At 58.9% G+C, this 55968-nt stretch carries 59 protein-coding genes (2 of these 59 cut by a window edge); 41 read left to right on the forward strand and 18 right to left on the reverse strand.

What is annotated here, in order from left to right:
* The 4 genes from FHR70_RS01540 to FHR70_RS01555 form a co-directional block, all read right to left on the reverse strand.
* Nucleotides 1–89, reverse strand: the 5' end (the start) of a protein-coding gene (locus FHR70_RS01540; protein WP_183446414.1) for an SDR family oxidoreductase. The gene continues 655 nt to the left of window position 1, outside the view; only the first 89 of its 744 coding nucleotides appear in the window; it begins with the start codon at nucleotides 87–89; its stop codon lies off the left edge, out of view.
* Nucleotides 89–1423: an FAD-binding oxidoreductase gene (locus FHR70_RS01545; RefSeq protein WP_183446416.1), complete on the reverse strand. Its 1335-nt coding sequence runs from the start codon at nucleotides 1421–1423 to the stop codon at nucleotides 89–91. The genes FHR70_RS01540 and FHR70_RS01545 overlap by 1 nt, the downstream gene beginning before the upstream one ends.
* Nucleotides 1420–1815 carry a GtrA family protein gene (locus tag FHR70_RS01550; protein WP_183446418.1) on the reverse strand — a complete coding sequence of 132 codons (396 nt, stop codon included), beginning with the start codon at nucleotides 1813–1815 and terminating at the stop codon, nucleotides 1420–1422. Before FHR70_RS01550 ends, FHR70_RS01545 begins: the two co-directional genes overlap by 4 nt.
* An 80-nt stretch (nucleotides 1816–1895) precedes the next feature.
* Nucleotides 1896–3443: a UbiA family prenyltransferase gene (locus FHR70_RS01555; RefSeq protein ID WP_425487843.1), complete on the reverse strand. Its 1548-nt coding sequence runs from the start codon at nucleotides 3441–3443 to the stop codon at nucleotides 1896–1898.
* A 309-nt stretch (nucleotides 3444–3752) separates the two neighbouring features.
* On the opposite strand from FHR70_RS01555, the gene FHR70_RS01560 reads away from it, so the two are divergent.
* Nucleotides 3753–3968, forward strand: coding sequence for a hypothetical protein (locus tag FHR70_RS01560; RefSeq protein WP_183446420.1), 216 nt, complete (start codon nucleotides 3753–3755; stop codon nucleotides 3966–3968).
* A 44-nt stretch (nucleotides 3969–4012) separates the two neighbouring features.
* Here FHR70_RS01560 and FHR70_RS01565 read toward each other — a convergent pair whose 3' ends face one another.
* Complete coding sequence (locus FHR70_RS01565; protein WP_183446422.1) at nucleotides 4013–4249, reverse strand: hypothetical protein; 237 nt, start codon at nucleotides 4247–4249, stop codon at nucleotides 4013–4015.
* 70 nt (nucleotides 4250–4319) lie between these two features.
* Between FHR70_RS01565 and FHR70_RS01570 the strand changes: the two genes are divergently transcribed.
* Nucleotides 4320–4706: a response regulator gene (locus FHR70_RS01570; RefSeq protein ID WP_183446424.1), complete on the forward strand. Its 387-nt coding sequence runs from the start codon at nucleotides 4320–4322 to the stop codon at nucleotides 4704–4706.
* A 16-nt stretch (nucleotides 4707–4722) separates the two neighbouring features.
* Here the strand turns inward: FHR70_RS01570 and FHR70_RS01575 are convergent, their stop codons facing one another.
* Both FHR70_RS01575 and FHR70_RS01580 read right to left on the reverse strand, forming a co-directional pair.
* Nucleotides 4723–5607: an aldose 1-epimerase family protein gene (locus tag FHR70_RS01575; protein ID WP_183446426.1), complete on the reverse strand. Its 885-nt coding sequence runs from the start codon at nucleotides 5605–5607 to the stop codon at nucleotides 4723–4725.
* A gap of 142 nt (nucleotides 5608–5749) precedes the next feature.
* Nucleotides 5750–8821: a bifunctional diguanylate cyclase/phosphodiesterase gene (locus FHR70_RS01580; protein WP_183446428.1), complete on the reverse strand. Its 3072-nt coding sequence runs from the start codon at nucleotides 8819–8821 to the stop codon at nucleotides 5750–5752.
* 691 nt (nucleotides 8822–9512) lie between these two features.
* On the opposite strand from FHR70_RS01580, the gene FHR70_RS01585 reads away from it, so the two are divergent.
* From FHR70_RS01585 to FHR70_RS01605, 5 genes are all read left to right on the forward strand, one after another.
* Nucleotides 9513–10199, forward strand: a complete 687-nt coding sequence (locus tag FHR70_RS01585; RefSeq protein ID WP_183446430.1) for a response regulator transcription factor — start codon at nucleotides 9513–9515, stop codon at nucleotides 10197–10199.
* A gap of 642 nt (nucleotides 10200–10841) precedes the next feature.
* Nucleotides 10842–13643: a hybrid sensor histidine kinase/response regulator gene (locus FHR70_RS01590; RefSeq protein WP_183446433.1), complete on the forward strand. Its 2802-nt coding sequence runs from the start codon at nucleotides 10842–10844 to the stop codon at nucleotides 13641–13643.
* A gap of 2 nt (nucleotides 13644–13645) precedes the next feature.
* Nucleotides 13646–14134 (forward strand): chemotaxis protein CheW, encoded by a 489-nt coding sequence (locus FHR70_RS01595; RefSeq protein WP_183446435.1) that lies wholly within the window; start codon nucleotides 13646–13648, stop codon nucleotides 14132–14134.
* A gap of 59 nt (nucleotides 14135–14193) precedes the next feature.
* Nucleotides 14194–14577 carry a response regulator gene (locus FHR70_RS01600; protein ID WP_036358805.1) on the forward strand — a complete coding sequence of 128 codons (384 nt, stop codon included), beginning with the start codon at nucleotides 14194–14196 and terminating at the stop codon, nucleotides 14575–14577.
* 20 nt (nucleotides 14578–14597) lie between these two features.
* Entirely contained in the window at nucleotides 14598–15299 is a 702-nt protein-coding gene (locus FHR70_RS01605; RefSeq protein WP_183446437.1) for a protein phosphatase CheZ, read from the forward strand.
* A 190-nt stretch (nucleotides 15300–15489) separates the two neighbouring features.
* Here the strand turns inward: FHR70_RS01605 and FHR70_RS01610 are convergent, their stop codons facing one another.
* The 3 genes from FHR70_RS01610 to FHR70_RS24450 form a co-directional block, all read right to left on the reverse strand.
* Nucleotides 15490–18249: a heparinase II/III domain-containing protein gene (locus FHR70_RS01610; protein ID WP_183446439.1), complete on the reverse strand. Its 2760-nt coding sequence runs from the start codon at nucleotides 18247–18249 to the stop codon at nucleotides 15490–15492.
* Between the two features lie 170 nt (nucleotides 18250–18419).
* Nucleotides 18420–19040 carry a response regulator FixJ gene (gene fixJ / locus FHR70_RS01615; RefSeq protein WP_183446442.1) on the reverse strand — a complete coding sequence of 207 codons (621 nt, stop codon included), beginning with the start codon at nucleotides 19038–19040 and terminating at the stop codon, nucleotides 18420–18422.
* A complete protein-coding gene (locus tag FHR70_RS24450; protein WP_343058698.1) occupies nucleotides 19006–21744 on the reverse strand; it encodes a PAS domain-containing sensor histidine kinase in 2739 nt (912 codons plus the stop codon). Before FHR70_RS24450 ends, fixJ begins: the two co-directional genes overlap by 35 nt.
* A gap of 393 nt (nucleotides 21745–22137) precedes the next feature.
* On the opposite strand from FHR70_RS24450, the gene flgB reads away from it, so the two are divergent.
* From flgB to FHR70_RS01700, 16 genes are all read left to right on the forward strand, one after another.
* A complete protein-coding gene (gene flgB, locus FHR70_RS01625; protein ID WP_343058699.1) occupies nucleotides 22138–22527 on the forward strand; it encodes a flagellar basal body rod protein FlgB in 390 nt (129 codons plus the stop codon).
* Nucleotides 22524–22940, forward strand: coding sequence for a flagellar basal body rod protein FlgC (flgC, locus tag FHR70_RS01630; RefSeq protein WP_183446447.1), 417 nt, complete (start codon nucleotides 22524–22526; stop codon nucleotides 22938–22940). Before flgB ends, flgC begins: the two co-directional genes overlap by 4 nt.
* Nucleotide 22941: 1 nt before the next feature.
* Complete coding sequence (gene fliE, locus FHR70_RS01635; RefSeq protein WP_183446449.1) at nucleotides 22942–23274, forward strand: flagellar hook-basal body complex protein FliE; 333 nt, start codon at nucleotides 22942–22944, stop codon at nucleotides 23272–23274.
* A 12-nt stretch (nucleotides 23275–23286) separates the two neighbouring features.
* Nucleotides 23287–24075: a flagellar basal-body rod protein FlgG gene (gene flgG / locus FHR70_RS01640; protein WP_183446451.1), complete on the forward strand. Its 789-nt coding sequence runs from the start codon at nucleotides 23287–23289 to the stop codon at nucleotides 24073–24075.
* A gap of 24 nt (nucleotides 24076–24099) precedes the next feature.
* Nucleotides 24100–24564 (forward strand): flagellar basal body P-ring formation chaperone FlgA, encoded by a 465-nt coding sequence (flgA, locus tag FHR70_RS01645; protein ID WP_183446453.1) that lies wholly within the window; start codon nucleotides 24100–24102, stop codon nucleotides 24562–24564.
* Complete coding sequence (gene flgI / locus FHR70_RS01650) at nucleotides 24564–25661, forward strand: flagellar basal body P-ring protein FlgI (RefSeq protein WP_183446455.1); 1098 nt, start codon at nucleotides 24564–24566, stop codon at nucleotides 25659–25661. The genes flgA and flgI overlap by 1 nt, the downstream gene beginning before the upstream one ends.
* Before the next feature lie 32 nt (nucleotides 25662–25693).
* Nucleotides 25694–26167 (forward strand): MotE family protein, encoded by a 474-nt coding sequence (locus tag FHR70_RS01655; RefSeq protein WP_246407779.1) that lies wholly within the window; start codon nucleotides 25694–25696, stop codon nucleotides 26165–26167.
* Nucleotides 26164–26862, forward strand: coding sequence for a flagellar basal body L-ring protein FlgH (flgH, locus tag FHR70_RS01660; RefSeq protein ID WP_183446459.1), 699 nt, complete (start codon nucleotides 26164–26166; stop codon nucleotides 26860–26862). Before FHR70_RS01655 ends, flgH begins: the two co-directional genes overlap by 4 nt.
* Before the next feature lie 19 nt (nucleotides 26863–26881).
* The gene (locus FHR70_RS01665; protein WP_183446461.1) at nucleotides 26882–27391 is read left to right on the forward strand and encodes a flagellar basal body-associated FliL family protein; all 510 of its coding nucleotides are present in this window, start codon (nucleotides 26882–26884) and stop codon (nucleotides 27389–27391) included.
* Nucleotides 27392–27447: 56 nt separating this feature from the next.
* Nucleotides 27448–28185: a flagellar type III secretion system pore protein FliP gene (fliP, locus tag FHR70_RS01670; protein ID WP_183446463.1), complete on the forward strand. Its 738-nt coding sequence runs from the start codon at nucleotides 27448–27450 to the stop codon at nucleotides 28183–28185.
* A 124-nt stretch (nucleotides 28186–28309) separates the two neighbouring features.
* Nucleotides 28310–29947: a flagellar basal-body MS-ring/collar protein FliF gene (gene fliF, locus FHR70_RS01675; protein ID WP_183446465.1), complete on the forward strand. Its 1638-nt coding sequence runs from the start codon at nucleotides 28310–28312 to the stop codon at nucleotides 29945–29947.
* On the forward strand, nucleotides 29947–30597 hold the full coding sequence (locus tag FHR70_RS01680; protein WP_183446467.1) for a hypothetical protein: 651 nt from the start codon (nucleotides 29947–29949) through the stop codon (nucleotides 30595–30597). Before fliF ends, FHR70_RS01680 begins: the two co-directional genes overlap by 1 nt.
* Nucleotides 30594–31832: a MotB family protein gene (locus FHR70_RS01685; RefSeq protein WP_183446469.1), complete on the forward strand. Its 1239-nt coding sequence runs from the start codon at nucleotides 30594–30596 to the stop codon at nucleotides 31830–31832. Before FHR70_RS01680 ends, FHR70_RS01685 begins: the two co-directional genes overlap by 4 nt.
* A 131-nt stretch (nucleotides 31833–31963) precedes the next feature.
* Nucleotides 31964–33124, forward strand: coding sequence for a chemotaxis protein MotC (locus tag FHR70_RS01690; protein ID WP_183446471.1), 1161 nt, complete (start codon nucleotides 31964–31966; stop codon nucleotides 33122–33124).
* Entirely contained in the window at nucleotides 33121–34500 is a 1380-nt protein-coding gene (gene fliK, locus FHR70_RS01695; protein ID WP_183446473.1) for a flagellar hook-length control protein FliK, read from the forward strand. The genes FHR70_RS01690 and fliK overlap by 4 nt, the downstream gene beginning before the upstream one ends.
* Nucleotides 34469–35068 (forward strand): transglycosylase SLT domain-containing protein, encoded by a 600-nt coding sequence (locus FHR70_RS01700; RefSeq protein WP_183448438.1) that lies wholly within the window; start codon nucleotides 34469–34471, stop codon nucleotides 35066–35068. The genes fliK and FHR70_RS01700 overlap by 32 nt, the downstream gene beginning before the upstream one ends.
* 40 nt (nucleotides 35069–35108) lie before the next feature.
* Here FHR70_RS01700 and FHR70_RS24560 read toward each other — a convergent pair whose 3' ends face one another.
* The 8 genes from FHR70_RS24560 to motA are packed head-to-tail and all read right to left on the reverse strand — an operon-like array spanning nucleotide 35109 to nucleotide 40932.
* Nucleotides 35109–35807 carry an AprI/Inh family metalloprotease inhibitor gene (locus FHR70_RS24560; protein WP_183446475.1) on the reverse strand — a complete coding sequence of 233 codons (699 nt, stop codon included), beginning with the start codon at nucleotides 35805–35807 and terminating at the stop codon, nucleotides 35109–35111.
* Nucleotides 35808–35831: 24 nt separating this feature from the next.
* Entirely contained in the window at nucleotides 35832–36335 is a 504-nt protein-coding gene (locus FHR70_RS01710) for a hypothetical protein (RefSeq protein WP_183446477.1), read from the reverse strand.
* A complete protein-coding gene (flhB, locus tag FHR70_RS01715; protein ID WP_183446479.1) occupies nucleotides 36332–37396 on the reverse strand; it encodes a flagellar biosynthesis protein FlhB in 1065 nt (354 codons plus the stop codon). The genes FHR70_RS01710 and flhB overlap by 4 nt, the downstream gene beginning before the upstream one ends.
* A gap of 17 nt (nucleotides 37397–37413) precedes the next feature.
* Nucleotides 37414–38442 carry a flagellar motor switch protein FliG gene (locus FHR70_RS01720; protein ID WP_246407780.1) on the reverse strand — a complete coding sequence of 343 codons (1029 nt, stop codon included), beginning with the start codon at nucleotides 38440–38442 and terminating at the stop codon, nucleotides 37414–37416.
* 14 nt (nucleotides 38443–38456) lie between these two features.
* A complete protein-coding gene (gene fliN, locus FHR70_RS01725) occupies nucleotides 38457–38810 on the reverse strand; it encodes a flagellar motor switch protein FliN (protein ID WP_210277445.1) in 354 nt (117 codons plus the stop codon).
* A gap of 12 nt (nucleotides 38811–38822) precedes the next feature.
* Nucleotides 38823–39134 (reverse strand): hypothetical protein, encoded by a 312-nt coding sequence (locus FHR70_RS01730; RefSeq protein ID WP_183446481.1) that lies wholly within the window; start codon nucleotides 39132–39134, stop codon nucleotides 38823–38825.
* Nucleotides 39118–40047: a flagellar motor switch protein FliM gene (locus FHR70_RS01735; RefSeq protein ID WP_183446483.1), complete on the reverse strand. Its 930-nt coding sequence runs from the start codon at nucleotides 40045–40047 to the stop codon at nucleotides 39118–39120. The genes FHR70_RS01730 and FHR70_RS01735 overlap by 17 nt, the downstream gene beginning before the upstream one ends.
* A gap of 3 nt (nucleotides 40048–40050) precedes the next feature.
* Nucleotides 40051–40932, reverse strand: coding sequence for a flagellar motor stator protein MotA (gene motA, locus FHR70_RS01740; RefSeq protein ID WP_183446485.1), 882 nt, complete (start codon nucleotides 40930–40932; stop codon nucleotides 40051–40053).
* A gap of 210 nt (nucleotides 40933–41142) precedes the next feature.
* Here motA and flgF point away from each other — a divergent pair, with 210 nt between their 5' ends.
* From flgF to FHR70_RS01830, 18 genes are all read left to right on the forward strand, one after another.
* Nucleotides 41143–41868, forward strand: coding sequence for a flagellar basal-body rod protein FlgF (gene flgF / locus FHR70_RS01745; protein ID WP_183446487.1), 726 nt, complete (start codon nucleotides 41143–41145; stop codon nucleotides 41866–41868).
* Between the two features lie 8 nt (nucleotides 41869–41876).
* Complete coding sequence (gene fliI / locus FHR70_RS01750; protein WP_183446489.1) at nucleotides 41877–43199, forward strand: flagellar protein export ATPase FliI; 1323 nt, start codon at nucleotides 41877–41879, stop codon at nucleotides 43197–43199.
* Between the two features lie 93 nt (nucleotides 43200–43292).
* On the forward strand, nucleotides 43293–44735 hold the full coding sequence (locus FHR70_RS01755; protein WP_183446491.1) for a flagellar hook protein FlgE: 1443 nt from the start codon (nucleotides 43293–43295) through the stop codon (nucleotides 44733–44735).
* Nucleotides 44736–44767: 32 nt separating this feature from the next.
* The gene (flgK, locus tag FHR70_RS01760) at nucleotides 44768–46231 is read left to right on the forward strand and encodes a flagellar hook-associated protein FlgK (protein ID WP_183446493.1); all 1464 of its coding nucleotides are present in this window, start codon (nucleotides 44768–44770) and stop codon (nucleotides 46229–46231) included.
* A gap of 2 nt (nucleotides 46232–46233) precedes the next feature.
* The gene (locus FHR70_RS01765) at nucleotides 46234–47583 is read left to right on the forward strand and encodes a flagellin (protein WP_183446495.1); all 1350 of its coding nucleotides are present in this window, start codon (nucleotides 46234–46236) and stop codon (nucleotides 47581–47583) included.
* A gap of 15 nt (nucleotides 47584–47598) precedes the next feature.
* Entirely contained in the window at nucleotides 47599–47946 is a 348-nt protein-coding gene (flaF, locus tag FHR70_RS01770) for a flagellar biosynthesis regulator FlaF (RefSeq protein ID WP_183446497.1), read from the forward strand.
* A complete protein-coding gene (gene flbT / locus FHR70_RS01775; RefSeq protein ID WP_183446499.1) occupies nucleotides 47943–48359 on the forward strand; it encodes a flagellar biosynthesis repressor FlbT in 417 nt (138 codons plus the stop codon). The genes flaF and flbT overlap by 4 nt, the downstream gene beginning before the upstream one ends.
* 15 nt (nucleotides 48360–48374) lie before the next feature.
* The gene (gene flgD / locus FHR70_RS01780) at nucleotides 48375–48770 is read left to right on the forward strand and encodes a flagellar hook assembly protein FlgD (RefSeq protein WP_183446501.1); all 396 of its coding nucleotides are present in this window, start codon (nucleotides 48375–48377) and stop codon (nucleotides 48768–48770) included.
* Nucleotide 48771: 1 nt separating this feature from the next.
* On the forward strand, nucleotides 48772–49038 hold the full coding sequence (locus tag FHR70_RS01785; protein WP_183446502.1) for a flagellar biosynthetic protein FliQ: 267 nt from the start codon (nucleotides 48772–48774) through the stop codon (nucleotides 49036–49038).
* Nucleotides 49039–49165: 127 nt separating this feature from the next.
* Complete coding sequence (gene flhA, locus FHR70_RS01790) at nucleotides 49166–51241, forward strand: flagellar biosynthesis protein FlhA (protein WP_183446504.1); 2076 nt, start codon at nucleotides 49166–49168, stop codon at nucleotides 51239–51241.
* A complete protein-coding gene (gene fliR, locus FHR70_RS01795) occupies nucleotides 51238–51993 on the forward strand; it encodes a flagellar biosynthesis protein FliR (protein ID WP_183446506.1) in 756 nt (251 codons plus the stop codon). Before flhA ends, fliR begins: the two co-directional genes overlap by 4 nt.
* 5 nt (nucleotides 51994–51998) lie before the next feature.
* Complete coding sequence (locus FHR70_RS01800) at nucleotides 51999–52397, forward strand: hypothetical protein (RefSeq protein ID WP_183446508.1); 399 nt, start codon at nucleotides 51999–52001, stop codon at nucleotides 52395–52397.
* A 47-nt stretch (nucleotides 52398–52444) separates the two neighbouring features.
* Nucleotides 52445–52945, forward strand: a complete 501-nt coding sequence (locus FHR70_RS01805) for a rod-binding protein (RefSeq protein ID WP_183446510.1) — start codon at nucleotides 52445–52447, stop codon at nucleotides 52943–52945.
* Nucleotides 52946–52985: 40 nt separating this feature from the next.
* Nucleotides 52986–53330 carry a magnesium transporter CorA family protein gene (locus FHR70_RS01810; RefSeq protein ID WP_183446512.1) on the forward strand — a complete coding sequence of 115 codons (345 nt, stop codon included), beginning with the start codon at nucleotides 52986–52988 and terminating at the stop codon, nucleotides 53328–53330.
* Nucleotides 53327–53776, forward strand: a complete 450-nt coding sequence (locus FHR70_RS01815) for a hypothetical protein (RefSeq protein ID WP_183446514.1) — start codon at nucleotides 53327–53329, stop codon at nucleotides 53774–53776. Before FHR70_RS01810 ends, FHR70_RS01815 begins: the two co-directional genes overlap by 4 nt.
* Nucleotides 53777–53817: 41 nt before the next feature.
* On the forward strand, nucleotides 53818–54201 hold the full coding sequence (locus FHR70_RS01820) for a response regulator (RefSeq protein WP_183446516.1): 384 nt from the start codon (nucleotides 53818–53820) through the stop codon (nucleotides 54199–54201).
* 4 nt (nucleotides 54202–54205) lie between these two features.
* Nucleotides 54206–55321, forward strand: a complete 1116-nt coding sequence (locus tag FHR70_RS01825) for a protein-glutamate methylesterase/protein-glutamine glutaminase (protein ID WP_183446518.1) — start codon at nucleotides 54206–54208, stop codon at nucleotides 55319–55321.
* Nucleotides 55318–55968, forward strand: the 5' portion of a protein-coding gene (locus FHR70_RS01830) for a CheR family methyltransferase (protein WP_183446520.1). The gene runs 201 nt beyond the window's last position; only the first 651 of its 852 coding nucleotides appear in the window; it begins with the start codon at nucleotides 55318–55320; the stop codon falls past the right edge of the window. Before FHR70_RS01825 ends, FHR70_RS01830 begins: the two co-directional genes overlap by 4 nt.

The following is a 55968-nucleotide window of genomic DNA, read 5'->3' on the forward strand; positions in this document are numbered from 1 at the left end:
TGCCAGCCAGCCTGAGCATAGTGAAGTGCCGTGGCGCGCCCGATATCGGAGGTGCCGCCGACGAGGAGAAGGGTTTTCGAAGGTTCCATCAGATGCCCAGCCGTGCCGACAGACGCGAAGAGATACGACCGGTTGCACCGATGCTCCGTCGCAGGTCGCGGAAGCGGAACAATTCAGGATAACCGGCCTCGAAGGTTGCAGGCGATTGCCTTGCGTCCTTGGCTAGATAGAGCCGTCCTCTGGCTTCGACCACCAAACGGTCAAGCTCCTCGAGCAGGGGGAAGACCTCGTCGCTGACCGGCAGGTCTAGGGTCAGGGTGAAGCCTTCGAACGGGAACGAGAGAAGGCCGTGACTCGGGCCGAGCTGCTTAAGCACCGCCAGGAAGGATGCGTTGCCATGCTTGGCGATGCGCTCGAGGATGCCGCCCAGGACAGCTTGAGCCTTCGCTGTAGGGATGACGCATTGATACTGCAGGAACCCGCGCCGCCCATAGATGCGGTTCCAGTTGCCGATCCCATCGAGGGGGAAGAAATAGGGATTCCAGTGAACCAGGAACGGATAGCCGGATTTCACGACTCCTGCCCGGAAGTAGAGCTCATTGAAGGCAGAAACCGACAAGCGGTTGAGCGTGAAGGAGGGCAGGTCGAGCGGGATGCTCAGGCGGCCGAGCTTGGATGCGGGATAAGGTGAGGATCCGGGGCGAAGGGCGTCCAAATCCCTTTGGGTGGCATGTTCTGCCGCAAAGATCAGCGAACGACCAAGCGAAGCGCCACGGGCGAGGCAATCAACCCAAGCCACCGAGTAGGTTGCGTTGCTTGTCTCCTCGAGAGCCCGGATGGCGCTGTCGAGATTTTGGGCGACGGTGGTCGTCTGGCGCATCCACCCGGTCTCGATGCGCCGAAGATGGAAGGTGGCGTCCAGGATGGTGCCCGTGAGCCCCATTCCTCCAATCGTGGCGGACAGGAGTTCGGGATTCTCGTCACGCGAGCAGGTGACGATGCTTCCATCCGGCAGAGCCAGGGTCAGGCTTTCCACATGGTCGCCAAATCCGCCGTCCCGGTGGTGGTTCTTGCCGTGCACGTCCGAGGCGATCATGCCGCCGATGGTGACGAACTTGGTGCCCGGCACAACGGGAGGGAAGAGGCCCCTCGGGACCACGATATCGAGGAGATCGGAGAGCAGGACGCCCGCTTCCACCTGAATACGGCCTGTTGCCTGATCAAAGGCCCGGATACGATCAAGTCCCCGGGCCATGAGGGTGACCTGCTCTCCGATGGCGGCATCACCATAGGCGCGTCCATTGCCGCGGGCCACCAGCCCGGTCCGGGAGGCCATCAGGGAAGGGAAGGCTTTGGGGGACGTGGGGCAGAGGGTCTCTGACGGATGGCGGGGGTAGCGCCCCCAACCGGCGAGTTCCGTCATGCCTGCCGCTCCCTGAACACAAAGGTCCGATCCAGAATGAACTTGGTGGCATACCCGATGGCAAGTCCTATCACCGCACCGGTATACTTTGCCAGATCCGTCTGCCAGATCATCCAGAAGGCCACCTCGAAGCCCCAGAATACCAGGGTGGTCAGGACGCTGAAGGCACCATAAAGGGTGATCTTCTGGACCTCCTGCCGGTGGCCGTCATAGTCATCGTCGAACACCCACTTCTTGTCGAGCACGTATTTCAGGATGAAACCGGTGGCCGTTCCCATCAGGATGGACAGAACCAAAGGTGCTGCCGGCGCAATCCGGATGACGACTTCCTGGGTGACCAGATTGACGAGTGTCGCGATGACGGCGAACAGAACATAGCGGACAAACATCATCGGCCCGACTCCCTTGTAAGGGCCTGAAGAAGGGTCCGAGAAGGCTCTGTGCCCTCGATCGATTGCCGAAGAGACATGGCTTAGACGGCAGCTACGATCAGGGCGGCGGCAGCCGCCACCGTCAGAAGGCTGACCCGGTCCTTGAGGGCGAATACCACGGGATCGTCATCCATGATCCGGCGCCCGGCAAGCATCAGCGCCCGTGCAATCCAGAACATGAGGAGCGGGCCGACGAGCCAGAGGAGCTGAGGGCGCGAATAAAGCTCGTTGACGCTGTCGCTCGAGATGTAGAGCGCCAGGATCGTCACGGCATTGAAGCCCGCCGCCGCAGCCAGGGCGGCCACGATGTCCAGGTCGCTGTTCTTGTAGTCACGGCTGGTCGGGTCCGGGAGGTTGGCGTCACGACGGGCCGCCAGTTCCACGTAACGCTTGATGAGGGCGAGGGACATGAAGATCATCATGCTGAAGGCGATCAGCCATTCCGAAACGGCAACGGATACCGCAACAGCGCCCCCAATCACTCGGACGGAGTAAAGACCAGCCAGGGTGATCACGTCGACCACCATCATGCGCTTGAGCACGAAGGAATAGGCAGTCGTGAGGGCGAAGTAGCCCAGCAGCACGCCTAGGAACGACAGCGACACAGTGGACCCGACAGCCAGCGCCCCGAGGAAGAGAACCGGTATGGCCATCACGCCATGCATCAGGGGAATGGCACCGCTCGGCAGGGGGCGCTTGCTCTTGCTGCGATGCCCCCGATCGTCCTGCAGGTCCACCAGATCGTTGAGGATGTAGATGCTCGAGGCACAGAGCGAGAAGGCAATGAAGGCCAGAACGGCTTGGGTGATGGCTTCCAGCGTGAACAGATGTGCCGCCAGGAGCGGGAGGAAGATGAGGGCGTTCTTGGCGTATTGATGCACACGCAGCATCCTGGCCCAGGTCCGCCACGTCGGGCGCGTATGGGTCAGATGCTCGGCGTCAGGGCACTGACGGGCTAGCTTTCTCCTCACCCCGGCAGGGGTACGGATGGCGATCGATTGGGCAGCCTTCTCCCAGACGGGAAGATCGGCGGCGTCATTGCCGACATAGTCGAAACCGCGGTCGCCGAAGGCTTCGACGAGCTGCTGAGCCTTCCTGCGGCCGGCCAGATTCGTGGTCTCATCGGACGCGAACCATCCGGTAAAAAGGCCAAGGTGGTCGGCTATGCTCTCCACCAGACGCTGATGGCTGGCGGATGCCAGGTAAACAGGACGCCCTGCCGCTCTGGCTTGGCGGATCAGGGACAGAACCTCAGGATCATACGGCAACGTTCCCGGATTGAAATCGACAGGTTCGGACAGGCGGTGCTTCAGGGCGGCCTTGCCGCGGGAGAGAGCCATCAGCATGTCGAGGATGGATTGTGGCCGGCGACCCAATTCCGAGAAGGCGGTTTCGATCAGCAGGTCGGACGCGATCAGGGTGCCGTCGAGATCGACGACGAGAGGCCGAGGCGCCTCTCGGTCGGGCGTCTCGATCTCAAGCGTTGTCCAATGCGCCTCATCCCTCTCATAGCGGCGCTCGGAGCGCTCATGGGGAAGGGGGGGGCGGGCACGATGGGGCAAAGTCTGCGGTTTGAGGTCAGATCGCACCAAGAGCCCGTGCTCCCCTTTTGAAATCCATCAAAGAACGTGTGTTCGCTTATTCTGGCGCTTGTACATGGAGCACAGCGCCCTCATGCCAAGCTGTTTCTGGACCTTTAAGGCAATACGCATCGTCGTCTGGCTGAGCCAGACTCAGGCTTTTGAAGCAATTGGCAGAACTTGACGGCAAACCAACAAACGCGGCTGTAAAAAGTTTCATGAATGAGTTTGGGGCGCAGAAAACGTTAACCATGACCCTTAACTAGGCCGCAAGGATGTTGGGCCAGTGTTTGTCTCAATCCATGAGGAGGATCTGAGATGGACGATTGGTCAGGGCGGAAATGGGAGCCGGTTACCGAGGAGCGACTGCTCCGGGCAATTGATGTGCTCGTCGCAATCGCCAAGGAGCATGGCCCAGCCTTCGATCCTGTTCTGGAAACGGTGAGGCAGGAGCTTCACGATTTCCGGCATCGGCAGCAAGTCACGGAGCTGGTCGAACGCGAATCTGGACTTCCCCTCCGCAAGGCAGGCTAAGGGGCTGGCGTATAGATCTGACTTATGCAGTTGCGGCCCAGTTTTCAGACTGGCTGCAACTGCTCCTCGCGGACGAGGCGCGCAGGGCCGTTATGGGTTCCTCGCACGTGATACTGAAAGCCTGCCTGGTCCGCGGGAAGGAGGCGGGTGACCTCCCATACGTCGTCAGGGCGTGTGCTGTCGACGGTGGTCACCATGTTGAGAAAGGCCTCGACCGTATTGGTGCTTGTAAGCCTGACCAGACGCACCCGGTCTCCGATTTTGAACTTGTGCGACGTCATGGCGCGATCCCCCGCTCGATAACCACCTGAGCAGTAGGAACTAACATAGGTTAGTTTCGTTCCACGCTGCATGATGAACAGCTATTCACATCGCTCCCCCGTCGTGCTCCTGGTCGAGGATGAGCCGCTTGTGCGCATGGCCGCGGCTGACGATCTGCAGGATGCCGGCTTTCATGTCCTTGAGGCTGCCAATGCCGATGTTGCGCTGGCGGTTCTGGAATCGTGCTCTGACGACGTGCAGGTTCTCTTTACGGACATCGACATGCCAGGTTCCATGAATGGACTGGATCTTGCCGAAAGCGTCCAGCAGCGCTGGCCGCACATCTCGCTCCTGATTTCCTCAGCCTATCATCGCCCAGATCCGGAGACGCTTCCCGATGACGGACGGTTCGTGCCGAAACCCTATTGCAGCGATGATGTCGTCCAGCAGATCCGCGAGCTCGTGACGAGCCATTGATCCGAGTATGCCTGTATCATGTCGACTGCAGCTCTGGAGGCTTGACAGTAACCAAGATTGCAAAGCGTCGGGTTTCTTCGGGTTGAAGGATGACGGTTCCCGGCTTGTCTGAGAAGTCACCTGCGAAGTCCTGGGGATCCGCGTGACCCTGCCAAGGCTCAATGCAGATGAAACCCGCTCCCGGCTTGGTCCAAATTCCTAGATGCGGCATGTCTGGAAAGTCGACGCGAAGCGAAGCGCCACCGCGCGCGCCATAGTCCACAGAACGGCTTCTCAGCTGATCGAACACAAGAGCATCGGTCTCGAAAAGATCGTCCCGCAGAGTAAGGGTTCGGTTCTGCACAGGAGTCGGTTCAGCCTCGCTCTTGATCAGACCTCCGAAAGGTCGGCGGATCGGCTCTGTTTCCTCCTGCTCGAAACGGATTTCATGAGCCTCGCGCGGTGCACCGTAGGGCAACGGCCATCGAAAGGCGGGATGAAAGCCGAAGGAGACCGGCATGCTGGAGGAGCCGGTATTCGTCACGGCTGCGGTGATGCTCAAAGTGGCGCCTTCAACCGCATAGCTTACATCGAGCTGAAACGGAAAAGGATAACGCTGAAGCGTGGATTCGCTGGAGCGGAGCCGAAAGCGGCATCGAGACGGGGCTGCTTCTTCGACTTCGAAACGCGACGTACGGGCAAAGCCATGCCTCGGCAGGTCATAGTCCGAGCCGTTGACCCGGATGCGATCGTTTCTCACCCGGCCGACAATGGGAAAGAGCAGGGGAGAGCGACCGGTCCAGAAGGCAGGATCTCCGTCCCACAGCCAATCACGGCCCTGGTCATCCTGAAGGCGAACGAGCTCGGCTCCATCGGCAGACACTTCGGCGCGCATCTGTGGACTGGAGATGGTGACGTTCATTCTTCAGGCTCCCTTCCCATGGTGCTGATCCCGGCACAAAGGTGCGGAGAGGCAGATGGTGCTGGAAGCAGGATCGGCAAGGCGGATGGGAGAATGCAAGAGGAAAGCCCGGCCTTCCTCCGTTCAACCTGTGGACTATATGCTACGACATGCTGGCCGTTCTGTCGGGGCGAGGCCTGACGAGCATGGACTTCCACCGGCTCACGAGCTCCGGAACCTGGGAGGCTGCCATCGGCTTCGCATAAAGGAAGCCTTGGGCATGATCGCAGCCCAATTCGCGCAGGCGCCGGGCCTGCCCATGCGTCTCGACACCCTCGGCCGTGACCTGAAGCTGCAGGCTCTTTCCAAGGCTGATGACTGCCGCGATGATCGCTTCGTCATCGGAATCCTGTTCGAGATCCCGTACGAAGCTCCGGTCGATCTTGATATGGTCTACGGGAAATTGCTTCAGATGGGTCAGAGAGGCATAGCCGGTTCCAAAATCGTCCAGCGCGATCTGGATTCCCTGCTGCCGGAACTGAGCGAGAGCAGAGGAAACGTTGTCTGAGTTCCTTCCGAGAAGAACCGTTTCCGTAACTTCCACCTCGAAAAGTGAGGACGGCACCCTCAGCCGATCGAGCGTCCGCAGCAGGTTGTCGACGATGCCCAGTTGGCTGAACTCAGCCGGTGAAAGGTTAAGGGCGACCCGGCCAAACACAAGATCCTGATCCAGCCAACTCCGGACATCTGCAGCAACTTTTGTGATCAGCTTCTTGCCGATGGAGGCCGCAATGTCATGATCCTCGAAGACCGCACCGAAATAACCAGGCGTGAGGATGCCTTGATTCGGATGCTGCCATCGTGCCAGTGCCTCAAGACCGATGATCTCTCCTGTCGTGAGACAGATCTTTGGCTGATAGAAGGGCACAATCTCATCATTGGAAATGGCCTCGCGCATGCTCCGTCCGAGAGAGACGCGCTGCTCGATCACATTGCGCATCCCGGACGAATACGTGATGACACGGTTCCTCCCCTGGGACTTGGCCTGGTACATCGCAATGTCGGCATCTTTGATGAGTTCGGCCGGATTCCCGTCGTGATCGGGATAGGCGGCGATGCCGATGCTCACCCGGCTGATCAGGGTTCGCTTCTGGTAGATGAATGGCTGCCGAAGCGCTTCGGCAATCAATGAGCCGAGCCTTGTCGCGTTCTCCAGCTTCAGAGGATCAACAACGAGGACAGCGAATTCGTCTCCGCCAATCCGCGCCACGGTATCGCATCCACGGACCATTGTTGACAGGCGGCGGGCCGTTTCCTGCAGCAGCGCATCTCCGGCATCGTGACCAAGAGTATCGTTGATATCCTTGAAGTCGTCCAAATCGATCAGGAGAAGGCTGACGCTTGTGCCGTTCTGTCGTGCATGGTCAAGGGCAGCATCGAGACGATGCTGAAACAGGGTTCGGTTGGGAAGGCCGGTCAGCGCATCATGATTGGCCGAGCGCCAGATTTCCTCTTCAGCCTCCTTCTGCTCGCTGATGTCGAAAGTGACACCCACGATACGATCAGGGCCTGCTTGCTCACCACGGGCGCGAAGCCACCGTATCTCTCCGCTGGGAAGGACATAGCGACACTCGGTGGAGCTGCCTCCCACTGACTGGATTTCCTGCAGGAAACTATCGACCCTCTGATGGTCGTCGGGGAGGATGCCCGTCATGAATGTTCTATCGACACCCGGACGGATCCCAAGAAGCGCGAGGGAATTCTCAGAGCGGGTGGTTGCGCCGGATTGTGGATTGAACTCCCACGCGATCATGTGGGCGGCCTTCAGTGCGAGTTGCAGACGCTCCTCGCTTTTCCTCAGCGCCTGCTCCGATTGCTTGCGCTCATGGATGTCCATTGCAATGCCGAACCATTGCTCGATCTTGCCTTGCTCGTTCTTCAGGGGTTGCCCGCGAATGATGAACCAGCGGTACATGCCGTCCAGGGCACGACGCAAGGGCATTTCAATCTCGAAGGATTTGCCGTTGCCGAGAGCCTCATTCCATATCCCGAGGATGCGCTCCCGATGGAAGGGATCGATAACCGTGCTCCAACTTTGCGACGGCCCGTCGTCGGGACGGAAGCCGGTGTATTCGTACCAGACGTTGTTGCAATAGGTGAAATCTCCATCCGGAGCGCTGAACCAGACGATCTGTGGGGAGTTCATGGATGCCGGCATGGCATCCACAAGAGTCCGAAGACGCCTCTCGCTTCTCCGAAGGCGCTCCTCCGTTGCGCGAAACTCAGTGATGTCTCGTGAGATGCAGAGGAAGCCTTGTGGGGCGCGGTCCTGCCCCATGACGGGGGTAACGACGACATCCCACCACTTCTGGATTCCAGTCATCGTCGCGCAGGGGCCCTGGAACCGCCCGATGCCGCCTGATTTGACAGCCTCGACAGCTGCAGCGGAGTCCTCGCCGGCAATGCTGCCCCAGATGTCGGTCCAGTGGCGGCCTTCAATCGTGCGGAAGTCCTCGACTTCCATGGCGCGCATGCCGCCCTGGCTCATGAAACGGAGGCGCCCCTTCAGATCAAAAACTTTGATGCAATCGTCTGAGCTTGCCAGAAGGCGGCGCGTGAACTCCTCGCTCTCTGTTGCTGTTTTGCTGGCGAGTCGCAACTCGAGCTGACACATGACGGCTTGAGCGAGCGTGGCAAGCGCCTTGCCCTGCTGCTCGGTCAGCCCTTCGGGGCGCGCGACATGATCGAGAACGCAGAGCATTCCGAGAGGCAGGCCATCCTTCGTTCTGAGTGGAACGCCCGCATAAAAGGATAAATCTGGTTCTCCTTCTGAACGAACTCTATCCTTGAAGCGTGGGTCTAGGTTCAAATCGGAGACAACAAAGAGACCCGGCTGCATGATGGCATGATTGCAGACTGAGTTCTCGCGGGGAGTTTCGGAGAGCTCCAGTCCGATCCTGGCCTTGAACCACTGCCGATGTTCGTCGAGGAAGGAAATGTAGGCGATTGGAGCATTGCAGATCTGCGCCGCTAACTCCGCGATGTTGTCAAATGCAATGTCCGGCAATGTATCCAGAATGTCGAAGTTCTGGACCGCAGCAAGACGCTGGACCTCTTGCCAATGAGGCATATTGCTATGACCAGGACACTCTAACATGCAAAAAAACGGCCCGTTGGGAAGCATAGGAGCTGTTCTGAATGTCGGGTTATGACCGACCCAACGGAACGGCATCATGCCTCGAGCTGCCGCTCGATCCGTTGCAAACCTATGATCCGGGCCGACCGGTAAAATGGCAGAGCGTCATGCCGATCCTCAGGGAAGACCTGCCATAGTGCTGATGACTTCTTGTCCGCAATGATTGAACGATCATCAAACACATGAGGTACTTGCCGCCTTCCATGCGGTCAAGAATCGGCATCGCGACATCCCGCTTTAGAGTTAACAGAGGCCTGATACTCACCTCAACTGCTGCAAGTTCCCGCTCCGCCCACATGGTGATTTGCCCTCCATTTAAGCTCGCAGGCCTCCCATTTTCGCGGGTCGCGTAGGTAGTTCTACGTACATCTCGGATTTCGGAAACTACGTAGTTTCGGAAGATCATTACGGCGCCGCTGCAAGGTACTGGAGGGAAGGCGAAGTGCCATCCTTGGAAAAATACTAGGTTTAGCAATCTCTTGAGCTTGCCCGACAAGTGCCGTGCTCACGAGCCGATAAGGTATCTAAGGCCAGTAAGGTTCAGTTAACGTTAGTTAAGGAGCATTAACCATAAGACAGTAACAGCTCCCTTTATTTACGTATTGTGCGATGCAAGGCTAAATCATAATTTCTGCCTCAGTCGCTCGGTTAGATTAAACAAAGTAAATAAACCGAAGTGATCAATATCGAATGAATAGACGCACTTAATTACTAAGGCGGGGCAGAAAATATGTATATCGTCGTCGATGACCGGCAGATGGTTACGTCAGGATATGTTGCGAGCTTCAAGCGTGAAGGCATATCCTCCCTTGGCTTATATGCAGATGAGTTCAGTGATTGGCTTGAGACGGCTTCTGATTCCGATCTGGAAGCCGTGCAGGGCTTCGTGCTGGGCAACTTCGAGGAGCGGGTTCACTCGGCCGAAAGCATCCGGCGCTACTCCAAGGCGCCAATCATCGCATTAAGCGATGTCCGCTCTCTCGAGGAGACCCTGGAACTCTTCACAGCGAAATTCGATGACGTCGTCCGTAAGCCCGTCCACGTTCGGGAAATCCTTGCACGGGCTGAAGCGGTCTGGCGCCGGGTGAATGCGAGCGCCGGGAAGAAGGTTCAGGACGAGAGCGACAGGCTCAAGGTTTTCTTCGATGGTCGGGATCCGGAGATCGACGGTCTCCCTCTCTCCCTCCCGCGTCGTGAAAGGCACATTCTCGAATACCTGGTTCGCAAGAAGGGTCATCGCCTGACCAAGAAGCAGATCTTCGATGCCGTCTACGGGATCTACAGCGATGACGTCGAAGACAGCGTGGTCGAAGGGCATATCAGCAAGCTGCGCAAGAAGTTGAGGCAGCGCCTCGGCTATGATCCGATCGATGCCAAGCGCTATATCGGTTACTCGTATGTAGGGATCGCCTCCTAATTCTCCTCATTCAGCAAGGTGTGGCTGCTGCACTTGGATGCGGCAGCCATATCAATTTGATGGTCCTGCGAGCCAGGAGCAGCCTCAAGGCTTCTTTGAGACCATCGATCCAGGCAAGCTGGCAGTTCGGCATCTGGCGCGGGATCATGGCTGCCCATCTCCGAAGGCTGCAGACTTGCAGTCTCAGGCTTATTGCAACATTGATGCCATTCGACTGAACGATTTTTATCTGAATTTGCGTCGATTAAGCGCTTATCCCCTACGGGCGTTAACTCTATTGCAGGAAACGCCGATTTATTCTTCCTCAACGTCATGGCTGCGATCCAAGAGGCGCGAAGCTCAATTGACCTGCACTTCGTCTGATTGCAGCCGAAGCAAGGATCAGGTCCAGCCGCTCAGCCTAAGGGTTGACCAAGTGATGTAGTGAACGAGGCGTACTGGGGCATAGTTATGAAGATGAGTGGAAAGTCGCTGGCGACAGCCTGATCTTCAGTTCTGACTCGATACAAGCCCTTCAGTTCCCGCGCTTGAACATGAGGTTCAGCGTTTTATTGCCGGCGTGAAGGCCGCACGATCCTCCCAATCTGAAGCGCCAAATGACCGGCGCCGTTCAGTTCACATAGTGAGAGTTGAGACACGGCAATGGACGACCTTCTTCTTGAGTTTCTTACGGAGACCAACGAGCACCTCGAAACGGTCGACGTGGAGATGGTCCGTTTCGAGCAGGATCCGAACAACGAAGCGATCCTCAGCAATATCTTCCGGCTGGTTCATACCATCAAGGGGACCTGCGGCTTCCTTGGTCTGCCCCGGCTGGAGGCACTGGCTCATGCAGCTGAAACCCTTATGGGCAAGTTCCGCGATGGAATGCCGGTCACGACCCCTGCCGTATCCCTCATCCTCAGCACCCTCGACCGCATCAAGGAAATCCTTGGGGAGCTTGAGCGTCAGGGTGCCGAGCCGGAAGGATCTGACGGCGATCTCATCCAGATGCTGGACAAGATGGCCTCGCAGGAACCGCCTGTTCCCGAATCGGCTCCGGCTCCGCAGCCTGCGCAGAGCACAAGCACCGCGGTTTATCAGGTGCTTGAGAGAGAGCTGAAGCCTGGCGAGGTCTCACTCGACGAGTTGGAACGTGCTTTCCAGGAGGCGCCCGGTCCAGGGAAGGCCATGACCGCCGGCACCCTGACGTATCAGGTGCTTGAGCGGCCCCTGAAGCCGGGCGAAGTCTCATTGGATGAGCTGGAGCGCGCATTCCGCGACGCGCCAGGACCCGCCCCTCTTGTTATAGAAAAGCCTGCGGAGAAGACGTCCAGCGAAAAGCTCTCTGCTCCCGCGGCAGCACCTGCTGCACCTAAGAAGAATCCCGATTCGTCGGAAACCGGGGAGGGTGCGGAAGGTATCGCCGGTAAGGTTCAGACGATCCGCGTTAACGTGGATACCCTCGAACACCTCATGACGATGGTGTCCGAGCTTGTTCTCACCCGGAACCAGCTGCTTGAGATTGCCCGACGCAGCTCGGAGGACCACGGTTACAAGGTCCCTCTGCAGCGTCTGTCGCAGGTCACGGCCGAGTTGCAGGACGGGGTTATGAAGACCCGGATGCAACCGATCGGAAATGCCTGGCAGAAGCTGCCGCGCGTTGTCCGCGACCTTTCGAACGAGCTTTCGAAGAAGATCGAGCTCGTGATGCAGGGCGCGGACACGGAGCTCGACCGGCAGGTCTTGGAGGTCATCAAGGATCCCCTCACTCACATGGTCCGCAACTCGGCTGACCATGGCATCGAGAACCCGTCTGAACGAAAGGCTGCTGGTAAGCCGGAGAAGGGAACGATCCGCCTCAATGCCTATCACGAAGGCGGCTCAATCACGATCGAGATCGCCGACGATGGCAAGGGGTTGAACTTCGCGGCCATCAGGAAGAAAGCCGCCGAGCGCGGGATCGCAAACGACGCTGAATTGGAACGGATGAGCGATGCCCAGGTGGCGAAGTTCATCTTCCATCCTGGCTTCTCGACAGCCGCGAAGGTTACGTCCGTGTCGGGCCGCGGCGTCGGTATGGATGTGGTCAAAACCAATATCGAGCTGATCGGCGGAACAGTGGACATCCGTTCCGAGCAGGGGCGGGGGACGACCTTCACGATCAAAATTCCGTTGACGTTGGCCATCGTGGCCGCGCTTATCGTGTCATCGAAGGATCAGCGCTTCGCAATTCCCCAGGTGGCCGTATCGGAACTCGTCCGTGTATCGCCCTCTTCCGAGCATTCGATCGAGCGCATCAACGGAACGCCGATCCTCCGCCTGCGCGACCGGCTCCTGCCGATCGTCCCGCTCTCGAAGGTCATGGGCCTATCTGGCAATGAGGATGTCAACCACGGCTTCGTCGTGGTGACGCAGGTCGCGCATCAGCGGTTCGGCATTCTCGTCGACGGTGTATTCCACACTGAGGAAATCGTGGTGAAGCCGATGTCCTCGAAGCTGAGGCACATCCAGCTCTTCTCGGGCAACACCATCCTGGGCGACGGCGCTGTCGTGCTGATCATCGATCCCAACGGTCTCGCCCGCATGGTAGGCTCGGAATCGAACCAAAACGAGTTCCAGAGCGATGCGAGCCTCGAACAGGCGGTCGTTGCAGCAGACGAGATGACAAGTCTGCTGGTCTTCCGTGGCGGGAGCGAAAGCCTGAAGGCTGTTCCGCTTTCCCTGGTGACGCGTCTTGAAGAAATCGAAGCATCAACGATCGAGTGGTCGAGCGGTCGTCCGGTCGTTCAATATCGCGGGCGTCTGATGCCGCTGGTCTCCTGTGACGAAGAACTGACGATCAAGCGTGAGGGCATGCAGTCGCTGCTGGTGTTCTCAGACGGTGACGTGTCCATGGGCTTGGCCGTCGCCGAAATCGTCGACATCGTAGAGGACAAGCTCGATATCGAACTTCTCGCTGAGCGCTCCGACCTTGTCGGCTCTGCTGTCATCCGGGGGCGCACAACCGAGATCGTCAATGTCGCCCATTATCTGCCGATGGTTCTTGAAACGTGGTCGCGCAGGGAGCGAAAGAGCGGTCTCGAGAGATCTCTGCTCCTCGTCGACAGCTCGACCTTCTTCCGGGACATGCTGGTTCCGGTTCTGAAGGCGTCGGGATATCGTGTCCATACGGCATCGACTGCCCAAGAAGCGGTTCGCCTGCTGTCCAACGGACTGCATGTTGACGTGGTTGTCACGGATCTTGAACTTTCGGGACATTCCGGCTTTGCCTTGGTTGCGTCCCTGCGCGCCGACCCTCATCACAGTACGACGCATGTGATCGGCCTGACGGTCAAACCTGATCCACAGCAGATCGCCCTGGCAAGAAAGCTGAACATCTCCGAGATCGTTTCGAAGATCGATCGTCGGGGGCTGCTCTCCGCTCTCGCGGAGTTCAATGGAACGCTTGAAGAGGCTGCTTAATCATGAAGCTCATCGACTCAACTCCCTCAGGGAACGTGAAAATTGCCTCCAAGCAGATGGAATTCGTGACAGTCACGGTTGCCGGACAGCTTCTGGGATTGCCGATCAGCCGCGTGCACGATGTCTTTGTCGTGAGCGAAATGACGACTGTTCCTCTTGCGCCTGGTGAAATTGCAGGACTGTTGAACCTGCGTGGCCGGGTTGTCACGGCGGTGTCTTTGCGCCGCCGCCTCGGGCTGGGCGATACCTACGAAGCCGGGCGGCGCATGGCGGTTGGTCTTGAGAATCAGGGCGAGGCTTATGGGCTGTTGGTGGACGAGGTCGGTGAGGTTCTCAAGCTCGACCCGGACGAGATGCAGCCAAACCCAGTTCACATGGATCGGAGCTGGGTGGGGCTGTCGCAGGGAGTTCATCAGCTGCGGGACCAGCTGCTGATCGTGCTCGATGTGGACGCCGTTCTGGCCTTCGGGACTGAGCGTGAGGCTGCGTAAGCCGGAATCGTCGAACGTATGTGCTTCAATTCATATAAACAGGATACAGGAAGTTTGCCGTGAGCCTTGATCTATCTACCCCTGTTCTCATCGTTGACGACTACCAGACGATGCTGCGCATTATCCGCAACCTTCTGAAGCAGATCGGCTTCAACGACGTCGACGAGGCGAAGGACGGCTCGGAGGCTCTGGGCAAGCTCAAGGAGAAGAAGTACGGGCTGGTGATCTCCGACTGGAATATGGCGCCCATGACCGGCTTCGAGCTTCTGCAGCAGGTGCGGGCCGACGCGGAGCTGGGCAGCCTGCCGTTCATCATGATCACCGCCGAGGCCAAGACCGAGAACGTGGTGGCGGCCAAGCAGGCCGGCGTCAACAACTACATCGTCAAGCCCTTCAACGCCGATACCCTGCGCTCGAAGATCAGCGCTGTCTTTGGCGCCTGAGCGGAACGAGGGCGACGGTCATGAACTATAGAAAGAGCTACCGCATCGAGGCAAACTTTGGGGGTGTTTCGCAGGATGAGGGAACCCTGGAGCGTCATTCCGAAGTGATGGGAATGCTGGCCGCGATCAGGGAATCAATCGTTCCCGCGAAGGAGATATCGACTTCTCTTCTGGAGGAGCATCGCCGTGACATGCAGGAGGCACTTCGCCTGAAATCCGAGCTCGATTCGATCTACGAAGCCATCGAGCGCACGAAGAGAGAGATCGCCACTCTCCGATATGCCGGGGCTCAGGGAAAAGAGATTACCCGGGTCACGGATGAACTCGGCGCCATCGTCACTGGAACGGAAACAGCCACGAACTCCATTCTGGCAGCGGCGGAAAGAATCGATGAGCTCTCCAGCAACCTCTCCTCCCGATTGATTGGAAGTGATCAGGATATCGCTCGCGAGATTCTCGATCACGTGATCAGCATCTTCGAGGCCTGCAATTTCCAGGACATTACAGGCCAGCGCATCAGCAAGGTTGTCGGCGCCATGAAGTTCGTTGAGGAGCGTGTCCATCACATGATGGAGATCTGGGGTGGAATGGAGAGCTTCAAAGATATCGAAACCATCGATGATCCAAAGCGCCAGGGAGAGAAGGCGCTCCTGAATGGGCCTGCTCTGGCTTATGATAACGGTGTCACATCCCAGGATGCCATTGACGCGTTGTTCAACTGACCTAAGTTGAGCGGCAGGCGAGATTATGATCCCAAAGAAGCCCAGCCATTGCAGGCTGGGCTTCTTATGTAAAACAGGCAAAACTTACCGGAGGTTCCAGAGCATTTCTTCGGCGAAGTGGATCCGGTTCGCCGTCAAACAATGCGACAAATCCAGAAGGAGAGATGACTCCACGCAAGTGGAAGCAGCTCTAGCGTAGAAGATCCTGTACCTGTTGCGAAGCAATAAGGTTCATAAGCCTCTTCAAGCCCTCCTCCGTCATTGCGAGAATCACGCCTCCGCACAGTTCAGATGTGCCGGTGTAAAACTTATAGTTCAACACATTTGCAGGCTTGAGACCGCTCGTGCCATTTGAGAGGAAGCCCTGCATGGATCCGGCTCGGCCAGCATGCCCGTTCTGAACCGTGAAGCCGGAAAAACTCCCTTTGACAGCATGAGGAATGACCCGCAACCTGTCCCGCTTATGAAAGGCTATGGCGAGACTGCTGTTCGCAAGGGCGACAGCAATATTGTCTTCGAAGTGAAGGTTGGCCTCAGTACTAACGTTGCTTTGAGACGATTGAAAACGATCGAAGATAGCGATTGCGTTCATGTCGTCCAGGCATACGAAAATGCGAGAATGCTTGTAGCAAGGGCCATGCACATTTGTTTCCACGCAGATTGCCTTCGCCTTGTCGAGCGTGAGTTCTGCCTCAACCCAGCCGAAGCCTGCAGTTTGCTCGCGAGAATCCGGAAAAGCCACATTGTGAGCCCTGGACGAAAGCAGATACTGGCGCACGGGGCCTGACTCCAGAGTCCCTGACCCGCCTGGATCCGTGATCCACCTTACTCCGCGAGCAGAGTAGACGAAGGAGGTGCAGTCGTGGTGCCCACTGTCATGCTGTTGCTCGCAAATTGAGGCGCAGAGAAAGCTCCAATCCGGCCTCTGTACGTAATTTCGGAAGGCAATAAGACCCGCATGATCCGATATATGGAGCCTTGGACCCAAAGGATATGCCAGTTCCTCCGCAAGGGCCCGATCCGACAGGAGATGTCTGCCATACCCGGAGATGAGGCGGCGGAACCAGGAGGCATGATGGAGTTTGCGCGGAGTATCCCCGAATGGAGCAAGCATGCCGGCCGGGTCGGTAACCGCCACGAGAGATCGTAAACTGTCTCCGAGCCGAGCACTGAGAAGCTTCCCAAGATCTTCAGCCTCACGATGATCCTTGAGATGCTCAGCGAGGATCATGGCAATGGAGATCGCTTCCAACCGGTAATGCTGAGACTGCTCATTCGACGAACCATGGGAGACGAGGAGATGGGCGAATCCGTCTCGCAAATGAACCAGAGCTACGGACTTCCAATAAGGAGAAAGAGCAAAGTTTCCGAGGCCAAACGATGTGCTCAGAAGAGCGCAGGCGATCCGCACCTGCAGAATGGAATGCAGAAAGATGTTCTGGCTCAGAATCTCGGCGAGCGCGAAACTATGCAGAACGACCTCTGCAACCAATATGCTCAGCTTTTCAGGCGGTGTGCTCTTGGACGAAGCCGAGACTGCGAGCAGCCGGAGCAGAACCTCTGTGCGTATAGCAACGGATGCAGGATAGGCGCTCAGAGGATCCTTTGTGTGACCTGAAGGATTGGCGCGCGACCAGGATAAGGCGAGATCCACGGCTCTGTTCACCTCGCGCGCGCCCTGCTCGCGAACTAGATCTAGCAGCCAGGACAAGGAATGGTATTCGAGGCGCCATGCGGGTGACTGATAAGGATCTTCGGTCCAGTCCGGCACCGAGGGCAAAGACCATGCCTGAAAGCTGCCGAGAGCCAGTTGATTTCCGGCAAGGGCTGCCGATTGGCCTTGCTGAACCGCTTGCAGCTTATCGTAGATGGTGGGGGCCGCCGCCAGGGTCTGTCGATCGATCAGACCGTCGATCAGGTTCGCATTGCTGATTTTCTCCCTGGAGCCAGGGTCCGGCCGAAGCCGCTTGAAGACTTCACCGACAAGAGTCGAAGAGTCCAGGGGTTCTTCGGTAAGGATGCTTTCGAGAAGGAGATCGTCGTCCAAAGATGTCTCAAGCGGCGTCACGAGGCTGATCTCTGCTTCCTCGCGCCAGACCTGGAAGCCGAGGTCCACTGTCACGGCTTGGTGTGGCGGAGTGAGCTCAAGCGTGAAGCGCCGCGTCTGCCGGTTCACGGGAATGTCGATGTAGGTTCCGACTACAGGCGAGGTCGGCAGATCGTCGGGCGAGGCGACTATTTCTCCCTGTCTGTTGCGGAAGATGACGCGCGCCAAGGCTCCCTCGGAGCCTACATTCTGATTGATCAGCTGACCGCGGACAAAAAGTCTCTTGGCTGGGACAACTCCATAGGTCAGCCATGCTGGTTCAGTCTTCAGCCGCACCCAGGAGCGTCGAGGGTCATTCAAAGCTTGAGAGCCAGCTGCAGGGCTCGAATTGGCTTGAGTATCGTCGTTCGTAAGCCGGGAGGCCAGCAGAAGCTTAGGGTCGAGAATCGTGAATGGATGCGAGTTGCGCCAACTGCGGATAGTGACCGAAATGTGCTTCGTCGGAGAAGGAACTAGAAAAGTGCAATGAACCCTTCCAACATGTGCCAGATCGCCGCTCCGGTTGTAGTAATCGGGTCCTGGAATGTGGCAGCTTTGAGGGTCGATTTGAGCCCTGGTCAGACCCGGAACGTAGGCAAAGTCGATGCTTGATCCATCCTCGGTCAGGAAGTCGACCCCAACGACTGCGAAATCATGTGCTGCCCGGCTTTTCTCCTCAGGGTGCCAACCGATCTGGAAAGTGAGCTCACACCATTCGTCCTGTGGCAGATCCCTGAAGTCGAGCGTGGTTCGTGACCAGCGGTTCTGATTGGAAACAACGAATTGCCGTGTGCCTGCTTCTTCCTGAATTGCCTCGTCGCCGCGTATCCTAGGCGTCGGAAGGATCTGTCTGACATCGGCCATGGAGGCACCAAAGTTCTAGGTTGGAAGGGTGGTCGAGGGGGTTGCCTTACAAGCTTGCAGAGTCAGCGGTCTATCAGGCCTTGTTGACTTCTTGCAGGGGCGGCAGTCGTTTGACTTCCGATCTCCCGTCAGCAGAGTGGCCTGAGCTATGATATCGTCCGCTGGCGGGTTCAATGCCCTGTTGCGACCTCCAGAAACAGGGCCATGCGGATCAGTTCGGAAAGGCTCTTCGCTTCCATCTTGGCCATGACGTTCGACCGGTGAATCTCGACCGTGCGGATGCTGATGTTCAGCTCGTGAGCGATCATCTTGTTGGCCTTGCCCGCAACCAAGCCGTCCAGCACCTGCCGCTCCCGCTGTGAGAGAGACTGAAGCCGTGCCTGAGTTCTGAGGAGTTCCTGATTCCTCCGAACGCTCTTCTCGTCACAGACCAGCGCAAAGCGGACCACCTCCAGGAAGCGGTCTTCGCGGAACGGTTTTTCGAGAAAGTCGATGGCTCCTGTCTTCATGGCTTCCACGGCTAGTGGAATGTCGGCATGACCCGTCATGACAATGACAGGGACATTCAGCCCACGCGCGTTGAGGCGCCGAATGAATTCCAGGCCATCGATGCCGGGCATCCGCACATCTGTAACAATGCAACACTGCCCTGGGTCGCTGACCTCGTCGAGGAAGGCTTTGGCGGACTCATATAGGCGAACATTCAGGCCAGCCGATACCAGCAGAAAGGAGAGGGCCTTTCGCACTCCGACGTCATCATCCACCACATACACGATCGGCGTGTTCGACACTGGCCATGTCCTCCTTGTCGACGGTTCTCAACGTAAAATGAAAGGTGGTGCCTTCACCGGGAAGCGACTCAGCCCAGATCTTGCCGCCATGGGATTCCACGATCGTTCGACTGATCGAGAGCCCCACACCCATGCCGCTTCGCTTCGTGGTGGTAAATGGCTTGAAAAGGTTCTTCAAGACCTCCGGTGCAATTCCGGATCCCGTGTCCTGCACGCTGACCTGAACCACGGACTCAAACGGCACGGGCCTCGCCCTGATCACCAGTTCGCGGCGGTCTGCATCCTGCATCGCTTCAATCGCGTTGCGGATCAAGTTGAGCAGAACCTGCTGGATCTGAACGCGGTTTACGAAGACCAGCGGGTTCTCGGACGGAAAATCATATTCAACCTTCACGTCCTTTTCCTTGGCGCCCACCAAGGCCAGGGCGCTGGCCTCCTCGACGAGCCGCTGGAGCCCCTCGATGTGATGCTCGCTTCCGCCTCTGGCCACGAATTCTCGCAATTGCCGGATCACTTCTCCTGCGCGCAGAGCTTCCTCAGCGGCTTCGTTCACAGCGTGGCGCACGAGGGAAATCTTGTCCCCCTCCACGTTGCTCAGGATGAGGCCACACCCTTTCAGGTAGCTTGTGATGGCTGTCAGGGGTTGGTTGATCTCATGAGCTAATGTCGAGCCCATCTCTCCCAGAGCCGTGAAACGGGACATGTAGGCGAGTTCGGACTGCAACTCCTGCATGCGTGTCTCGGTGCGCTGGCGTTCCGTCAGGTCGCGAATGAAGGCTGTGAAGAAGCGCTCTCCATCCGACTCCACCTCGCCGACCTGAACCTCCATCGGGAAGGTCGAGCCGTCCTTGCGCTGGGCTACCACCACGCGTCCGCTACCGATGATCCGCCGTTCCCCTGTCTCGCGATAACGGCGGATATAGCCGTCATGCTGCTCGCGATAAGGTAGGGGCATCAGGAACTTGACGTTCGTGCCAATGACCTCCTCGGGCTGATAGCCGAACATGTTCACAGCTGTCGCGCTGAAGGACCGGATGATGCCGCTTTCATCGGCCACGACCATGGCGTCGGGGACAGTCTCGAGAATGGACCTGAGATGCGCCTCGCTCGCGCGCAGGCGCTCCTCGCTCGAGCGCAGGGCGTTCTCAGCCAGTTTGCGTTCCGTGATGTCCTGAACCGTTCCGATCTTGCGGATTGGGCGTCCATCATCATCGACCAAGGTGCGGCCGATAGCGGTCACCCAGCGCTCCTCCCCTGTATCGGCGCGGATGATCCTGAAGCTGCCGCTATAGGTCAGATCGGTGCCCGGGAGGTCATCGTAGAAGGTAATCGCCATCCGCTTGCGATCATCGGGGTGAACGCAAGCGAGGATGACCTCGCGCGTGATGGTCACATCCTGCGCCAAGCCAAGGATCTGCCGCGCCTCGGGCATCCACTGGCGCCGGCCGGTGACAAGATCCTGGTCCCAAATGCCAAGGGCTGTGGTTTCGATGGCCAGGCGTAGCCTTTCCTCGCTGCTGCGCAGCCTCATTTCGGCTTGACGCTGATCATGGATATCCGTGACGGTGCCAACCCATTCCTGGACTTGGCCGTCCTCATTCACCAATGGAACAGCCCGGGTGAGCATCCAGCGATACTTGCCGTCAAGGCGACGAACGCGGTACTCGACCGTTCCCGGCTCTTCCGATGCACGGATGGCCTGCCACTGCGTGAGAAGCTTTGCCCGGTCGTCCGGATGGACGGTATTCAAGAAGCCGAAGCCCGTATAGTTCTCGTTGGACTGCCCGCTGAAGGTCTCCCAGCCCCAAACTTTGGTGATCGCACCATCGGTCGCCGCGCGCCAGACAATCGCGGAACTGGCTTCGATGAGAGCACGATATTGCTCCTCGCTTCGGCGCAGCCGTTCGGCAGCTATCTTTTGTTCATGGATGTCCGTGACGGTCCCGATCCATTCCTGGACTACTCCGTCGGCATCGCGAAGGGGGACGGCTCTCGTCAGAACCCAACGGTACTCGCCATCAGGCGCAAGCACCCGGTACTCGTTGGTCCCAGCTTCCTCTGAAGCCAGTGTTTCCAGCCATGCGGCAGTCGCGCGCTCCCGATCCTCAGGATGAACCGCATCCAGCCAAGCATAGTCTCCGCTGTTCCCAGGCGGTGTGCAGGGCGGAATGTGCCAGCTCAAGGACCCGTCAATGATCATCCCACTGGCATCTGCCCGCCATACCATCGCAGAGCTTGCCTCGATCAGTGCTCGGTAGCGTTCCTCCTGGGTTTTCAGGGCTGCTTCCGCAGCCATGAAACGGCTGATGTCGCGAGCCGTAAGAACGTAGTTGCGGCCCTGGCCCTCTTCGGTGCTGATCGCATCAAGCGTCACTCGACACAGGATGTGAATACCTTCCTTTGTCCTGCAACGGATCTGATCGGCAGAGTGCCCCGAAGTGGCTGCTGAGGCGAGATCCTGAATGGGCTTCCCGTGAAGCTGCGCCTCAGAATAATAGAGAAACGAGAAGTGGCGATTTAGAACTTCATCCGATCGCCAGCCATAGATACGTTCTGCGCCAACGTTCCATGATACAACGTTTCCCATCTGGTCGAGAGTGACTAGGGCAAAATCGGATATGGCGTTGAGAACATGTGCAGGATCGGGGCTCGCCTGACTTGCAGACGCGCCAACGGAATCCTTTAACGCAGAAGTATGAGTCATAACCCCCCAACCCAAGAGCTGCGTTGCTTGCAGATAATTAACGTATTGGCAATTGATCGCGCAATCGGCAGTCCGGATCGGCTCGTGCAGTAACGGACAGTATTCCGGCGACCGGGCTCTTCATGAGGATAGCTGGCTGAAAATCAACTGATTCGGTTGCGACATGGTAGCACTCTCAGGCGCAGTGCAAGTCGGCTGAGATCCCCAACAATGCAATAGAGTTGCTGTTCAACCGTCTCAAGAGACAAACAAGACGAACCGGCGGGAGCTGAACAAGCAAAGGGCCAAGCCCGGCTGCACTCGAGACGCTGCAGGTCCCTGCACAAGCCAAGTCAGCCTCGTGCAAGGTTGGAGGCTTAAATGCCTCTTTACCATGTTTGCTCGGAGATTCCTGTGACGGCACCTGTTTATCTGTTCGATCTGGCATCGCGACAGGCCCAGTGGCTTGCCACCCGCCAGACGACGATCTCCGGCAACGTCGCCAATGCCAATACACCCGGTTATCGCGCCCGGGACGTCGAGCCTTTCGCCGATGTGCTGGACAAGACGAAGCTGGTCATGGCGGCCACAAACAAGGGACATATCGGGATTTCTTCATCCCGTGCCGAAGCCACGAAGGTGAAGAAGTCCGAGAGCTGGGACACGGTCTATTCGAAAAACTCCGTAAGCCTTGAGCAGGAGCTCATCAAGGCAGGTGAGGTCAACCGCCAGCACTCTCTGAACACGAGCATCGTCAAGTCATTTCACAGAATGCTGCTGAACAGCGTGAGGACCCCGTCATGATCGATCCCTTGATTGCTTCCGGCAAACTGTCCAGTGCTGGCCTGGAGGCGCAGTCGGCACGTTTGCGCGTGGTGTCCGAGAACATCGCGAACGCGAACTCGACCGGGCGGACTCCAGGATCCGATCCTTACTCGCGCAAGACGATCACCTTCCGGTCTGAGCTCGACCGAGCGTTGGGTGCGGCTTCGGTGTCGGTGAAGGATGTCGGCCAGGACGAAGCTCCTTTCCCGGTTGAGTACGACCCCGGCAACCCGGCCGCCGACGAGAACGGCATGGTCAAGAAGCCGAACGTAAACATGCTGATTGAAATGGCCGACATGCGGGAGGCCAATCGCTCCTATCAGGCCAATCTGCAGATGATGAAGCAGGCGAGAGCCATGATCTCCGCAACAATTGATCTCATGAGAGGCTGATATGATCAGTGCCGTATCCTCCATCTCCTCAATGATTGACAGCCCTGCGGCAGTCACGGCAGTCCCAGCATTTGGCACGGCCCAGCCGACTGCCGGAGCTGTCGCCGGCGCATCGCAGGTGAGCTTCAGCGACATGATGGCTCAAGTAGCCACGTCAGCCGTCGATACGATGAAGGCGGGCGAAGCTGCTTCGATTGCCGGCATTCAGGGGAAAGCATCGGTGCAGCAAGTGGTCGAAGCCGTGATGTCCGCCGAGCAGACACTTCAGACCGCGATTGCCATCCGCGACAAGGTGGTTGCGGCCTATCAGGAAATCGCACGGATGGCGATCTAAGAGGATAATGCAATGAGAGCGCTTGCGATTGCTGCCACGGGAATGAATGCGCAGCAGCTGAATGTCGAGGTGATCGCCAACAACATCTCGAACGTCAACACCACCGCCTTCAAAGCGGCACGGGCGGAGTTCACGGACCTTCTCTATCAGACAGAGCGCTCCCAGGCTATTCCGAATCAGGCTGGCTCCAGCCCTGTTCCCGAAGGCGCCATGCTGGGCCTAGGCGTGAAGACGGCCGCCATCCGCAACCTGCATCGGCAGGGCTCCCTGACGAACACCTCGAACCAGTTCGACCTTGCCCTGAACGGACGCGGTTGGTTCCAGGTGAACGCACCAAGCGGCGAGATCGTCTATACCCGTGCGGGATCCTTCAATAAGAATGGCGATGGGCAACTCGTCACCCTCGACGGCTATACCCTCAACCCACCCATCATCGTCCCGCCCAACACGCTCGACGTGACGATCAATGAATCGGGTGAGATCTTCGCGAAGGTCGCCGGAGACGCTCAGCCTCAGAACCTAGGCCAGCTGACCCTTGCAAACTTCGCCAATGATGCCGGCCTGGAGCCGATCGGTGGCAACTACTATCGCGAGACCTTGGCTTCGGGCGCACCGGCCGTGGGCATTCCGTCCGATCCCGGTTACGGAAAGATCCATCAGGGATATCTCGAAGCCTCGAACGTGGATCCCATTAAGGAAATCACGAACCTGATCTCGGCCCAGCGCGCCTTCGAGATGAACTCCAAGGTCATCCAGGCGGCGGACGACATGGCCGGAACCGTCTCAAAGGGCATCCGCTAAACGCGGTATCCGGGTAATCTCATCATGAAGCATTTCGTCCAGCTCACTCTTGCGGCAACCATCCTCAGCGTCGGAACGCTGAATGGCGCGGCGGCCGAGGAGCGCATCCTCCCGGTTCCAGCCGTCACCATTTATGCGGGAGATACGATTCAGGAGTCGATGCTCAAGGACAGGGCTTTCCCGGAGAATTACCGCTACCGTACTGCAGTCGTTGAATCGCCTCGCGTCCTGGCCGGAAAGATGGCACGCCGGACTCTCCTGCCGGGCGAGCCGATCCCGATGAATGCAGTCGACGACCCCAAGCTCGTCACACGGGGCGTTCAGGCTCAGATCGTTTTTGAAGAGGGCGGGCTCTCCATCATGGGAGTCGGCATTCCCCTGCAGTCCGGAACCATGGGTGAGACGATCCAGGTGAAGAATGTCGACAGCGGCCGGGTCATCACCGGACGGGTCCAAGCGGACGGCCGGGTCCGGATTGGAGTCTATTGATGCTCCGCGTCATCCTTTTCCTCCTCGCCGCTCTGCTGGCAACGCAGGCTCAGGCTGCCACCCGCATTAAGGATGTGGCGTCGGTTCAGGGCGTCAGAGACAACCAGCTGATCGGCTACGGCCTCGTCATGGGCCTGCAGGGAACCGGCGATACTCTTCGAAATTCCCAGTTCACCGAGCAGTCTCTGCAATCCATGCTCGATCGCATGGGTGTGAACGTTCGTGACATCAACCTGCGCACCCGCAACGTCGCAGCCGTCATTGTTACGGCCGACCTGCCCCCCTTCGTCGGAACCGGATCGCGCATCGACGTGACCGTCACCTCCATGGGTGATGCGACGTCACTGAAAGGCGGCACCCTCATGCTGACGGCCCTGCAGGGTGGTGATGGCCAAGTCTATGCAGTTGCTCAAGGGGCGATCGTGGTGTCCGGCTTCTCGGCGCAGGGCCAAGCTGAGACCCTGACCTCCGGCGTCGCGACGGCGGGCCGCATTCCGAATGGTGCGTTGATCGAGCGCGAGGTCCAAGGAGGCTTCGATGCTGTCGGTGGATTGGCATTCGAGCTCAAGAATCCCGACTACAAGACCGCGACTTTGATCACCGACGCGATCAACCAATATGCCCAGCAGCGTTTCGGCGTGCGGGTCGCTTCTCCCCGTGATTTTCGCACAGTCGTTCTGCAGAAGCCGAAGAACATCGCAGCGACCCGATTCATCGCCGAACTCGGCGACATTGAGATCAGACCCGATACGCCCGCTCGGATCGTCATCGACCAGCGGACCGGGACGGTCGTTATCGGCAAGAATGTGCAGATCTCAACCGTGGCCATCACTCACGGAGCTCTCACGATCCGTGTGACGGAGACGCCCGAAGTGTCGCAGCCGGATCCCTTCTCGATGGGCCAGACGGTGGTGGTGCCGCGCACGCAGATCACGGCAGCGGAGGAGCGTGTGCCCCTCGCCATCGTTCGAGGGTCTGATCTACAGACCCTCGTCAAGGGCTTGAACCAGATGGGTCTGAAGCCATCCGATGTCATCGCGATCCTCCAGGCGATCAAGACGGCCGGAGCTCTTCAAGCGGAGTTGGTGATCCAATGATCTCTCGCATGGCGTATCAGACATTGAGGCAAATGGCGGCTTCTGCCTTGCTCCTGGGAGCTACGGCTTTCGGCACTCAGGCACAGGAAGCGAATGCAACCGCCAAGAACAGCCAGTACTGCACCAATATCGCCGATGCCGCCTCCGATGCGCGCTTTGCGCTGCAGAAGCAGGCGCTTGCCGATATGGAGAAGGAAATCGAAGGCCGCATCAAGGTCCTCGAAGCGAAGCGTGCGGAATACGAGGAATGGCTCAAGCGCCGCAAAGAGGTTCTTGAGAAGGCCGATGAGACGGTCGTCATGATCTACTCGCGGATGCGTCCAGACGCTGCGGCTCTCCAGCTTATGAACATGGACGAGGAGATTGCGGCTGCCGTAATTGCCAAGCTCAATCCGCGGGCCGCGAGCGCGGTTCTGAACGAGATGGAGCCGGCCCGGGCCGCTCAACTGGCCAATGTCATTACCGACGCTCCCAAGCGCGAAAAGAACCCCGTGAGGCAAAATTGAAGCAGCTCATTGCCATCCTTGGTCTGTGTTTCCTTGCCGCCTGCGCGACAAGGCCGGAGGAGATCGGGCGCGAACCGGGCATGACCCCTGTGGGCTCGGGGATCGCTGTCGACCGCGAGCCGCTCCCGCACCTGTTCAAAGGCAACCGCACGTCGGCTGCGAACTCCACCTGGAGCAACGCCAGTGCCGATCTCTTCACCAGCCCGCGGGCTCGGCAGGTGGGCGATATTGTGACAGTCAACATTCAGATCGACGACAAGGCGGAGTTTGAAAACGCCAGCGACCGCTCGAGGCGATCCTCGGTGAGGGGCGGCCTCGATTATGCCTTCTCGTTCGAGGGCTGGGACGCGGATGGCACGGCTGATGCCGGCATCAACTCTTCATCCAACTCGACAGGGCAGGGGACCATTGATCGCTCGGAAAAGCTGCGCCTGTCGGTTGCCGCGGTTGTCAATGAGGTTCTGCCGAACGGCAACGTGGTGATCAGCGGTTCTCAAGAGGTGCGTGTCAACTATGAGCTTCGCGTGCTCAACATCGCCGGCATTGTACGGCCCCGCGACATCTCGCCGAGAAACACGATCAGCTACGACAAGATCGCCGAGGCCAGGGTGTCCTATGGTGGCCGCGGGCGTCTCATGGAAGTCCAGCAGCCTGCTTACGGGCAGCAGCTGTTTGATGCTGTGACCCCCTTCTAGGCGGAAGAGGATCCGAACGATGGCCAAGGCACTGGAACTTCCAGCACCAGCCGACAGCGCACCGGCCCGGGAAGGATCGTTGCGCTGGCTCCTGACGCTCGGCCTCCTGACGCTGCTCTCAGCTGCGATCGGGGGCGGATTCGGCCTCGTGATGGTCTCAGGCATCGAGAAGCGGGTTGAGGAGAAGTATAAGGCCCTGCCTGAAAAGCCTGAGGTTGCCAGTCCTTATGCGGGTAATATCGGGATCAAGAAGCTCGCTCCGGTGGTTACGAATCTCGCCGCCTCGAACGAGGACTGGGTGAGGGTGGAGGCCTCAATCGTCTACAAGATGAATGAAGAGCAGAACCCCGACGTGATGGCCGGCGAGATCCGCCAGGACATTCTGGCCTACCTCCGCACCCTCTCGCTGGCCCAGATCCAAGGGCCGAGCGGCCTTCTGCACCTCCGGGAAGATCTCAACGAGCGCGTCAAATTGCGCTCGAAGGGTGTCATCCAGGAGCTTGTCCTCGAAACCCTTATCGTTCAGTAGGTCGAATACAGTCTGAGTTTCCAAGCCGCCTGCCGATTTCCCGAAAGATCTTTGCCATGCCTCTCCGTTTGATCCTCACTGGCGCATTCATCCTGCTGGCGTCCAGCGCCAATGCCCAGCTGGCGGATCTTCAGGCTCTAGTTCCTTCGGGAGAAGGCGCGGTCAGCGGACGCATCATTCAGCTCGTCGTTCTCCTGACGGTGCTGTCCCTGGCTCCGGGGCTTCTGATCATGGTGACGAGCTTTACGCGATTCGTGGTGGCCTTCTCGTTTCTGCGCTCGGGGCTTGGCCTCCAGAGCACCCCGGCCAATCTCTTCCTGATCAGCCTGTCCCTGTTCATGACTTTCTTCGTCATGGGCCCAACCTTTGACAAGGCATGGAATGAGGGTGTTCGACCGCTGACGGAGAACCGAATCACCGAGACGGAAGCCTTCACGAGGACGACGGAGCCGTTCCGGGATTTCATGCTGACGCATGTGCGGCCGAAAGACCTTCAGATGTTCAGCGATCTGGCGGCGGTTAATTATCCGAAGCCAGAAGAGGGCGAGAAGATTGACCTGCGAATCCTGATCCCCGCTTTCATGATCTCCGAACTGCGGCGAGGTTTCGAGATCGGCTTCCTGATCGCCCTTCCATTCCTCGTGATCGACATGATCGTCGCCACACTGGTGATGTCCATGGGCATGATGATGATGCCCCCGACCGTGCTGGCGCTGCCGTTCAAGATTCTCTTCTTCGTCCTCATCGACGGCTGGAACATTCTCGTGAGCGGCTTGGTGCGCTCCTACTTCTGACGTTTTTCTGACCATGGGACCCTCTCATCAATGATTTGAACAATCTCTGAGAGGCAGCAACCTTCGCACAAGGTTAGCGACGCAAAATTAATCTCGAGAACATTTATCAGTACCGAGATTCCTCATGCCTGGTCGTCAACAAGCCGAAAGACTCTGGAGTAGTTTGCTGCTGCTGGGCCCGCGCCGCCTGGCTGCCCTGGCCGTGATTGGCCTTGCCGTCTTCCTGTCCGTCGGTGTTGGGGCCTATTATCTCAGCCGCCCGGCTCAAGAGACCTTGTACACCGGTTTGGACCGCGAAGACGTTGGCCGGATGGGCGCCGTCCTCAAGGATGCTGGCATCCCCTTCGATGTGAGCGCCGACGGAACAGCTCTCTTGGTCAGCTATGGCAACACAGCCCCGGCCAGAATGCTCCTGGCCGAGAAAGGGCTCCCGCACAGTACGAAGTCCGGCTACGAACTCTTCAACGACCTTGGCTCACTTGGCCTGACCTCCTTCATGCAGGAGGTCACGAAGGTTCGCGCTCTTGAAGGTGAGCTCGCCCGTACCATCCAGGGGATGAAGGGAATCAAGGCTGCCCGCGTCCACATCGTTCTTCCGGACCGCGGTTCCTTCCGCCGCGAGCAGCAGGCGCCCTCCGCGTCCGTGGTTATCCGCACGGTTCCGGCCGACGATGCATCATCGGCTCAGGCCATCCGGCACCTGGTCGCGGCCGCGATTCCAGGCATGGCAGTCGACAAGGTCACTGTCATGAATACGGACGGTACGCTGCTGATGTCTGGGGATGATGCCTCCAATGCTTCGACGGGTAAGATGGCCCGGCTTGAGAAGACGGTGGGTCTGGAGATCCAGGACAATGTCCGTCGCACACTGACTCCCTATCTCGGCACGGGCAATTTCGAGATCAGCGTGGCCGCACGCCTGAGCACGGACAAGGTCAACACCAGCGAGACGATCTTCAATCCTGAATCAAAGGTCGAGCGCTCGGTTCGCACGATCAAGGAGACGGAGGTCTCTCAGAACAAAAGCGGGCAGAAGCCCACTACCGTCCAGCAGAACCTGCCGGACGAGAGTGTCCGCGCCGAATCAGGCGACAGCTCGAGCGAAGACAACCAGCGCCGCGAGGAGCTGACCAACTACGAGATCTCGTCGAAGACGATCCAGACCGTCAGCGACGGATATCAGATCAAGAATCTCTCGGTAGCCGTACTGGTGAACAGGTCTCGCATCGCCTCCCTGCTGGGTGAGACCGCCACTCCTGCAGAGATGGATGCGAAGATCACGGAGATCGAGCAGCTGGTTTCTTCGGCAACCGGGTTCAGCAAGACGCGAGGCGACCAGATTAAGGTTGCGGCTGTGAGCTTCGTCGATGATGGCGGCATGCTCCAGCCGGTGCCTGGGCCGTCCCTGGCCGAAATCCTCATGCGCCAGTTCGGCACAGTTGTGAATGCTCTCACCATTCTGGCCCTGTGCGCGATGATGATCTGGTTCGGGCTCCGTCCTGCCGTAAGAATGCTGATGGCACGCCATCAAGCCGAACTTGAGCTCCAGCGTGAGCAGGCTGCCGCTCTGGCTGCGGCCGAGGCCGAGGAGGCTGAGAACGAGAACGGAAGGCAGGCGCTTCAGGCTGCTCTTGAGCGGGAGGAGCAGAACCTCATCGAGATGCCCCGCACCCCGCAGCGCAAACTCGAGCAGATCATCGAGCTCAGCGAGGAGCATGCTGCAGCTGTCCTGAAGCAGTGGCTCGGGCGGGAGGCGGCGTGATGTCAGGAGCAATTGCCAGCCTGCTGGAGGATTTCTCGTCTGGACCTCGGAGTGAAGCTCTGGGAATCGGGATCCTGCGCGCCGCCAAGGCTGTTGCTGAGCCTGATCTGACACCGTCGCCACCGGTGGTGGACCGGCAGGCCGAACTCCTCAAGGCTGTTGAAGCGAAGGTAAGAGCTGAGGAGAGGGATGCTGCTCGGCTGCAGCTTGAAGAGGCGGTTGCGGCCGAGAGGACCCGCTACGAGGATGAACTGGCGTCACAGCGCGTCATCTGGGTGGAGCAGCAGGCAGGTCAGCTCTCGACCTTGATCGTGGCGGGCATTGGCCGGATCGAGTCCATGCTCTCAGAGAGAGTTGCCAACATCCTGATACCTTTCGTCTCTGAGGCTTTCCGGCAGCAGAGCATCACCGAACTCAAGGAGGCCCTCGCAACGCTTCTTCTCGGCGAGGAGATGGGGCCAATGAAGATTGCCGGGCCTGAGGACCTCCTGCAGGCGCTGAAGGCGAATCTTGGTCCTCACGGAGCTGCGATCGAGTTCCTCCCGGGCGACCATGTCGAGGTGAGCGTCATCACTCGCGACACGACCGTGCAGACCCAGCTGCAAGCTTGGTCAGATCGGCTCGAGCAGGTTTTGAAGGCTGAGTCATGACATCTAAAACGAACAAGCATGAAATTGTCATCGTCAGGAGAAGCGATGATGGCGAGGATGTTGTGAAGGGCGGGGCGTGGAAGATTGCTCATGCGGACTTCATGACTGCCATGATGGCCTTCTTTCTCGTGATGTGGCTTATCAGCCTGACGGATGAGGAGACGCGCAGCGGCGTGGCCAATTACTTCAACCCGGTGCAACTTGCAGAGTCGACCCCCAATAAGAAGGGTCTCGATGATCCGCAGAACGTTCCTCCGGATAACGAGACCGACAATACGAAAGACGGAAAAGAAAAGGGGAGTGGCGAAGGCACAGGCGGGAAGTCTCATCAACTGCAGAAGCCTCGCTTCAAGGAGGGGGCCCTATTCCAGGATCCTTATGCCGTACTCGCCAGGATTGCCGACGAGATCGAGCCAACCCCACACGACACTCTTGGTGCCGATGTCACTCCCGGCGAGAGCGATGTACCTGGGCTGAAAGCCGGTGAGGCTTTCCGTGATCCGTTCGACCCGCTCTACTGGCAGGTGGCACCGGTCGAAGAGATGAAGACGGACACGCCATTGAAGCCGGGCACGGCGCCGTCTGCGCCTTCCAAAGCCATCATGGATGCGATCGCGTCTTTGAGCGAAAAGCCTCAGACAGGTCGCAAGACGCAGCAGCAGGCCTCTGTTGAGGGTGATGCATCTCCGGAGGGAGCGGCCACGCCTTCAGCCAGGGGGCAGTCCGCTGCTCCCGGAGTCTCAGTCGAACAGAACGCTTCAGAAACGAATGCCGCAGATCAGAAGGCCGCGGAGCTGAAGCGCGAAATCCTCAAGGCTGTTCAACCGACGAAGGACGTTACGCCTCAGCCGCATATCGAGGTTCGTCGAACCGGTGCGGGAACCCTGATCAGCCTCACAGACGATTTCGATTTCACGATGTTCGCGGTTGGCTCCGCAGAGCCACACGCCAAGGTCGTACGCGCCATGGCAGAAATCGCCAAGATCCTTCAGGCACGATCTGGCAAGATCGTGATCCGTGGTCACACCGATGCCCGACCTTTCAAATCGGCCAACTATGACAACTGGCGCCTGTCTCACGCAAGAGCCCAGATGGCCTTGTACATGCTCGTCCGAGGGGGCTTGGACGAAAGGAGGATCGTACGCGTCGAGGGGCATGCAGACCGAGAACCGAAGATCCCAAGTGATCCCAATGCCGACCAGAACCGTCGCGTCGAGATTCTTCTGCAGGAGTAATGATGGTGAATGTGCACCTGCTCGCTGCTCTCTTCTTGATTCTGCTGTTTGCCGCCGATAGCGCCGCGAATGAGAGCAGCCGTCCTGCCGAAGCTACGGCTGAACCTGCCGTCGAGCAGGAGGCCAAATCAATGACGGTCCCTAGCCCTTTGCAGATGGTCCGCACGCTTCACCTTATGCAGGATCAGATCGCAACAGGCTCGACGGAGGCTCATATCGGGCAACGCGGCCTGTTGGGCGTTCTGGACATGCGGTTCATGGAGCTCGCACCGGAGGTCTGGCAGAGAGGCAAAAACGTTCATGCCGCGGTATCCTTCGTCCTGAGCGGCGGCAATCCTGGCCTCTTGCGGAAGCTTCTGGAACTGGGTTCCTCCGTGGTCACAGAGAATGACCGGCCTCTCGTCGAAGGCGCTCTCGCCTATGTCGAGGGTCGGGAGGAGGCTGCGTACAATGCGCTCGTGTCACTGGACCCGCGCAGCTTTCCTCCAACCATGAGCGCGCAGCTGGCACTGGTTCAGTCGGCACTCGTTGTCCGGAAGGATCCTGCGAAATCCGATGAGTTGCTCGATTTTGTGCGGCTCCAGGCTCCTGGTACACTTCTCGAAGAGGCTGCGCTGCGGAGGCAGGTCTTTGTTGCGAGCCAAACCAATCGCATCGAGAAGTTTCAATATCTGGCGACGGACTACCTCAGGCGCTTCCGGCACTCGGTTTATGCCGGCAACTTCCGGCAGCGTCTGGCTTCGGCATCGACACGCATCGATTTCGGTCAGGAGAAGTCCCGCTTTGACGGGTTCGTGGAAATGATGAACGAGTTGGAACCCGAGGCAAGGCGTGACCTTTACCTTCTTGCCGCTCGCGCATCCGTCGACCAAGGATTCACGAAATCTGCTCGCCTTCTGGCGGAGAAAGCCCAGGAACTCGTAGAGGGCGACAATGTGAGCGCCTCACGCGCAAAGCTCTATCGTGCGGCCTCCCTGATCACATCGCCCGAGAACATCAAATCAGCTGTCGAGGATCTCCGTCAGATCGACCGATCACTCCTTGCTGCCAGTGACATGACCTTGCTCGACTCGGCCATTGCAATGGCAGGCCACATCCAGACGATGCCAGGCTCACCGGTTGCTCTGAGTGAAAAAGCAAAGCCCTTGCTCACCAAAGCCGCCACGGAGAAGACGGTCGATGCAAGCGACCAAGCGCAAGGGCTGGAACAGCTTCAGGCCTTATCCAAGGCTCGTGACGCTCTAAGCCGCGTCGATAAGCTCATCAAGAATCAGGCGTCCGTAACTCAATGAACCGTCTCGATCTCATGCCTCAGACCCCAATGCGTCCTGCTGAATCGGTTCAGGCGCCGCGTGGTATTTCCTCCGCGGCCGATGATCAGCAGGGTGGTAAAGGATCCAGAAACGGGGGGACGGGATTTGATACGTTGCTCGAAGGATTCGCCCGGGGGGCCAATCGTGAGGGTGCGGAGCTCCTTCAGGATGACAATCTGTTTAGCCTGACCGAACAGACGTCGGAGCCGCCCGCAACTGACACCTTGGTGCTGCAAGCTCTGCTCTCGGCCACCTCGCCGGATGGATCATCGACTGGTGCAGCCACTCCCTTGGCAGGAGGCCAAGCCTATTCCGTCCTCCAGAGCCTTCTGCCAAGAATCTTGCCTCAAACGGGCGTGGGCGGCCATTCTGATCCCGAATCACGCAATAGTGCTTCATCAATGCTGCCGCTGCTGACCTCGGACGCGACTGCTGACAGCATCCTGTGCAATGCCATCGGGCCGAAGCTGTCGGTCTCCGTTCAGAATCAGGAAACCCACTTCCGACCTGTTGTCGAAGGCTTCGAAACAGCACTTCAGGAGAGATCTTCAGATGGTTCAGTCGAGTTATCGCCTGATGCTCTGCCGAACGATTTCGGCGTTAAGAGAGCCATGGAAGCCACAACAAAGCAGGCTTCTTTCAATCTGCAGCAACAATTGAGCGATGATGCGGCCGCGCTTAATGCTGATTCGGCCAGTTCCAGTCAGAGTGATGAGGAGGTGAGCTTCAACAGAGTTTCACTCAGTCGCATGGCTGACCGCGCTGAGGTGCAGAAGCAAGCGGCTCCAGGTCTTCACAAGACGGATGGCGGTTCACTGCCAGCTGGAACACTCCATCAGATGGCTAGAGCAATCCTCGACGATGTCTCGGAGGCTGCCGGCTTCCACCAGCCGGCCCTCCAGGCTGACGGCGTGCACCGGGTCGCCGTGGCTCGTGCTTCTGGAGGAGTTCTCAGAGTTCTCAGCTTACAGCTCAATCCGGTGGAGCTGGGGCTCGTAACGGTCAAGATGCGTCTTTCCGGCGACAGCCTGGAGATGGAGCTTCAGGTTGAGAAGCAGGAAACGGCTGAACTCCTCAGAAACGATGCCGAAAAACTCTCCAGCCTGCTAAGGACTTCCGGTTATCGGCCCGATGTGATCAACATCCAGACTGCCGAACCGACCAGCCATGACCGCCATTCATTCCAGCGTCCGCAATCGGGACCACAAGACCAAGGCTTTCAGGGCAATGCAGACGGCCAGAGCCAATCCTCCAGACATCATGGGCAATATGCACGAGACGAGGCTGACCTCCGCAGTGATCCGAAACAGGGCCGGATTGCTGATAGCGGCGGCTCTGGTGGGATCTATCTCTAACGCTATTTACATCACATCGGCCGTCGCTCAACCTCAGGCAGGGTTGTGTGAGCGGGAGATGATGCGGGCGTCCGGCCTGTATGGTGTTCCACTGGGAATGCTCTACTCTGTTGGTCTTACTGAGACTGGCAAGCGCGGAAGTCTGCAGCCCTATGCGATGAACGTTGAGGGAAAGGCAGTTTTCTCGAATAGCGCGTCCGAAGCGATCCAGAAGTTCGATCAGGCGAGCCGATCCGGAGCGAGGCTGATCGACATGGGATGCATGCAGATCAACCACCTCTATCACCGCGAGAAATTCCCGTCGCTGGAGAGTATGCTGAACCCGCGCATGAACGTGGAGTATGCGGCACGGTTTCTCAAGGAATTGAAAGCACGCCACGAAACCTGGACCATGGCGGTCGCGCGCTATCACGCCGGCCCCAACAACGACCCGGCACAGAAACGTTATGTCTGTCGGGTGATCACCAACATGGTCGCAACGGGCTTTGGCGCCTGGACTCCTGGGGCGCGCTCGTTCTGCGCTGATGCTCCTGGCCTCGCTCCCGGGCAAACGGCTTCCGCAGACTAGGAAAGTTCTATCAGCGCGGAATCGAATAAGGCGCGATGTCCTAGCGCGTCATCGTCATTTCAGTCTCGGAGCCATTGATTCTGCCCGAGAGAGCTGCCTCGGCCCCTGACAATCGGGCAATGACCTCGCCGCGAGAGAACAAGATAACCTGATTGTCGCGGATGCTCCATCCGTTGACTGCTTTCAGGGAATTGCTGGAGCAGCCCTGAGCGGAAGCCTTGTATAGATCGAGCGACGGAACGCTCGAAAGCTGGATGCGGCACGAGGCGGCGCCGACATTGGCTTTCCATGTACCAGCATAAGATGATGGCCGCTGAGGTGGCGTGAAAATACCTGGGGCACTGGCTCCGACCTGTGCATTCGCTTCACCCTGCGCAGAAGCGGACTGCTCGACACTAAGCGAGGGCAGAGGTCCCAGTTCGGAGCCGACCTGGGATACAGATCGATCTGGAAGAGGTCCCGGAGGTAGCTCCGGCTCCAGTTGGACCTCGTGGCCATTCCGGGAGGCGTGCAGGGGCGTTTCCGCAATATGGAGCGGCGCATAAGCCGGCTGAACAGCAGCTTCATATAGGGCGCCGACTGGCGGACGGCCCCATGGCCCGGAATATGCAGGATAGCTCCTGGGAGTGGAGGCGGTCCCCCACGGGCCCCGGCGATACGGATTGTCGGTCGAGTTGCAGGCAGAGACCGTGCCTGCAACCATGAATATGGCAACCGTGGAAACTGCTTTGCGACTCATGGAGCAAGCGCCTGCGATCAGCCATCAATGCCGGACGGAGCCGGCAAGGCAGTAAGGCGACTGGAAGCGAGGAGGAACGGGCCGCAATCGCGCCGAGGAAACAATGCGTGCGAAAGAGGAGAGATTGAACTCGGACTGCTTGAAAGCTGGATCGAGCAGGACCTTGCTGATCTTCACGCCGATATAATAATCACCGAAGATGAGCTGGAAGAAGACTGTCACCGCGTCGTGCACGAATTCCATATCGAGGACGACGCAGGAATGGTTGTCCCGCCCCGTGCTGACATGAGCGACATGGCCGTATGACAGCGTCTCACCCTTGAAGAACAGCTCGGCGGATGAGGTCAGCATCTCATCCATGTTCCCGTGGAGCTGGTTATCGGCATAGAACCTGATGATGTCCGCATCCGTAAGGCAGAAATCGGCAATGACATCCTTGATATTGCAAGCGAGTACTTCCTCGAAAGCCTGAATATCCAGATGTTCGCTTGACGAAGCCACCATGTCTACGGTGCGAATGCTTCTCATTTCGACCTCGTGAGAATGTAGAACAGGATCTGTGCGACCGCTTTGTAGAAGTCAGGAGGAATCATACGATCCACCTCAACATGATTGTACATGGATCTTGCCAGAGGCTTGTCTTCGATGACAGGAACGCCGCTCTTTTCTGCAATCTCACGGATTTTGAGCGCAATGAGGTCCTGCCCTTTGGCAACAACGATCGGTGCGCTCGCCTCGCTGCGCTCGTAACGCAGGGCAATTGCGTAGTGAGTCGGATTCGCGATGACGAAGGTAGCCTTCGGCACGGCAGCCAGCATCCTCTTGCGGCTTCGATCCTGTGCCAGAGAGCGCATGCGCGCCTTGACCATGGGATCGCCTTCCATCTGCTTGTACTCCTCCTTCACTTCCTGCTTGGTCATCTTCAAATCGCTGTGCCACTTGAAGCGGGCCCAGAGCAGGTCGGCGGCAACGAGGACAATTGTTGCAATTGCAATGGCGGAGACGAGTCGCATCGCCATGGTCAACATCAGTTCCGGAAGAAGGGACGGATCACTGAACATGGCATTCAAGACCTTATATTGCTCCGATCTCAGGAGCAGGATGCTGACCAGTGTCATCGTTCCAAATTTGAACAATGACTTTAAAAACTCGACGAGGCCCTGTCGGCCGAAGATGCGCTTCCAGCCGCCCACAGGGGAGACTCTGTTCCACTGCGGCCTGATCCTCTCAGACACTACCGACGGGACGTTCTGAAGGATCGAAGCAGAGAGGCTGCAGGCGGCCAGGATGACAATGACGGGGATCAGGCATTGTCCGACCTCGATGGCAACAGCCTGGATCAGGGCTGCCGCGTCGGCGCCCGTGTCCAGACGGAAGTCCTGCGGCCGGTTGATGAAAAGCGACAGCTTCTCCGTCAGCGTCTTGGTATTGCTACGAACCGCGAAGGCCAAGCCGATGAGGATGCCCAGAATAGAGGCAAACAGGGGCGCCTCCCTGGAAAATGGAATGTTTCCTTTCTCCAGGGCGTCCCGCACCTTCTTGTCGGAAGGCGCTTCTGTTTTGCTGTCCTTGTCATCCGTATCAGACATAGGATGAAGCCTGTCGGTTAGAAGTAGGCTTCATCCTCGGTCTCTGAATTGATGACGATCTCTCCGCGGCCTGCCATTTCGAGTGCGAGATCCGTAATGGTCCGGCGGGCTTCGGCGATATCGCGGTGCGACGACGGCTCCTTGCTGTTCAGCTCGTGCTCGATCATGCGGCGAACGCGAGACGAGAGAGCCGACAGCACAACCTTGCGGAACTCGTCGTTTGTCCCTTTGAGCGCGAGAACGACCCGATCCGGCGGCACCTGGTCGAACAGCGTCGTGCGATCTTTGGGGGTGAGCTTCACGATGTCGTCGAATGTGAAGAGCAGTCCTCTGAGGATCTCGGCCGATTTCGGGCGGACCGTCGAGAGGTTGGTCAGGACGTCTTCCATATGATCGCGTTCCATCTTGTTGATGATATCGGCGATCTTCGCGTGGGTGTCTGCACCAGCGTTCTTCGAGAAGTTCGCCATGAAATCCTCATGGAGCGTCTTCTCGATATTCTTCATGGTCTCGTCCACGATCGGCTTCATGCTAAGCATACGGCGCATGAGGTTGTTCCGAAGCGGCTGGGGAAGCTGAGCCATGACCTTTGCGGCGCAGGACGGTTTGACCTTAGAGAGAATCAGGGCGGCCGTCTGCGGGTGCTCTTTCATCAGGTAGGAGGCGATGGCGCTTTCCGATACCGTCGAGATCCGCTCCCAGATGCTCCTGTTGGCGTTTCCGACCACCTCGCTCATGATGCTGGCGATCTGCTCCGGGCTCAGGATGCCGGTCAGAAGCTTCTCGATATGGGAGGCGCCTCCGATGAGATCCGCTCCATCTGTGAAGTTGGAGGCGAATTCCTCCACCAGTTGCTCGATCTGCGTAGGCGAGACAGGACCCAGCTGCGCTGCCGACTTGGTGACAAGGCGGATTTCCTCTTCGCTGAAATGCTTGAGGATCTTACCTGCGGCAGGCTTCCCCATTGCAAAAAGCAGAGTTGCGACACGCTCGGGGCCCTTCAAGACCTTGGAGCCATTCGCCTTCATGGGAACTGGTGCGACCATGCGGAAAAGCCACTTCAGCCGTTAAGATCGTTGCTCGGAGGGCCGACGATCTCTGTCAAAGAGATGCCGAATCGCGAATTGTCGTCTTCGACAACCACCACCTCACCGCGGGCGATGATCCTGCCGTTGACGACAACATCGACAGGTTCGCCTACGCGATGATCGAGCGGAACGATGGCGCCTCTGCCGAGCTTCATCAGGTTGGCGACGGGCATGGTGGCAGACCCGAGAACTACCTGGATCGTGACCGGGATCCTCAGGATCGAATCCAGATTCCGGCCGCCGAGCTTGTCATCCTGTGCAGAAATGGCGCTTTCCTGCTGCCAGATAGCTTTGTCTTGCGACTTGCTTTCGAAGGGATTTGTCATGGGAGTCCGACCTTAAGAATTTAGAGAATTGGAATGTGACTGTGTCTGCCGACCTGCCTCTCGCGTGAGGACCTCCAGCCGGGCGGCGACCGCCTTGGCCTCCTCAATGCGCGCCGCGAGCATGGCGAGCGTCTCCTTGCCCTCAGTTCCGAAGCTCACGACAGCCGTCTGAGCGCCCTTGAGGGCTTCTCCGGTTCGGTCGAAGATCTGCTGATACTCGGCATGATATCGGTCGAGCCTTTTGAGTTTCACGTACATGACCGCGACCATGATGCTGGTCGTCACGAGGGCGAGAAAAAGGATGATGTTAGCGAGGGAGGACATCGTCGAGGAATTCCTTCTCTTGGTCGATGAGTTCGTCGACCTTAAGGACATAGGTGCCTTCAGACTGACCAATGTTGCACCAGAACAGGCCTTGCTGGTTGCCTTCGAGCTTGACCCGGCTGCGCGGTGTCGCCTGCAGCTCGATGACATCGCCAACCTTCAGATCAGCGATCTCACCCAATGATAGGAAGCGTTCCTCAAGAACGGCCTTGAGCGTCACCTCGGTCTTCTTCACCTCGGTGGCGATCTGCTTCATCCAGCGCGGATCCCGACCGGAGGATTCGCCGGAGACGACGCGGGAGAGCACCTTACGCATCGGGTTCAGAACCGATTGCGGAATGACGACGAACATCTCGCCGCCGCGGTTAAGCGCCTGGAGCAGGAACTTGGCGGCGACCGCTTGGTTGTTCCGGCGGCCGATGACCGCGAAGTCCATACGGGTTTCGATGCGCTCGAGCTTGAACTTGGTGTCGGCGACGAGGGCAAAAGAGGCCTGCAGGGCCTTGGCGACCTGCTCGAACAGAGTCTGCGCCATCCGCAGCTCGATGGTGGAGAAGCCGCGGGCTTCCTCGACGGGCGGCTCGGATCCATCGGAGCCGAAGAGAACCTCCACCATCGTGTAGATGAAATCGCGATCGAAGCCGATCAGAATATGGCTGTCCCATTCGGGGGCATGAAAGATGCCGGCAACCGCATTCGCTTCGTACATCTCGAGAATTTCGGTGATTCGCCCGCTCTCAAGTCCGCTGAGCGAATAGTACATGGGCGAGGCTGCCATGTGACGCAGATGCTCTGCGCAGCTCGTGGTCATGCGGTCGAAGATGACATGCAGCATGGGAAGGCGGTCGAGAGAGAGGCCCGCCGAGTCCAGCAGCATGTCACGGATGTCGTTGGCGTTCTGTGTCCCGCTCATCGGTTAGGCCGCCTCTTTCAGCTCTTCGGACCGGCCGCCCGTCGTGGTGGCGGCTTCGACCTCGTCGATGGTCGGGCGGTATTCCACCGAGATGCCCTTGCGGCCATGCTCGACGGCGATCTGCGGCAGCGCCCCGTTCATGTAGGCGATAAGCGCCTGCTTCACGATGACGTAGACACGGGTCTGCTTTTCCCGGGTCGCCTTGACCTTGTTGGCCAGTGGCGACAGGAACGCATAGGAGATGAAGATGCCGCCGAAGGTTCCCACGAGGGCCGAGGCAATCAGGCCTCCCAGGATGGTGGGAGACTGGTCAATGGCGCCAAGGGCCTTCACGATTCCGAGCACGGCAGCCACGATGCCGAGAGCGGGGAGGGCTTCCGAGACCGTGTTGATGGAATAATATGGCTTGGTGCGGTCACGTTTGAGGGTCGAGATCTCCTCCTCCATAAGCGCTTCGATCTCGTGAGGGCGCGCATTGCCGATAATGATCAGACGGGCATAGTCGCAGATGAAGAGCGTCAGGTCCTTATCCTTGAGCACACTCGGGAAAGACTTGAAGATTTCTGATTCCTCGGGCTGATCGATATGGCCCTCAACCTCGTTGCGCGGCCTGTTCTTCAGCTCTCGCATCAGGGCGTAGAGGAGACCGAGGATCGCCAGGTAGTGCTCCCGCTTGGGAACGGTGCCGGAGATCGCCTCACGGGCTGCACGCCCGGTATCCTTCACCAGCGCCATGGGATTGGCGATGATGAAGGTGCCGATCGCGATGCCGCAGATGATCACATACTCCCAAGGCTGCCAGATGACAGCCAGATGCCCACCCATGGCGACATAGCCGCTGACGAGCGAGCCGATGGCAACTGCCAGTCCGATCAAGACGCCCAATGCCGTAGTCCTCTATCGAAGTTCAACCTGTTGACGATGTTCTAATCGCGGAGGCTTGCGCGAAGCTGGAAACGTGGGAGCAAGCCTCATGCAAGGCTGCTCGGCTAGGGATCCTGCATTGATCAACGGGTTTGCCGCTGCCGCACATGGAAGCAGGCGCGCCACCCCGTGGCATCGGTGTCCCATGGGACGCAGGCTGGAGGAGTTCAGATGCAATCTTCGCTCTATGTGTCGCTGTCCGCCCAGGTGGCCATGGAAAAGCGCCTCAGCACGATCGCGAACAATGTTGCGAACATCAATACCGGCGGCTTTCGCGCGGATGAGGTGAAATTCGAGGAAATCCTGTCCATGGCCGCGAAGGAGAATGTCTCCTTCGCATCGTCTGGTCAGAACTTTGTTTCGCGGCGCACAGGACCGGTCATCAAGACCGACAATCCACTCGATGTGGCGATCCAAGGAGAGGCCTGGTTCGCCTTCAACGGCCCCAACGGCGCTGTTTACACGCGTGATGGCCGGTTCAAGATGAATGAAAACGGCGATCTGCTGACGGTCGAAGGATTTCAGGTTCTCGATGCAGGCGGAGCCCCCATTGCCCTCGACCCGATGGCAGGAACTCCCACCATCGGCCGAGACGGTACGATCAACCAAGGTGACAACCAGGTTGGAGCCATCGGACTCTTCAACCTGAGCTCCAACGCCAAGCTCACCCGCTATGGAAACTCGGGAGTGATCTCGAACATCCCTGGCGATGTCGTTCAGGACTTCAACACGAATGGCATCCAGCAGGGCTACAGTGAGGGTTCGAACGTCAATCCGATCCTTGAAATGACCAAGATGATTGCCGTTCAGAGAAGCTTCGAGAGCGCGGCGACAACGACTCAGGAGAGCGAGTCGACGCTGATGGATGCGATCAAGACCCTAGGCCCTAGCTCCTGATGGCTGCCATGAATGCGCTGCAGTCGCTTGAAGAGCTTGTTCTCACCGAAGGTGGGGTGCGACGGAAGGTCAGGATCAGCGGCGTCATCAACGAGGTCACGCCCAGCTATTATCGAGTCGCCGGCCTGTCTCAGTTCGTCAAGCTCGGGGACCGGGTCGGGTTCTCGGCTCAGGGCAGAACCGAGATCGGAGAGGTCGTCCGCATCGATGGCGGCGGCGTTACGGTCAAACCTTTCAATGGAAGAATCGAGGCCGGTCTCGGCATGCCGGCGTTCCTCGCAGGGAATATCGGACTAAGCCCTGATCACAGCTGGCGTGGAAGGGTGATCAACGCCCTCGGAGAGCCACTGGACGGATTGGGGGGCCTCATCCCAGGTACTACGACGGTCCAGAACGATGCCGAGCCCCCATCGGCCATGTTGCGCTCCAGGGTCAAGGAGCCGCTCAGGACCGGCGTGAAGGCCATCGATCTGTTCACGCCGATCTGCAAGGGGCAGCGCATCGGCATCTTCGCCGGCTCGGGCGTCGGCAAGTCCACACTTCTGACCATGCTGGCGAAGTGCGACGGCTTCGATACGATCGTTGTTGCTCTGGTCGGAGAGCGCGGTCGCGAGGTCAGAGAATTTCTGGAGGGGCCGATCCAGGCCAATCTCCACAAGTCGATCATGGTCGTCTCCACCGGCGACGAGAGCCCGATGATGCGCCGTCAGGCGCCGAGAACGGCGGTGGCGCTGGCGGAGTATTTTCGCGATTGCGGTGAATCGGTGCTGCTCATTGTCGATTCCGTGACCCGTTACGCCCATGCGGCCCGTGACGTGGCGCTCGCTGCGGGGGAGCCCGCCGTTGCACGCGGGTATACACCCAGCGTGTTCAGCGATCTCCCGCGCCTTCTCGAGCGCGCCGGCCCGGGAGAGGAGGGCAAAGGGGCGATCACAGGAATCTTCTCGGTGCTCATCGACGGCGATGATCACAACGACCCGGTGGCCGACAACATCCGCGGAACTCTCGACGGGCATATCGTTCTCGATCGCGCCATCGCCGATCAGGGACGTTATCCGGCCATCAACGTTCTCGGCTCCATCTCACGTCTGGCCGATCACGTCTGGTCTCCCGACCAGAAGGAGCTTGTCCGTCGCCTGCGCAGCCTCATCGCTCGATTCGAGGACACGCGCGATCTCAGGTTGATGGGAGGATATCACCCCGGGAACGATCAGGAGCTCGATCAGGCCGTCGTGCTCGTTCCAAAGATCTACGAGGCTCTGCGGCAGGATCCCTCCATGCCGGCGAGCCGCGACGCCTTCATGGATCTCGCCCAGATCCTGAGACAATAGCATGTTCCCTTCAACCCTATCAAAAGCATGGCCCAACACAGCCTCGCACAAGCGTCGTGGTGTTTAGTTCAAGCTGAAACCTAGGAGCTATCCATGAGTCTTTATGGCGTTCTTCGTAGCGGCGTCTCTGGCATGAACGCCCAGTCCAACAAGCTGGGGACTGTCGCCGAAAACATCCAGAATTCGAGCACGACCGGATACAAGCGCGCCTCGACTGAGTTCTCATCGCTCATCCTGCCTTCGAGTGAAGGAAACTACAATTCCGGCTCCGTCACGAGCCGCGTCCGCTATACCATCGCCGACCAGGGTCCCATTGCCTATACGACGTCCGGTTCGGATCTGGCGATCTCGGGTAATGGCTTCTTCGTGGTGGCTGATCCGAGCGGCTCTCCTTATCTCACCCGCGCCGGCAATTTCGTCAAAGACGGGCGGACCGGCAACCTGATCAATGCGGCCGGCTTCACCCTGATGGGCTACAAGCTGGGAGCGGGGGCTGTCGATCCGTCCCTGAACAGCCTCGATGGTGTCGAGCCGGTCAACATGGCTTCCTTCGGCATGCAGGCGACGGGCTCGACGGCCGGCACCTTCAAGGGCAATCTTCCTTTCGGCCAGGCTGTTGCAGTCGCGCCCGGCGTGCCGACCCCGCCTGATAGTGTTCTCCTTGAGGCACCTGCGATCAGCACCGGTGCACAGATCGAATTCACTGTTGGCGGTGTAACCGAGCGCTTCACCGTCACAACACAGAAGAATCTTACTGAAGTCGTTGCAGCAATTAATACAACATATGGTGCGGACATCACCGCGACGGATGTCTCTGGTGATCTTGTCCTGACTTCAACCGCTGGAACCGCGGTGGCCGGCTCTTTCACCTCGGTCAGCAAGGCGTCGTCGTTGCAGGTCTACGACAAGGTCGGCAATCCGATAAAAATCGACATTGCTCTTTCTAAGATCGACGCTGATACATGGTCTATCAGCGTCTTCAATGGCAGCGATCCCACCAAGCCTCTGACGGGTTCGACGACAATGAACCTGAACTTCGATGCTAATGGCAAGCTGGATGGATCGGGCGTGCTGAGCTTCAACATCCCGGGCGGCGAGGCGTTCAACCTCGATATGTCTGGCATGACGCAGCTTGCGGGCGAGTACAACGTCACCGGCAGCTCCAACGGCAATGCGCCATCGGCCGTTAAGGATGTTGAGTTCGCCGCTGATGGCACCGTCTACGCAGTTTATGAGGACGGCACTCGCGTCGGTGCCTATCGGATCCCTCTCGCGACGGTCCCGAGCCCCGACAACCTCAGCCCCCGAGCCGGCAACGTCTATGAGACGACGGCGGCCTCTGGTGGATATCAGGTCGGCTTCCCGGAGATGTCCGGATTCGGCTCGATCGCTTCGGGAGCCCTGGAAGGATCGAATGTCGATATCGGCACCGAGCTCACGGCAATGATCGAAGCCCAGACCAGCTACACGGCGAACTCGAAGGTCTTCCAGACCGGGTCGGAACTGCTCGACGTCCTGATGAACCTGAAGCGGTAATCTGCACTCTCTTGCCCCAGGGCTATTGATCCATGTCTCTGTCTGTCGCCTACAACACGGCACGTTCATCGCTTCAGGCTTCGCAATCGCAGATGGCGCTTGTCTCGCGCAATACGGCTGGCGCCACTGACCCAAGCTACTCCCGCAAGATCGGAGCGCTCACCACGACGGGCGGGTTCGCCCGAATCACGGTGCTCCGGGCGAGCGACAGCGCCCTCTTGTCGAAGATGCTGGAGACCACCTCCAGCGCTGCGACCCAGAAGGCCCTCCTCGAAGGGCTGCAGAAGCTCAGCGCGACCATTGGCGATACGGAGCTCGATCAATCGCCTGCAGCCCGCATGGGTGCTCTGAACAGCGCCCTCCAGCTCTATTCAAATGCACCGGATAATCCGGACCTCGCTCAGGCTTTCGTCAAGGCCGCCACGGAGATGGCGACGAGCCTGAACGACGCGACGTCCACGGTTCAGGCCGTCCGTCTGGAAGCCGATGGTCAAATCGCGGACTCGGTTGCGCGCATCAACGATCTCCTTCTCAAATATGAGAAGGCGAACAACCAGGTGATGAGCGGATCGGCTCTTGGGGCCGACGTGAGCGATGCGATGGACCAGCGCGACAGCCTGATCGCACAGCTATCCGAGGAGATCGGCATCACGGTCGTTCCCCGGACCGGCAATGATGTTGCTCTCTACACGGATAGCGGTGTCCCGCTCTTCGACCGGGTGCCACGGACCGTGACCTTCTCGCGGACGACCGTATTCGGGCCTGCGATAACCGGAGCGGATGTCCTGATCGACGGGATTCGCGTCACGGGACCAGGTGCGCCGATGCCGCTGAATTCCGGCAACATCGCAGGTCTGACCCAGCTGCGCGACGATGCCACGGTAACGTACCAGAAGCAGCTTGACGAGATCGCCCGCACCCTCGTTGAGGCCTTTGCAGAGAAGGATCAGACGATCCCTGCGAAGGCGGACAGGCCCGGCGTCTTCACATATCCTGCTGCCGCAGATGTGCCCGGAACGCCGGCTCCCATCGGTCTCGCCGGAGTGCTCCGGGTGAATGCTGCGGTCAATCCGGCTGAGGGCGGCAGGTTCGAGCTGATCCGCGACGGCGGCATCAATGGCGAGGACTACGTCTACAACCGGGCCACCAGCCCGAATGCTGCATTCTCTGGGCGCCTTTCTGGGCTTGTGGATGCCATGTCGGTGCAGCGTTCGATCGACCCTGGCCTGGGATTTGGTCCTCAGGCGTCGCTTCTGAGCCTTGCCTCATCCTCAGGCAGTTGGCTTGAGGCGACGCGCCAGAGCGCCCACCAGCGGGTTGAGTACCAGACGACCCTTCTCGGACATGCATCCGAGGCGCTATCCAACGCAACGGACGTGAACATGGATGACGAGACCGCGCTCATGCTGCAGCTGGAGAAATCCTATTCCGCTTCGGCCAAACTGCTCTCCATCATCGATCAGATGCTCAAGACACTCCTCAGCGTGGTGGGCTAAACATGAGAACGACCTTTGTTTCGACGCTGGCGCTCTGGAATTCTTCCAAGACGTCGCTCGACAAGCTGCAGACGGGCCTCGTGAAGGCGAACAAGGAACTCGTCAGCGGCCGTGAAGCGGATGTGGGCCTGAAGCTCGGGTACAAGACCGGTCAGACCCTGTCCTTACGTCAGGATCGCGCTGAGATCGACGCTCTGGTCGACAGCAATGCCTCGATCTTGCTCCGGATGAAGTCGAGCACGACGGCTCTCGACCAGATCCGAACCAATGGCGACAAGTTCATGGACACGCTCATTGCGACTCCCATGAACTCATCGAGTCTCACGACGATCATGTACCAGGCGAAAGCCAATCTTCAGAACATGATGTCGTCGATGAACAGCAATGTGGGGGGGCAGTACATCTTCGGCGGCATTAACTCGCAGGAGAAGCCGTTCAACGACTACTCAGGTGGAACACCTTCCCTGCGCGCCGAAGTCAGCATTCCCGTATCGAGTCTGTCGACAGGCGATGTTATCAGCTTCAACGTTGGCGGCGCTACCGACCAGATCTTCACCGTTGCCGCAGAGGCGACCGTCGACGACCTTGTCGCGTCGATCAATGCAGCCGTCACGGCGACTACGCTCAGCGGCGTGGAGGCTTCCCGTGATCCGGTGACGGGCAACCTCGTGCTGAAGTCGACCGACCTGACGGGGAAGACAGACGTGACCGGATCCTTCACGGATGTGGACGGTATCGGAGTCCCCGTCGAGGGATCTGTCACGCGCAGCCCTCAAGCTGCTGTCGCCTCGGCGTTCAGGTCGACTTTCGGGTTTGGGGCGAATGATGCTGCGGTGGCGACGATCACGCCAGCCGACATGAAGGCCTTCCTGGATGGTGCTTTCGCGGCGCTTTTCGAAGGGGACAACTGGCAGGACTGGTCGAATGCATCGAGCCAGAACATTCAAAGCAGGATCTCCGCGACGGAGAAGGTGGAGGCATCCACGAACGCCAACGACCGGGGGATCCAGAAGATGGCTATGGCCTATACGATGATCTTCGACCTCGGTCTTGATCGTCTGGGTGAGACAACCAGGGAAGCTCTGGTCCAGAAGGCGATCTCGACGTTCTCCGAAGCCACCACGGGCGTGACCGGCATGCAGTCGAAGCTCGGAGCCGTTCAGGAGAAGGTCGAGGAGGCAGACGATCGGATGAGCCTGCAGAAGGATATTCTCGACGAGAAGATCATCCACCTGGAAGCGGTCGACCCGGCCGAAGCGAAGATCAGGGTCGATCGGCTGATGACGCAGATCCAGACGTCCTACTCCCTGACAGCTCAACTCAAGAGCATGAGCCTAATCAACTATTTGTAATGGGTGGAGTGAAGTATGTACCGTTTCTCCTACGCCGAAGTTATTGAGGACTCCTCCAGAGATTGCCGCGATCGCGAATACCAGCTTTTCGACCAGGCCATTACGAAGATGAAGGCGGCCAACGGCAAGCCGTCCCAGTCCATGGAAATGCTTGAGGCTATCGTCTTCGTCCAGCGCCTCTGGACCTTCCTGATCAAGGATATCGGTCACCCCGACAACGGGCTCCCGGATAAATTGAAAGGGCAGCTCATCTCCATCGGCCTCTGGATCATGCGTGAATCCGATCGTGTGGTCAGAGGTGAGCACAACAATCTCGAAGCTCTGATCGATATCAATGCCATGATCCAGGAAGGCCTGAAATGAAAGCGAAGATGCGGTTTTCCCTCAAGGCGGGCGAGCGGATTTTCATCAACGGGGCGGTTCTGACGGTGAGCCAAAAGGTCACCTTGAGCCTTCTGAACGAGGCGCGCTTCCTCCTGGAGAGCCATGTGCTCCAAGTCACCGAAGCAACCACGCCGATGCGCCAGCTCTACTTCGTCGCGCAGTCCATCCTGATCAATCCTCAGGAAGCCGATAAGGTGATGGGCGCTTTCCGCACGCTATACGACTCCATTCTGATGATGTCGACCGATGAGCCCACGAAGGAGGCGCTTCGCAGAGCCGGTGATCTGGTCCAAGCGGACAGGATTTTTGAGGCCCTGAAACTCATCCGGACCCTGTTCGAGCCGGACGCAACCTCCGTCGCCACATCTCCCGCAGTGGTCCAGGCCGCTTAAACCCGGAGCCCTATCATGAACGTGACCTCCGTATCGTCGCCGACCGCAAGCCGGTTGAGCGCGACCAGCCAATCGACCGCCACGGCGACCTACGACAACTTCCTGAAGCTCCTGATGGCCCAGATGAAGAATCAGGACCCGACGGAGCCCATGAAGTCCACCGAGTACATGGCTCAGCTCGCAACCTTCTCCCAGGTGGAGCAGACGGTGCAGAGCAACGCCAAGCTTGATGCCTTGCTGGCATCGTCGGCCCTGTCCCAGGCTGACGGTGTGATCGGTCGTACGGTCACAACTGCAGACGGCAAGATTTCCGGGCAGGTGAGCTCGGTGGTCATCACCAACGAGGGAGCCGTGGCGAGGCTGACGAGCGGCGACAACGTCCTGCTCGGCCCGGGCATCGTGGTGAGCTGACATGAACGAAGTCGACGCCCTGGAACTGGTCCGCGCTGCGATTTGGACCGTCATCATCGGAGCAGGGCCGGCCGTGGGCGCCGCCATGGTCATCGGTATTGTCATCGCGCTGATTCAGGCGCTGACACAGATCCAGGAGGTCACTCTCACGTTCATCCCGAAGATTATTGCAATTCTTGTTGTCGCTCTGGTGACGGGCTCGTTCGTCGGATCCCAGATCTTTGCGTTCACGGAACTCGTCTACGGCCGAATTGTAACAGGGTTCTAGCGGCAGCCGGAGCCCTCTTCAGGGAGCGATGGCGATACGCTCCCGACTCTCGAGAGCTTGCGACCTCCGCGCAAGCTTCGTGGTGCATCTGTCAGGTTCAACGTTCAATCGGTGAGCTGACAGGCACATGGAAGCAGTTCAAACTACAGCGCTGGGCCGCAGCAGGGACTTGGCTTTCGCCAGCGGCGTGGTGGCCATTCTGGCCATTCTCTTTCTGCCGATTCCCCCCCTGCTGATCGACATGGGTCTCGCCCTCTCGGTCGCTATGTCCGTCCTGATCCTGATGGTAGCCCTCTGGATTCAGAAGCCACTCGAGTTCTCGGCTTTTCCGACCGTTCTTCTTATTGCAACTTTGTTGCGGCTTGCTCTCAGTATCGCATCAACCCGTCTGATCCTCTCTGATGGGCACAAAGGCGTCGATGCGGCCGGACATGTGATCAGCGGTTTCTCCCAGTTCGTGATGAGCGGTGACTTCGTCATCGGTATCGTGGTCTTCATCATTCTCATCACCGTCAACTTCCTGGTCATCACCAAGGGCGCCACCCGTATCGCGGAGGTCGGTGCCCGATTCACCCTTGATGCCATCCCCGGCAAGCAGATGGCGATCGACGCGGATCTCTCTGCGGGCCTGGTCGACGAGAAAGAGGCCCAGAGGCGGCGCCGGGAGCTCGAGGAGGAAAGCGCCTTCTTCGGCTCCATGGACGGTGCCTCCAAGTTCGTCCGCGGCGAGGCCATCGCGAGCCTGATCACGATCGCGGTCAACATCTTCGGCGGTATCATCATCGGCGTGACACGCCATGGCATGCCTTTGTCGAAAGCAGCCGACGTGTTCACGCAGCTTTCCGTGGGCGACGGCCTCGTCAGCCAGATCCCGGCCCTGGTCGTCTCTCTGGCCGCAGGCCTTCTCGTCTCGAAAGGCGGTACGCGAGGGCAGGCACAGCAGGCAGTTCTCGATCAGCTGGGAGCTTATCCGCGTGCCCTGATGGTCGCCTCCGGGCTGATGTTCGTGTTCGCCATCATGCCCGGTCTTCCGATGATTCCCTTCCTTCTGCTGGGCGGCTGCATGGGCTTCATCGCCTATGCAATTCCGAAGCAGCGGGCCGATCAGGAAGCGAAGGCCAAGAGCAAGCTGGCTGAGGAGCAGCAGAAGAACTTGCTGGAATCGCGGGATTCAGTGAAAGAGTCCCTGAAGCTTGCGGAGATCGAAGTGTGTCTCGGCAAGCATCTCGCATCCTATCTTGCAAGTTCGCATGGGGATCTGGCGCATCGCGTCAGCAAGATGCGCAAGAAATTTGCCCAGGATTACGGTTTCGTTCTTCCGGACGTGAAGCTCTCCGACAGTCTGATGATCCCGCCGAAGAGCTACCAGATCAAAATTCATGGAACGGTGGTGGCGACGCAGGAGATCCGGCCCGGTGACCTTCTCGTCGTGCTTGGCGACGGCCCGATGCCAGACGTGCCCGGCGACGAGGTGCGCGAGCCTGCCTTCGGCATGAAGGCGCTGTGGATCTCCGACGTTTATATGAACGAGATCAAGCGGCAGGGCTTCACGACGGTCGATGGGGCGTCGGTCCTGCTCACGCACCTGAGCGAAGTGATTCGCAACAACCTTCCGCAGCTTCTCTCCTACAAGGACGTCCGCAATCTCCTGGACGGCCTGGACACCGAGTACAAGCGGCTGCTTGACGATATCTGCCCCTCGCAGATCTCCTATTCGGGCCTCCAGGCCGTGTTGAAGCTTCTGCTGGCCGAGCGGGTCTCGATCCGCAACTTGAGCCTCATCCTTGAGGCAATCGCCGAGATCGCTCCTCATGCGCGTCGGGCCGAGCAACTGGTGGAGCATGTTCGGGTGCGCATCGCTCAGCAGATCTGCGGCGATCTGGCCGAAGGAGGTGCCCTCAACGTGCTGCGCTTGGGTAACAAGTGGGATATTGCCTTCCATCAGAGCCTCAAACGCGATGCCAAGGGCGACGTGGTCGAGTTCGATATCGATCCACGCCTCGTCGAGCAGTTCGGCGCGGAAGCCTCTGATGCGATCAAGACTCGAATGGGGCAGGTTCAGAGCTTCGCCATCGTGACGGCGCCGGACGCGCGCCCTTATGTACGGATGATCATCGAGCGCATGTTCTCTTCGCTCCCCGTCCTGTCTCATCTGGAAATCGCCCGCGGTGTGGAGGTCAATTCCCTTGGGACGATCTCGTGACTCAAGCGACTTCCGAGATCCTGCTCGGGATCTTCCTGATCTTCTGCCGGGTCGGCGGCTGCCTGCTCATCGCCCCCGGTTTCTCGAGTTCTCGGATTCCGCTTCATGTTCGCCTGTTCATTGCCTTGACGACGAGCCTCGCCCTGGCTCCAGTTCTGCTGACGAAGCTTCGCGGTGATGTGTCGGGGCTCGCGCCCGCCACGATGCTCGCCGCAATCGGGGCAGAGCTGCTGACCGGGCTCCTGATCGGACTGCTGGGGCGGGTCTACTTCCTGGCCCTGCAGACGATGCTGAGCGCCGTTGCCATGGCATTGAGCCTGGGCGGCATGCCCGGAACACCCATTGATGAAGCCGAGCCTCTCCCGCCGATCAGCTCCTTCATCATGATGACCGCAACGGCGGTTCTGTTCTTCTCCGACCTACACTGGGAGCTCTACCGCGGCATCGTGGAATCCTATACGCGCCTGCCGATCGGTGAGGGCTTCGGTGCGCGCCTGTCCTTGACGCAACTGGTGGACCAGATCGCCGACGCCTTCGTTCTGGCCCTCAGGATCAGCAGTCCGTTCATCGTCTATTCCGTAATCGTCAACCTGGCGGTCGGTCTGACCAACAAGCTGACACCGCAGATCCCGGTCTACTTCCTGGCAACGCCCTTCATTATGCTCGGCGGTCTGTTCATCATCTACTTCGCCGCGCAGGATTATGTCCTCCTTTTCATGGATGCGTTCTCCGCCTGGCTCCGGAGCGGATAGGCGACATGAAGCAGCGAATCCGTAAGATCGACCGCATTCTGAAGGTTCAAGAGCGCCTTAAGCAGGAGGCCGAACTGAAGGTCTCGCTTCTCGAAAGGGAAGCTGTAGAGCTGAGGACGGCTCAAGAAGCGATCATTCACTCCATGAACGATCACGAAACCCTCCACGGCTTGTTCGTGGATGTGGCCGCCAAGCGGCTGCAGGCTCTTTCGGCGCAGGAGGGGCATGTCGAGAAGGCGAAGGTGGCGCAGAAGGCCGTTGCCCTCGACAAAGCCATGCAGGCAAAGCGGACCGAGAAGATGCTGACGAACCTGAAAGGTCAGGACCGGCGTGAGACGGAAAAGAAGGATCTCGCGGCGATCCTTGAGACTCTTGCGAAGGGCAGCCGCGCAAGCTTCCCGTAAGCTAGATGATGTAGAGATTACCAAACGCAAGAACCGAGAGTGACGCGATGGCGATCAGCCCGCCCTCAGACATTATCAGCGACGTTGCAAGAGCGGCCGACCCGACGCGCCTTCAGGCCGCCTCACGCAAGCTCATGGAAGGCGCGCCGCCCGCGGAGGGCGCCAGCTTCGCCGACGCCGTGAAGGAATTGGCGGACAAGCCCGTCATGATGCCTGGCGCCGACATTTACTCCCTCCGCAACTCGTTGCGCAACGATGCCGAGACTGCGAACGCCGAGAAGGTGCGCAAAGCCCATCAGGAGTTCGAAGCCTATATCCTGCAGACCTTCGTCGAGTCGATGCTGCCCAAGGATGCCGAGAATACCTATGGCAAGGGCAATGCAGGCTCGATCTGGAAATCCATGCTGGCAGAGCAGATCGGCGGGCAGCTGTCGAAAGCCGGAGGCATCGGGATCGCCGAGAGGCTTCTCAACGCCCGCAAGCACGGCCCTTCGGCCATACCTCCGGGATCAGAGCAGTCAATGAACACCCTGCTCGGCAAGGTATGACGCCAGCTGCGAGAGACCATTCGAACAAAGGAACATGCCCATGCTGATGAAATCGCTGGACCGCCTTGAAGAAACGCTCGACATGGAGACCGCGGCGCTCATGGCGCGGGACCTCTCCAACCTGGACGAGTTCAACCGTCGCAAGAGCCAGTGCCTTCTCGAGATCAGCCGGATCGTGCGGACGGCCGAGATCAGCGCGCTGGATCCTAAGGCGACCAAGCGCCTTCAAAACTTGCAGGGTAAGATCGAGCAGAACCAGGATATCCTCCGGCGCCACATGCATGCCGTTCAGGAGGTCGCGAGCATCATCTCGAACGCGATTCAGAAGGCTGAGTCCGACAGCACCTATTCGGCTCATGTCGCCAAGGCAGGTTACGGCGCATGATCAAGAACGTCATGGCAGGCTTCTGGGTCTGCGCCGTCACGCTGGCTTCGTGCTATGCGGCGGTGACGTGGACCGTGGGAAAGGCGCCTGTCGAGGACAAAGGAAGTTATGAAGGCCTGCAGTACAAGAAGCTGCCGGCCATGAACATTCCGGTCATTGCTGAAGGGGCGGTTCAGGGATACGTGATCGCCAATCTGGTCTTCACGGCCGACGCCAAGACGTTGCGGGAGATTTCGATTCCTCCCGAAGCCTTCATCCAGGACGAGGTTTTCCGGCATGTCTACGCTGACGAGACCCTCGATTTCAGGAAGCTCTCCCGATACAACGTGAATGGGATGATCAGCAACGTTCGAGACAAGATCAACAAGCGTCTGGGAGCCGAGATCGTCAAGGAAATCCTGGTCGAGAACTTCAACTTCGTCGACAAGACCGCCATTCGTTCCTAACCGGCATAAGCCGGACTGCTCAGGAACAGGAAATATTGCACATGAATTATTGCTTGATCATCGATGACTCACGCGTCATCCGGAAAGTGTCCCGTGAAATTGCCGAAAGCCTCGCCTTTCGGGTCGCAGAGGCGGAGAACGGTGAGGTGGGTCTCCAGGCGTGCAAGGCGGAGATGCCGGACGTGATCCTCCTGGACTGGAACATGCCCGTCATGGACGGGTACACCTTCCTCAAGCGTCTGCGCGCAACGCCGGAAGGGCAGGCTCCGAAGGTCGTGTTCTGCACGACGGAGAACGATATCGATCGCATCACGCGCGCCTTGGATGCCGGAGCGAACGAGTACATCATGAAGCCGTTCGACAAGGATATCCTTGCAGCCAAGTTCCTGGAACTCGGCGTCCTCCCTGCCACCCACTCCGTGTGATACCATGTCGGTTGCTCCTGTCGTTCAGTCCGGTCCCGCTCAGAGCAGGCCGACGCGTGTCATGATTGTCGACGACAGCGCCGTCATCCGTGGGATGATCGCGCGCTGGCTCACCGAGGCCGGAGGCTTCGAGATCGTCGCCACGGCCTCGAACGGGCGCATGGCGGTCGATTCCGCCGAGCGCTCCAAGCCTGAAATCATCCTCCTCGACATCGAGATGCCTGAGGTCGATGGTCTTGCGGCACTTCCAATGATCCTCAAGGCTCATCCGGCGAGCAAAGTCATCGTCATCTCGACCCTGACACAAAGGAATGCGGAAATTTCGCTGAAGTGCCTCTCCCTGGGAGCGGTCGATTACCTGGCAAAGCCGGAGAGCGCGCGGGCGGCGGGAGCCGCCGCCGACTTCCGGCGCGATCTCATCGAGAAGCTGCGCGCCCTCGGCGAGACCAAGAGCCGCCAGGCAAGAGTGTTGGCGCCGGTCATCCCTGTCGCTTCGACATCGTTCGCTCCGCCTGCCGCAAGGCCTGGCACGGTGAGACCGCAATGCCTGCTGATCGGATCCTCCACCGGCGGCCCTCGCGCGGTTGAACGGGTTCTGCTCGATCTCAAGCCAGCCCTCTCGACCATCCCGGTCCTGATCGTGCAGCACATGCCCGCGATGTTCACGGCCGTTTTCGCCGAGCACCTGCAGGCGCTTCTTTCCGTTCCGGCCCGCGAGGCGAGGGACGGGGATGCCGTCGCTCCAGGAACCATCCTGGTTGCTCCCGGCGGGCGGCACATGGGCGTGGTGTCGTCCGGTGGCAAGGCCGTCATCCGGTTGAATGACGGACCGCCCGAGAATTTCTGCCGTCCCGCCGTTGACGTGCTCTTCCGGGAGGCGGCTGGCGTGTTCGGCGCCTCTGCCATCGCGGCCGTACTCACGGGAATGGGGTCGGATGGAACGCACGGAGCGCGCCACCTCACGAAGGCCGGCGCCACGATCATCGCGCAGGACGAAGCCACAAGCATCGTCTGGGGCATGCCGGGAAGCATCGTGAAGGCCGGTTTGGCCCACGAGATCCTCCCCTTGGAATCCATCGGCCGCTCTCTGAAGGGCCACATCACCGGATCTTCGAAATGACCGAGGCCGAATTCGACGCGCTGCGCGCCTTTCTTAAGACAAAGTCGGGTCTGGCGCTGTCTCCGGACAAGCGATACCTCGTGGAGAGCCGTCTCTCATCGGTCTGCACCCGGTTCAAGCTCGACAGCCTGTCGCATCTGGTGCGCGAGATCAGGGCAGGGCGGTCAATGGCCCTCGAGAAGGCGACCATCGAGGCAATGACGACGAATGAGACCTTCTTCTTCCGGGACAAGGCCCCGTTCGATCTGTTCCAGGATGTCCTGCTGCCGAAATACCTGAAGGAACGTGCATCGACCCGCAGACTGCGGATCTGGTGCGCCGCGGCCTCCACCGGTCAGGAGCCGTATTCGCTCGCCATGCTGCTCAAGGAGGCTGCGCCTCGCATGCCGGGCTGGCACATCGAGATCGTGGCCTCCGACATCTCCACCGAGGTTCTGGAAAGGGCGAAGGCCGGGTTCTACAATCAGTTTGAGGTGCAGCGCGGCCTGCCGATCCGTTTGCTCGTCAAGTACTTCACGCAGGTGGGCGATCAGTGGCAGATCGCGCCCGAGATCCGCTCGATGGTGGACTATCGCTATCTGAACCTGATCGAGGACTTCAATCGCCTGGGGCAGTTCGACATCGTCTATTGCCGCAACGTGCTGATC

It is taken from the genome of Microvirga lupini, assembly GCF_014191055.1.
Taxonomy (GTDB): Bacteria; Pseudomonadota; Alphaproteobacteria; order Rhizobiales; family Beijerinckiaceae; genus Microvirga; species Microvirga lupini_A.

What these genes read in the sequence shown, in the direction of transcription:
- FHR70_RS01545 (WP_183446416.1), bottom strand. Translation starts at nt 1,423, where the DNA reads ATGACGGAACTCGCCGGTTGGGGGCGCTACCCCCGCCATCCGTCAGAG.
- FHR70_RS01550 (WP_183446418.1), bottom strand. Translation starts at nt 1,815, where the DNA reads ATGATGTTTGTCCGCTATGTTCTGTTCGCCGTCATCGCGACACTCGTC.
- FHR70_RS01560 (WP_183446420.1), top strand. Translation starts at nt 3,753, where the DNA reads ATGGACGATTGGTCAGGGCGGAAATGGGAGCCGGTTACCGAGGAGCGA.
- FHR70_RS01565 (WP_183446422.1), bottom strand. Translation starts at nt 4,249, where the DNA reads ATGACGTCGCACAAGTTCAAAATCGGAGACCGGGTGCGTCTGGTCAGG.
- FHR70_RS01570 (WP_183446424.1), top strand. Translation starts at nt 4,320, where the DNA reads ATGATGAACAGCTATTCACATCGCTCCCCCGTCGTGCTCCTGGTCGAG.
- FHR70_RS01575 (WP_183446426.1), bottom strand. Translation starts at nt 5,607, where the DNA reads ATGAACGTCACCATCTCCAGTCCACAGATGCGCGCCGAAGTGTCTGCC.
- FHR70_RS01580 (WP_183446428.1), bottom strand. Translation starts at nt 8,821, where the DNA reads ATGATGCCGTTCCGTTGGGTCGGTCATAACCCGACATTCAGAACAGCT.
- FHR70_RS01585 (WP_183446430.1), top strand. Translation starts at nt 9,513, where the DNA reads ATGTATATCGTCGTCGATGACCGGCAGATGGTTACGTCAGGATATGTT.
- FHR70_RS01590 (WP_183446433.1), top strand. Translation starts at nt 10,842, where the DNA reads ATGGACGACCTTCTTCTTGAGTTTCTTACGGAGACCAACGAGCACCTC.
- FHR70_RS01595 (WP_183446435.1), top strand. Translation starts at nt 13,646, where the DNA reads ATGAAGCTCATCGACTCAACTCCCTCAGGGAACGTGAAAATTGCCTCC.
- FHR70_RS01605 (WP_183446437.1), top strand. Translation starts at nt 14,598, where the DNA reads ATGAACTATAGAAAGAGCTACCGCATCGAGGCAAACTTTGGGGGTGTT.
- FHR70_RS01610 (WP_183446439.1), bottom strand. Translation starts at nt 18,249, where the DNA reads ATGGCCGATGTCAGACAGATCCTTCCGACGCCTAGGATACGCGGCGAC.
- FHR70_RS24450 (WP_343058698.1), bottom strand. Translation starts at nt 21,744, where the DNA reads ATGACTCATACTTCTGCGTTAAAGGATTCCGTTGGCGCGTCTGCAAGT.
- flgC (WP_183446447.1), top strand. Translation starts at nt 22,524, where the DNA reads ATGATCGATCCCTTGATTGCTTCCGGCAAACTGTCCAGTGCTGGCCTG.
- fliE (WP_183446449.1), top strand. Translation starts at nt 22,942, where the DNA reads ATGATCAGTGCCGTATCCTCCATCTCCTCAATGATTGACAGCCCTGCG.
- flgG (WP_183446451.1), top strand. Translation starts at nt 23,287, where the DNA reads ATGAGAGCGCTTGCGATTGCTGCCACGGGAATGAATGCGCAGCAGCTG.
- flgA (WP_183446453.1), top strand. Translation starts at nt 24,100, where the DNA reads ATGAAGCATTTCGTCCAGCTCACTCTTGCGGCAACCATCCTCAGCGTC.
- flgI (WP_183446455.1), top strand. Translation starts at nt 24,564, where the DNA reads ATGCTCCGCGTCATCCTTTTCCTCCTCGCCGCTCTGCTGGCAACGCAG.
- FHR70_RS01655 (WP_246407779.1), top strand. Translation starts at nt 25,694, where the DNA reads ATGGCGGCTTCTGCCTTGCTCCTGGGAGCTACGGCTTTCGGCACTCAG.
- FHR70_RS01665 (WP_183446461.1), top strand. Translation starts at nt 26,882, where the DNA reads ATGGCCAAGGCACTGGAACTTCCAGCACCAGCCGACAGCGCACCGGCC.
- fliP (WP_183446463.1), top strand. Translation starts at nt 27,448, where the DNA reads ATGCCTCTCCGTTTGATCCTCACTGGCGCATTCATCCTGCTGGCGTCC.
- fliF (WP_183446465.1), top strand. Translation starts at nt 28,310, where the DNA reads ATGCCTGGTCGTCAACAAGCCGAAAGACTCTGGAGTAGTTTGCTGCTG.
- FHR70_RS01680 (WP_183446467.1), top strand. Translation starts at nt 29,947, where the DNA reads ATGTCAGGAGCAATTGCCAGCCTGCTGGAGGATTTCTCGTCTGGACCT.
- FHR70_RS01685 (WP_183446469.1), top strand. Translation starts at nt 30,594, where the DNA reads ATGACATCTAAAACGAACAAGCATGAAATTGTCATCGTCAGGAGAAGC.
- FHR70_RS01690 (WP_183446471.1), top strand. Translation starts at nt 31,964, where the DNA reads ATGACGGTCCCTAGCCCTTTGCAGATGGTCCGCACGCTTCACCTTATG.
- fliK (WP_183446473.1), top strand. Translation starts at nt 33,121, where the DNA reads ATGAACCGTCTCGATCTCATGCCTCAGACCCCAATGCGTCCTGCTGAA.
- FHR70_RS24560 (WP_183446475.1), bottom strand. Translation starts at nt 35,807, where the DNA reads ATGAGTCGCAAAGCAGTTTCCACGGTTGCCATATTCATGGTTGCAGGC.
- FHR70_RS01710 (WP_183446477.1), bottom strand. Translation starts at nt 36,335, where the DNA reads ATGAGAAGCATTCGCACCGTAGACATGGTGGCTTCGTCAAGCGAACAT.
- flhB (WP_183446479.1), bottom strand. Translation starts at nt 37,396, where the DNA reads ATGTCTGATACGGATGACAAGGACAGCAAAACAGAAGCGCCTTCCGAC.
- FHR70_RS01720 (WP_246407780.1), bottom strand. Translation starts at nt 38,442, where the DNA reads ATGGTCGCACCAGTTCCCATGAAGGCGAATGGCTCCAAGGTCTTGAAG.
- fliN (WP_210277445.1), bottom strand. Translation starts at nt 38,810, where the DNA reads ATGACAAATCCCTTCGAAAGCAAGTCGCAAGACAAAGCTATCTGGCAG.
- FHR70_RS01730 (WP_183446481.1), bottom strand. Translation starts at nt 39,134, where the DNA reads ATGTCCTCCCTCGCTAACATCATCCTTTTTCTCGCCCTCGTGACGACC.
- FHR70_RS01735 (WP_183446483.1), bottom strand. Translation starts at nt 40,047, where the DNA reads ATGAGCGGGACACAGAACGCCAACGACATCCGTGACATGCTGCTGGAC.
- flgF (WP_183446487.1), top strand. Translation starts at nt 41,143, where the DNA reads ATGCAATCTTCGCTCTATGTGTCGCTGTCCGCCCAGGTGGCCATGGAA.
- fliI (WP_183446489.1), top strand. Translation starts at nt 41,877, where the DNA reads ATGAATGCGCTGCAGTCGCTTGAAGAGCTTGTTCTCACCGAAGGTGGG.
- FHR70_RS01755 (WP_183446491.1), top strand. Translation starts at nt 43,293, where the DNA reads ATGAGTCTTTATGGCGTTCTTCGTAGCGGCGTCTCTGGCATGAACGCC.
- flgK (WP_183446493.1), top strand. Translation starts at nt 44,768, where the DNA reads ATGTCTCTGTCTGTCGCCTACAACACGGCACGTTCATCGCTTCAGGCT.
- FHR70_RS01765 (WP_183446495.1), top strand. Translation starts at nt 46,234, where the DNA reads ATGAGAACGACCTTTGTTTCGACGCTGGCGCTCTGGAATTCTTCCAAG.
- flaF (WP_183446497.1), top strand. Translation starts at nt 47,599, where the DNA reads ATGTACCGTTTCTCCTACGCCGAAGTTATTGAGGACTCCTCCAGAGAT.
- flbT (WP_183446499.1), top strand. Translation starts at nt 47,943, where the DNA reads ATGAAAGCGAAGATGCGGTTTTCCCTCAAGGCGGGCGAGCGGATTTTC.
- flgD (WP_183446501.1), top strand. Translation starts at nt 48,375, where the DNA reads ATGAACGTGACCTCCGTATCGTCGCCGACCGCAAGCCGGTTGAGCGCG.
- FHR70_RS01785 (WP_183446502.1), top strand. Translation starts at nt 48,772, where the DNA reads ATGAACGAAGTCGACGCCCTGGAACTGGTCCGCGCTGCGATTTGGACC.
- flhA (WP_183446504.1), top strand. Translation starts at nt 49,166, where the DNA reads ATGGAAGCAGTTCAAACTACAGCGCTGGGCCGCAGCAGGGACTTGGCT.
- FHR70_RS01800 (WP_183446508.1), top strand. Translation starts at nt 51,999, where the DNA reads ATGAAGCAGCGAATCCGTAAGATCGACCGCATTCTGAAGGTTCAAGAG.
- FHR70_RS01805 (WP_183446510.1), top strand. Translation starts at nt 52,445, where the DNA reads ATGGCGATCAGCCCGCCCTCAGACATTATCAGCGACGTTGCAAGAGCG.
- FHR70_RS01810 (WP_183446512.1), top strand. Translation starts at nt 52,986, where the DNA reads ATGCTGATGAAATCGCTGGACCGCCTTGAAGAAACGCTCGACATGGAG.
- FHR70_RS01815 (WP_183446514.1), top strand. Translation starts at nt 53,327, where the DNA reads ATGATCAAGAACGTCATGGCAGGCTTCTGGGTCTGCGCCGTCACGCTG.
- FHR70_RS01820 (WP_183446516.1), top strand. Translation starts at nt 53,818, where the DNA reads ATGAATTATTGCTTGATCATCGATGACTCACGCGTCATCCGGAAAGTG.
- FHR70_RS01825 (WP_183446518.1), top strand. Translation starts at nt 54,206, where the DNA reads ATGTCGGTTGCTCCTGTCGTTCAGTCCGGTCCCGCTCAGAGCAGGCCG.